Source organism: Nonomuraea longispora, from assembly GCF_004348345.1.
Taxonomy (GTDB): domain Bacteria; phylum Actinomycetota; class Actinomycetes; order Streptosporangiales; family Streptosporangiaceae; genus Nonomuraea; species Nonomuraea longispora.
Genome location: NZ_SMJZ01000001.1, coordinates 1 through 54,459 on the forward strand (window position 1 = coordinate 1; position 54,459 = coordinate 54,459).

General features: G+C 68.8%; 62 protein-coding genes, 2 tRNA genes and 2 pseudogenes (1 of these 66 only partly in view). 32 read left to right on the forward strand and 34 right to left on the reverse strand.

Annotation, left to right across the window (positions count from 1 at the left end; all coding sequences use genetic code 11):
* Nucleotides 1–299: 299 nt before the first annotated feature.
* Together E1267_RS00010 and E1267_RS00015 are read left to right on the forward strand one after the other, a co-directional pair.
* Nucleotides 300–845: a hypothetical protein gene (locus tag E1267_RS00010; RefSeq protein ID WP_132328318.1), complete on the forward strand. Its 546-nt coding sequence runs from the start codon at nucleotides 300–302 to the stop codon at nucleotides 843–845.
* Between the two features lie 56 nt (nucleotides 846–901).
* A tRNA-Arg gene (locus tag E1267_RS00015) sits at nucleotides 902–974 on the forward strand.
* A 47-nt stretch (nucleotides 975–1,021) separates the two neighbouring features.
* Here the strand turns inward: E1267_RS00015 and E1267_RS45450 are convergent.
* Entirely contained in the window at nucleotides 1,022–1,282 is a 261-nt protein-coding gene (locus E1267_RS45450; protein ID WP_132328320.1) for a site-specific integrase, read from the reverse strand.
* A gap of 394 nt (nucleotides 1,283–1,676) precedes the next feature.
* On the opposite strand from E1267_RS45450, the gene E1267_RS43950 reads away from it, so the two are divergent.
* Nucleotides 1,677–1,850 carry a hypothetical protein gene (locus tag E1267_RS43950; protein ID WP_165959393.1) on the forward strand — a complete coding sequence of 58 codons (174 nt, stop codon included), beginning with the start codon at nucleotides 1,677–1,679 and terminating at the stop codon, nucleotides 1,848–1,850.
* A gap of 68 nt (nucleotides 1,851–1,918) precedes the next feature.
* Nucleotides 1,919–2,146 (forward strand): annotated as a pseudogene (locus tag E1267_RS00030) (IS30 family transposase); the annotation flags it as partial.
* Nucleotides 2,147–2,191: 45 nt separating this feature from the next.
* Here E1267_RS00030 and E1267_RS00035 read toward each other — a convergent pair.
* The 5 genes from E1267_RS00035 to E1267_RS00055 form a co-directional block, all read right to left on the reverse strand.
* A complete protein-coding gene (locus E1267_RS00035) occupies nucleotides 2,192–2,671 on the reverse strand; it encodes an AAA family ATPase (RefSeq protein WP_132328322.1) in 480 nt (159 codons plus the stop codon).
* A 219-nt stretch (nucleotides 2,672–2,890) separates the two neighbouring features.
* Entirely contained in the window at nucleotides 2,891–4,027 is a 1,137-nt protein-coding gene (gene tgmC, locus E1267_RS00040; RefSeq protein ID WP_165959394.1) for an ATP-grasp peptide maturase system methyltransferase, read from the reverse strand.
* Nucleotides 4,024–5,001: an ATP-grasp ribosomal peptide maturase gene (gene tgmB / locus E1267_RS00045; RefSeq protein WP_132328326.1), complete on the reverse strand. Its 978-nt coding sequence runs from the start codon at nucleotides 4,999–5,001 to the stop codon at nucleotides 4,024–4,026. Before tgmB ends, tgmC begins: the two co-directional genes overlap by 4 nt.
* 4 nt (nucleotides 5,002–5,005) lie before the next feature.
* Entirely contained in the window at nucleotides 5,006–5,317 is a 312-nt protein-coding gene (gene tgmA / locus E1267_RS00050) for a putative ATP-grasp-modified RiPP (protein ID WP_132328328.1), read from the reverse strand.
* Nucleotides 5,314–5,889, reverse strand: a complete 576-nt coding sequence (locus tag E1267_RS00055; protein ID WP_132328330.1) for a hypothetical protein — start codon at nucleotides 5,887–5,889, stop codon at nucleotides 5,314–5,316. Before E1267_RS00055 ends, tgmA begins: the two co-directional genes overlap by 4 nt.
* Nucleotides 5,890–6,120: 231 nt before the next feature.
* Between E1267_RS00055 and E1267_RS00060 the strand changes: the two genes are divergently transcribed.
* Nucleotides 6,121–7,356, forward strand: a complete 1,236-nt coding sequence (locus E1267_RS00060; RefSeq protein ID WP_132328332.1) for a helix-turn-helix domain-containing protein — start codon at nucleotides 6,121–6,123, stop codon at nucleotides 7,354–7,356.
* 251 nt (nucleotides 7,357–7,607) lie between these two features.
* Here E1267_RS00060 and E1267_RS00065 read toward each other — a convergent pair whose 3' ends face one another.
* Together E1267_RS00065 and E1267_RS00070 are read right to left on the reverse strand one after the other, a co-directional pair.
* Complete coding sequence (locus E1267_RS00065; RefSeq protein ID WP_132328334.1) at nucleotides 7,608–8,045, reverse strand: SMI1/KNR4 family protein; 438 nt, start codon at nucleotides 8,043–8,045, stop codon at nucleotides 7,608–7,610.
* Between the two features lie 224 nt (nucleotides 8,046–8,269).
* Nucleotides 8,270–8,896: a TetR/AcrR family transcriptional regulator C-terminal domain-containing protein gene (locus E1267_RS00070; RefSeq protein WP_132328336.1), complete on the reverse strand. Its 627-nt coding sequence runs from the start codon at nucleotides 8,894–8,896 to the stop codon at nucleotides 8,270–8,272.
* 91 nt (nucleotides 8,897–8,987) lie between these two features.
* Between E1267_RS00070 and E1267_RS00075 the strand changes: the two genes are divergently transcribed.
* A complete protein-coding gene (locus tag E1267_RS00075; protein ID WP_132328338.1) occupies nucleotides 8,988–9,656 on the forward strand; it encodes a DUF998 domain-containing protein in 669 nt (222 codons plus the stop codon).
* 317 nt (nucleotides 9,657–9,973) lie between these two features.
* Here the strand turns inward: E1267_RS00075 and E1267_RS00080 are convergent, their stop codons facing one another.
* Nucleotides 9,974–10,516, reverse strand: a complete 543-nt coding sequence (locus E1267_RS00080; RefSeq protein ID WP_132328339.1) for a hypothetical protein — start codon at nucleotides 10,514–10,516, stop codon at nucleotides 9,974–9,976.
* A 186-nt stretch (nucleotides 10,517–10,702) separates the two neighbouring features.
* Between E1267_RS00080 and E1267_RS00085 the strand changes: the two genes are divergently transcribed.
* On the forward strand, nucleotides 10,703–11,023 hold the full coding sequence (locus tag E1267_RS00085) for a hypothetical protein (protein WP_246063294.1): 321 nt from the start codon (nucleotides 10,703–10,705) through the stop codon (nucleotides 11,021–11,023).
* A 60-nt stretch (nucleotides 11,024–11,083) separates the two neighbouring features.
* Here E1267_RS00085 and E1267_RS00090 read toward each other — a convergent pair whose 3' ends face one another.
* Nucleotides 11,084–11,635: a GAF domain-containing protein gene (locus E1267_RS00090; RefSeq protein ID WP_246063295.1), complete on the reverse strand. Its 552-nt coding sequence runs from the start codon at nucleotides 11,633–11,635 to the stop codon at nucleotides 11,084–11,086.
* Nucleotides 11,636–11,947: 312 nt separating this feature from the next.
* On the opposite strand from E1267_RS00090, the gene E1267_RS00095 reads away from it, so the two are divergent.
* The 4 genes from E1267_RS00095 to E1267_RS00110 are packed head-to-tail and all read left to right on the forward strand — an operon-like array spanning nucleotide 11,948 to nucleotide 15,051.
* The gene (locus E1267_RS00095; RefSeq protein ID WP_165959395.1) at nucleotides 11,948–13,660 is read left to right on the forward strand and encodes a sensor histidine kinase; all 1,713 of its coding nucleotides are present in this window, start codon (nucleotides 11,948–11,950) and stop codon (nucleotides 13,658–13,660) included.
* Nucleotides 13,661–13,689: 29 nt separating this feature from the next.
* A complete protein-coding gene (locus tag E1267_RS00100) occupies nucleotides 13,690–14,121 on the forward strand; it encodes a roadblock/LC7 domain-containing protein (protein WP_246063296.1) in 432 nt (143 codons plus the stop codon).
* Nucleotides 14,122–14,123: 2 nt separating this feature from the next.
* Nucleotides 14,124–14,489 (forward strand): DUF742 domain-containing protein, encoded by a 366-nt coding sequence (locus E1267_RS00105; RefSeq protein ID WP_201760386.1) that lies wholly within the window; start codon nucleotides 14,124–14,126, stop codon nucleotides 14,487–14,489.
* Nucleotides 14,470–15,051: a GTP-binding protein gene (locus E1267_RS00110; protein ID WP_132328349.1), complete on the forward strand. Its 582-nt coding sequence runs from the start codon at nucleotides 14,470–14,472 to the stop codon at nucleotides 15,049–15,051. Before E1267_RS00105 ends, E1267_RS00110 begins: the two co-directional genes overlap by 20 nt.
* Nucleotides 15,052–15,149: 98 nt before the next feature.
* Here E1267_RS00110 and E1267_RS00115 read toward each other — a convergent pair whose 3' ends face one another.
* The 11 genes from E1267_RS00115 to E1267_RS00170 form a co-directional block, all read right to left on the reverse strand.
* The gene (locus tag E1267_RS00115) at nucleotides 15,150–16,166 is read right to left on the reverse strand and encodes a DUF4331 family protein (protein WP_132328350.1); all 1,017 of its coding nucleotides are present in this window, start codon (nucleotides 16,164–16,166) and stop codon (nucleotides 15,150–15,152) included.
* 26 nt (nucleotides 16,167–16,192) lie between these two features.
* Nucleotides 16,193–16,618, reverse strand: coding sequence for an ATP-binding protein (locus E1267_RS00120; protein ID WP_132328352.1), 426 nt, complete (start codon nucleotides 16,616–16,618; stop codon nucleotides 16,193–16,195).
* 147 nt (nucleotides 16,619–16,765) lie between these two features.
* A complete protein-coding gene (locus E1267_RS00125; protein ID WP_132328354.1) occupies nucleotides 16,766–18,592 on the reverse strand; it encodes a helix-turn-helix domain-containing protein in 1,827 nt (608 codons plus the stop codon).
* Between the two features lie 82 nt (nucleotides 18,593–18,674).
* Nucleotides 18,675–19,115, reverse strand: coding sequence for a class I SAM-dependent methyltransferase (locus tag E1267_RS45460; protein WP_220449281.1), 441 nt, complete (start codon nucleotides 19,113–19,115; stop codon nucleotides 18,675–18,677).
* 232 nt (nucleotides 19,116–19,347) lie between these two features.
* Nucleotides 19,348–20,331: an arginase family protein gene (locus E1267_RS00140; protein ID WP_132328356.1), complete on the reverse strand. Its 984-nt coding sequence runs from the start codon at nucleotides 20,329–20,331 to the stop codon at nucleotides 19,348–19,350.
* 32 nt (nucleotides 20,332–20,363) lie between these two features.
* Entirely contained in the window at nucleotides 20,364–21,005 is a 642-nt protein-coding gene (locus E1267_RS00145) for an amino acid ABC transporter permease (protein WP_132328358.1), read from the reverse strand.
* Nucleotides 21,006–21,007: 2 nt separating this feature from the next.
* Nucleotides 21,008–21,763 (reverse strand): amino acid ABC transporter permease, encoded by a 756-nt coding sequence (locus E1267_RS00150; protein WP_132328360.1) that lies wholly within the window; start codon nucleotides 21,761–21,763, stop codon nucleotides 21,008–21,010.
* Nucleotides 21,764–21,766: 3 nt separating this feature from the next.
* Nucleotides 21,767–22,624 (reverse strand): transporter substrate-binding domain-containing protein, encoded by an 858-nt coding sequence (locus E1267_RS00155; RefSeq protein WP_165959396.1) that lies wholly within the window; start codon nucleotides 22,622–22,624, stop codon nucleotides 21,767–21,769.
* 19 nt (nucleotides 22,625–22,643) lie between these two features.
* On the reverse strand, nucleotides 22,644–23,378 hold the full coding sequence (locus E1267_RS00160; RefSeq protein WP_181957719.1) for an amino acid ABC transporter ATP-binding protein: 735 nt from the start codon (nucleotides 23,376–23,378) through the stop codon (nucleotides 22,644–22,646).
* On the reverse strand, nucleotides 23,365–24,189 hold the full coding sequence (locus tag E1267_RS00165; RefSeq protein WP_132328364.1) for an FCD domain-containing protein: 825 nt from the start codon (nucleotides 24,187–24,189) through the stop codon (nucleotides 23,365–23,367). Before E1267_RS00165 ends, E1267_RS00160 begins: the two co-directional genes overlap by 14 nt.
* 101 nt (nucleotides 24,190–24,290) lie before the next feature.
* Nucleotides 24,291–24,680 (reverse strand): hypothetical protein, encoded by a 390-nt coding sequence (locus E1267_RS00170; RefSeq protein WP_220449282.1) that lies wholly within the window; start codon nucleotides 24,678–24,680, stop codon nucleotides 24,291–24,293.
* Between the two features lie 360 nt (nucleotides 24,681–25,040).
* Between E1267_RS00170 and E1267_RS00175 the strand changes: the two genes are divergently transcribed.
* From E1267_RS00175 to E1267_RS47585, 3 genes and pseudogenes are all read left to right on the forward strand, one after another.
* On the forward strand, nucleotides 25,041–26,228 hold the full coding sequence (locus E1267_RS00175) for a PucR family transcriptional regulator (RefSeq protein WP_132328366.1): 1,188 nt from the start codon (nucleotides 25,041–25,043) through the stop codon (nucleotides 26,226–26,228).
* 151 nt (nucleotides 26,229–26,379) lie between these two features.
* Complete coding sequence (locus E1267_RS00180) at nucleotides 26,380–26,766, forward strand: hypothetical protein (RefSeq protein ID WP_132328368.1); 387 nt, start codon at nucleotides 26,380–26,382, stop codon at nucleotides 26,764–26,766.
* A gap of 151 nt (nucleotides 26,767–26,917) precedes the next feature.
* Nucleotides 26,918–27,079 (forward strand): annotated as a pseudogene (locus E1267_RS47585) (hypothetical protein); the annotation flags it as partial.
* A gap of 101 nt (nucleotides 27,080–27,180) precedes the next feature.
* Here E1267_RS47585 and E1267_RS00190 read toward each other — a convergent pair.
* Nucleotides 27,181–28,152 carry a helix-turn-helix transcriptional regulator gene (locus E1267_RS00190; protein ID WP_132328370.1) on the reverse strand — a complete coding sequence of 324 codons (972 nt, stop codon included), beginning with the start codon at nucleotides 28,150–28,152 and terminating at the stop codon, nucleotides 27,181–27,183.
* A gap of 61 nt (nucleotides 28,153–28,213) precedes the next feature.
* On the opposite strand from E1267_RS00190, the gene E1267_RS00195 reads away from it, so the two are divergent.
* Both E1267_RS00195 and E1267_RS00200 read left to right on the forward strand, forming a co-directional pair.
* Nucleotides 28,214–28,798 (forward strand): DinB family protein, encoded by a 585-nt coding sequence (locus tag E1267_RS00195; RefSeq protein ID WP_132328372.1) that lies wholly within the window; start codon nucleotides 28,214–28,216, stop codon nucleotides 28,796–28,798.
* Nucleotides 28,795–29,256 (forward strand): VOC family protein, encoded by a 462-nt coding sequence (locus E1267_RS00200; RefSeq protein WP_132328374.1) that lies wholly within the window; start codon nucleotides 28,795–28,797, stop codon nucleotides 29,254–29,256. Before E1267_RS00195 ends, E1267_RS00200 begins: the two co-directional genes overlap by 4 nt.
* Nucleotides 29,257–29,277: 21 nt before the next feature.
* Here E1267_RS00200 and E1267_RS00205 read toward each other — a convergent pair whose 3' ends face one another.
* The gene (locus tag E1267_RS00205; protein WP_165959397.1) at nucleotides 29,278–29,610 is read right to left on the reverse strand and encodes an STAS domain-containing protein; all 333 of its coding nucleotides are present in this window, start codon (nucleotides 29,608–29,610) and stop codon (nucleotides 29,278–29,280) included.
* A gap of 340 nt (nucleotides 29,611–29,950) precedes the next feature.
* Between E1267_RS00205 and E1267_RS00210 the strand changes: the two genes are divergently transcribed.
* The 3 genes from E1267_RS00210 (at nucleotide 29,951) to E1267_RS00220 (ending at nucleotide 31,869) form a co-directional block, all read left to right on the forward strand.
* Nucleotides 29,951–30,274: a helix-turn-helix transcriptional regulator gene (locus tag E1267_RS00210; protein ID WP_246063297.1), complete on the forward strand. Its 324-nt coding sequence runs from the start codon at nucleotides 29,951–29,953 to the stop codon at nucleotides 30,272–30,274.
* A 76-nt stretch (nucleotides 30,275–30,350) separates the two neighbouring features.
* Nucleotides 30,351–31,421: a DUF6745 domain-containing protein gene (locus E1267_RS00215; RefSeq protein WP_132328380.1), complete on the forward strand. Its 1,071-nt coding sequence runs from the start codon at nucleotides 30,351–30,353 to the stop codon at nucleotides 31,419–31,421.
* A gap of 10 nt (nucleotides 31,422–31,431) precedes the next feature.
* Nucleotides 31,432–31,869 (forward strand): hypothetical protein, encoded by a 438-nt coding sequence (locus E1267_RS00220; protein WP_132328382.1) that lies wholly within the window; start codon nucleotides 31,432–31,434, stop codon nucleotides 31,867–31,869.
* Nucleotides 31,870–31,872: 3 nt separating this feature from the next.
* Here E1267_RS00220 and E1267_RS00225 read toward each other — a convergent pair whose 3' ends face one another.
* The 3 genes from E1267_RS00225 to E1267_RS00235 all read right to left on the reverse strand — a co-directional run bounded on the left by E1267_RS00225 (nucleotide 31,873) and on the right by E1267_RS00235 (nucleotide 34,972).
* Nucleotides 31,873–32,859 carry an LLM class flavin-dependent oxidoreductase gene (locus E1267_RS00225; RefSeq protein WP_132328384.1) on the reverse strand — a complete coding sequence of 329 codons (987 nt, stop codon included), beginning with the start codon at nucleotides 32,857–32,859 and terminating at the stop codon, nucleotides 31,873–31,875.
* A gap of 90 nt (nucleotides 32,860–32,949) precedes the next feature.
* A complete protein-coding gene (locus E1267_RS00230) occupies nucleotides 32,950–34,266 on the reverse strand; it encodes a glycoside hydrolase family 6 protein (protein ID WP_132328386.1) in 1,317 nt (438 codons plus the stop codon).
* A 139-nt stretch (nucleotides 34,267–34,405) separates the two neighbouring features.
* Complete coding sequence (locus tag E1267_RS00235) at nucleotides 34,406–34,972, reverse strand: TetR/AcrR family transcriptional regulator (protein WP_132328388.1); 567 nt, start codon at nucleotides 34,970–34,972, stop codon at nucleotides 34,406–34,408.
* A gap of 126 nt (nucleotides 34,973–35,098) precedes the next feature.
* Here E1267_RS00235 and E1267_RS00240 point away from each other — a divergent pair, with 126 nt between their 5' ends.
* From E1267_RS00240 to E1267_RS00265, 6 genes are read left to right on the forward strand one after another with little or no spacing between them, the layout of a single operon-like run.
* A complete protein-coding gene (locus tag E1267_RS00240) occupies nucleotides 35,099–36,907 on the forward strand; it encodes an MDR family MFS transporter (protein ID WP_132328390.1) in 1,809 nt (602 codons plus the stop codon).
* On the forward strand, nucleotides 36,904–37,314 hold the full coding sequence (locus E1267_RS00245) for a hypothetical protein (RefSeq protein WP_132328391.1): 411 nt from the start codon (nucleotides 36,904–36,906) through the stop codon (nucleotides 37,312–37,314). The genes E1267_RS00240 and E1267_RS00245 overlap by 4 nt, the downstream gene beginning before the upstream one ends.
* Nucleotides 37,311–37,547: an SPW repeat protein gene (locus E1267_RS00250; RefSeq protein WP_132328393.1), complete on the forward strand. Its 237-nt coding sequence runs from the start codon at nucleotides 37,311–37,313 to the stop codon at nucleotides 37,545–37,547. Before E1267_RS00245 ends, E1267_RS00250 begins: the two co-directional genes overlap by 4 nt.
* Nucleotides 37,548–37,560: 13 nt before the next feature.
* Complete coding sequence (locus tag E1267_RS00255; RefSeq protein WP_165959398.1) at nucleotides 37,561–38,037, forward strand: universal stress protein; 477 nt, start codon at nucleotides 37,561–37,563, stop codon at nucleotides 38,035–38,037.
* A 29-nt stretch (nucleotides 38,038–38,066) separates the two neighbouring features.
* Nucleotides 38,067–38,804, forward strand: coding sequence for a M15 family metallopeptidase (locus E1267_RS00260; RefSeq protein ID WP_246063298.1), 738 nt, complete (start codon nucleotides 38,067–38,069; stop codon nucleotides 38,802–38,804).
* 10 nt (nucleotides 38,805–38,814) lie between these two features.
* The gene (locus E1267_RS00265; protein ID WP_132328397.1) at nucleotides 38,815–39,111 is read left to right on the forward strand and encodes a hypothetical protein; all 297 of its coding nucleotides are present in this window, start codon (nucleotides 38,815–38,817) and stop codon (nucleotides 39,109–39,111) included.
* A 44-nt stretch (nucleotides 39,112–39,155) separates the two neighbouring features.
* On the opposite strand, the gene E1267_RS00270 is transcribed toward E1267_RS00265, so the two are convergent.
* Together E1267_RS00270 and E1267_RS43955 are read right to left on the reverse strand one after the other, a co-directional pair.
* Nucleotides 39,156–39,473, reverse strand: a complete 318-nt coding sequence (locus E1267_RS00270) for a hypothetical protein (protein WP_132328399.1) — start codon at nucleotides 39,471–39,473, stop codon at nucleotides 39,156–39,158.
* Entirely contained in the window at nucleotides 39,470–39,613 is a 144-nt protein-coding gene (locus E1267_RS43955; protein WP_165959399.1) for a hypothetical protein, read from the reverse strand. The genes E1267_RS00270 and E1267_RS43955 overlap by 4 nt, the downstream gene beginning before the upstream one ends.
* A gap of 513 nt (nucleotides 39,614–40,126) precedes the next feature.
* Between E1267_RS43955 and E1267_RS00275 the strand changes: the two genes are divergently transcribed.
* A complete protein-coding gene (locus E1267_RS00275; protein ID WP_132328401.1) occupies nucleotides 40,127–40,972 on the forward strand; it encodes an NUDIX hydrolase in 846 nt (281 codons plus the stop codon).
* Between the two features lie 24 nt (nucleotides 40,973–40,996).
* Here E1267_RS00275 and E1267_RS00280 read toward each other — a convergent pair whose 3' ends face one another.
* Nucleotides 40,997–41,350 (reverse strand): STAS domain-containing protein, encoded by a 354-nt coding sequence (locus tag E1267_RS00280; RefSeq protein ID WP_161714337.1) that lies wholly within the window; start codon nucleotides 41,348–41,350, stop codon nucleotides 40,997–40,999.
* Nucleotides 41,351–41,374: 24 nt separating this feature from the next.
* Between E1267_RS00280 and E1267_RS00285 the strand changes: the two genes are divergently transcribed.
* Nucleotides 41,375–41,464 (forward strand) — tRNA-Ser (locus E1267_RS00285).
* Nucleotides 41,465–41,524: 60 nt separating this feature from the next.
* Here E1267_RS00285 and E1267_RS00290 read toward each other — a convergent pair.
* From E1267_RS00290 to E1267_RS46085, 3 genes are all read right to left on the reverse strand, one after another.
* Nucleotides 41,525–41,866 (reverse strand): DUF6300 family protein, encoded by a 342-nt coding sequence (locus E1267_RS00290; RefSeq protein ID WP_342774754.1) that lies wholly within the window; start codon nucleotides 41,864–41,866, stop codon nucleotides 41,525–41,527.
* The gene (gene dnaE / locus E1267_RS00295) at nucleotides 41,863–45,414 is read right to left on the reverse strand and encodes a DNA polymerase III subunit alpha (protein WP_132328407.1); all 3,552 of its coding nucleotides are present in this window, start codon (nucleotides 45,412–45,414) and stop codon (nucleotides 41,863–41,865) included. The genes E1267_RS00290 and dnaE overlap by 4 nt, the downstream gene beginning before the upstream one ends.
* A gap of 149 nt (nucleotides 45,415–45,563) precedes the next feature.
* Complete coding sequence (locus E1267_RS46085) at nucleotides 45,564–47,813, reverse strand: nucleotide-binding protein (protein ID WP_246063299.1); 2,250 nt, start codon at nucleotides 47,811–47,813, stop codon at nucleotides 45,564–45,566.
* Between the two features lie 114 nt (nucleotides 47,814–47,927).
* Here E1267_RS46085 and E1267_RS00305 point away from each other — a divergent pair, with 114 nt between their 5' ends.
* Nucleotides 47,928–48,884: an NAD(P)H-quinone oxidoreductase gene (locus E1267_RS00305; protein WP_132328409.1), complete on the forward strand. Its 957-nt coding sequence runs from the start codon at nucleotides 47,928–47,930 to the stop codon at nucleotides 48,882–48,884.
* 5 nt (nucleotides 48,885–48,889) lie between these two features.
* Entirely contained in the window at nucleotides 48,890–49,411 is a 522-nt protein-coding gene (locus E1267_RS00310; protein ID WP_132328411.1) for a bacterial proteasome activator family protein, read from the forward strand.
* Here E1267_RS00310 and E1267_RS00315 read toward each other — a convergent pair.
* Nucleotides 49,402–50,172: a Cof-type HAD-IIB family hydrolase gene (locus E1267_RS00315; RefSeq protein WP_342774755.1), complete on the reverse strand. Its 771-nt coding sequence runs from the start codon at nucleotides 50,170–50,172 to the stop codon at nucleotides 49,402–49,404. The two genes, E1267_RS00310 and E1267_RS00315, sit on opposite strands and share 10 nt — an antisense overlap.
* Nucleotides 50,173–50,422: 250 nt before the next feature.
* On the opposite strand from E1267_RS00315, the gene E1267_RS00320 reads away from it, so the two are divergent.
* The 3 genes from E1267_RS00320 to E1267_RS00330 all read left to right on the forward strand — a co-directional run bounded on the left by E1267_RS00320 (nucleotide 50,423) and on the right by E1267_RS00330 (nucleotide 53,366).
* A complete protein-coding gene (locus E1267_RS00320) occupies nucleotides 50,423–50,626 on the forward strand; it encodes a cold-shock protein (protein ID WP_043619750.1) in 204 nt (67 codons plus the stop codon).
* Nucleotides 50,627–50,786: 160 nt separating this feature from the next.
* Nucleotides 50,787–52,115: a hypothetical protein gene (locus E1267_RS45260; RefSeq protein ID WP_181957720.1), complete on the forward strand. Its 1,329-nt coding sequence runs from the start codon at nucleotides 50,787–50,789 to the stop codon at nucleotides 52,113–52,115.
* A gap of 87 nt (nucleotides 52,116–52,202) precedes the next feature.
* Nucleotides 52,203–53,366, forward strand: coding sequence for an FAD-dependent monooxygenase (locus E1267_RS00330; protein WP_181957721.1), 1,164 nt, complete (start codon nucleotides 52,203–52,205; stop codon nucleotides 53,364–53,366).
* A 9-nt stretch (nucleotides 53,367–53,375) separates the two neighbouring features.
* Here E1267_RS00330 and serS read toward each other — a convergent pair whose 3' ends face one another.
* Nucleotides 53,376–54,459: the 3' portion of a serine--tRNA ligase gene (gene serS / locus E1267_RS00335; protein ID WP_132328417.1), read on the reverse strand. 179 nt of this gene lie beyond the right edge of the window; only the last 1,084 of its 1,263 coding nucleotides appear in the window; its start codon lies off the right edge, out of view — the gene reads right to left on this strand; its stop codon occupies nucleotides 53,376–53,378.

Sequence of the window (54,459 nt, forward strand, 5' to 3'; positions counted from 1 at the left end):
GAGCCAGCAGCGGCGTCCGCCTGCGCACCAGCACGCCCGCGCAGGTCAAGGCCAGCGGCCCGACCATCCACCACTCGGGCAGGCCACGCTGGAAGTGCGCCCCGCCCGCGATCAGCACCAGCCCGATCGCGAACGCGAGCCCGGCACCCAACGCCACCCGTTTCATGTCCTCATCCCACCACCCTTCCGGCCCGGCCACCTCCTGCTGCGCGACGCTTGTGGATACACCCTTCGATGTATCCACAAGCTCGTTTCCGCTGACGATGCGCCATCCGGCCCCCTGCCCAACACTGGAACACGTGATTGTCGCCCTCATCGTCGGCTGCGAGATCGGCTTCTGGCTCCTGCTGGGACTCGGACTGGCCTGCCGCTACCTCTGGCACCGCCGTACCGTCGGCGCCGCCCTCCTGCTCGCCGTCCCCCTGCTGGACGTGATCCTCCTGGCGGCGGCCGTCATCGACATGCGCGGGGGCGCCACGGGCGACGTCCGGCACGGGCTGGCGGCGGCGTACCTGGCCTACTCGATCGTCTTCGGCCACCGCACCATCCGCTGGGCCGACGCCCGCTTCCACCACCGCTTCGCCGGCGGCCCAACACCCCCCAGACCACCGGCGGGCGGCATGGCCAGAGCCCGCTACGAGTGGACGCTGTGGCTGCGCATCGTTTTGGCGTACGGGATCGCCTGCGTGGTGCTGCTCGGACTCGTGTGGCTCGTCGACGACCCGGCGCGTACGGAGCCGCTGGTCGCTTTCATGGACGACCTGTTGAAAATACCGCTGATCGCCATACTCTGGCCGGTCAGCTACACGCTGTGGCCACGTAAGGTGGAGTCGGCAAGCTCATGATTGCGGCATGTGGTTCGAGGCACCCCCGACAACCCGCTATGCTGGTCTAGCAACGAGCGGCCGTAGCTCAATGGATAGAGCATCTGACTACGGATCAGAAGGTTACGGGTTCGACTCCTGTCGGCCGCGCACAGTTTGACCAGGGCGTCCTTTGATCGCAAGGGGCGCCGTGGCGTTCATGTAGCAACGGAGTCCACGTTGTCAGCCGTGCCACGGCGGATCTCGTCGAGGAAGTGCGTGTAGACGTCCGCAGTCGTGCTCTGCCGCGAATGCCTGAAAACACCTTGAATCGCCTTCAGGTCGGCGCCCTGGGCGAACATCAGCGACGCAGTCGCGTGCCAGCGCGCGGTGTGGATCGCGGCCGGCGCGGCGGCGACCGGCGGCGGCATCGTCGGGTCGATCGTTCGGCAGGTGGTGGGCGGATAGCCAGCTGCCATTTCGGTTGCGTCTTGATCGATGCGTCCATTTGGTCAAGCCACTTCGGCACCGGCAAGACCGGGAGCCTCTACCAGTGGGCCGATAGCTCCTCAAAAGCGTGGGCGCAGGGCGTCGGCAATCCGAGCTGGATCAGCATCGAGAACGAGCGCAAGAGCGGCGAGAAGCTGACCGATGCCCAGTTTGACCGCTGCGGCGGAGGTGCTCGCTCGGGCGCACTGTGGAGCACGGCGTGCCGCTCCAGGCGACCAGCGGCCCGGACAGGTTCGGCTGGGCCATCACGGCATGGGCGGCGCGGCGTGGGGCGGGCACACGGCATGTCCTGGCTCGCCCATCGTGGCGTAGAAGGCGGAGATCGTACGGCGGGCTCAGGCGCTCGCCGGAGAAGAGGATGACGTGGCACCCGAGGACGTCTGGCACAAGGCCCGGATCAAGCGGAAGAAGGGCACCAAGGGGGAGCGCGAGGTGTCGCCCGCGACCTTCCTCCAGGAGCTGGACACCGCGCTGGACGAGATTCACGGCAAGCTCGACGAACTGCTCGGCGAGGTGCGGACACTGCGTAAGTCGTGATCGACCTGTTGGCCCGGCTCTACCTGAAGCGTGCACGCGGCCAGACGGGCACGTGCGTCCCTGAGGAGGGGCAGCCCGTCTACTTCTGCGACCCGGCCAGCCCATGGCAGCGCGGTTCCAACGAGAACACGAACGGCCTGCTGCGTCAGTACTTCCCCAAGAGCACAGATTTGTCGGTCCACACCCGCGACGACCTCGACGCCGTCGCCGCCGAGCTGAACGCCCGACCTCGCAAGACGCTCGCGTGGGACACCCCGGCGGAACGCCTCGCAAGGCTCCTGGCGACCTGCGCCTAAACCCAGAAGCGGTGAGGCCGGAGCGCCTGGCCCTGCAACCCTTGATCACGGCGTCGTTTGCGCGAGTTCCTCAAGCTGCTGGACCACCTTGTCGATCGGCGCAGAAGCGTCAATCTCGAGAGTGGAGGTGGCCCTGAGCAACGGCTCCACGTTGGCCAGGTCGCGCAGGATGGCTTCACGTTCCTCAGGGCGCTTGCCGAAGGGGTTGTTGGTGCGTGTCGCGATGCGGGCAAGCATGATGTCAACGGGAGCGCTGAGCAGGACGACGTGGTCGAACTGCGGGTAGAACCGACCCTGATTGGATTTGCAGCCAGCCACGAAGAGGGCGCCCTCACGGTGGTTGGCGAGCAGGTCGCTGATGGCCGGCTCCCGCCACACCCAATCAGTGGATCCGTCCGGCAGAGTCACCCAGTGGCTCCACTGGTCGATGTCAGTATCGACGGCGCGATGACCCCGGGCCGCCAGCATCTCTAACGCCGTGGACTTGCCGGTGCCCGACATCCCCGTGACCAAGATCTTCGCCATCAGCCGAGACTACCCAGCCACCCCGATCTCGGTCAGCTTCATGCCACCCACGTTGGTGATCTGCTGACCTCCGCCCCCGAGAGCTTCCGCAATCCCCAGTTGTGGCGACTGCGGAAACCCACTCGGCTCGCTAGGCTGGCCGCCGCCAGTAAGTGATCATCGTGTTGCGACGACCCCTCGAATGCGCCGTGTGGGCGGGGGCCATTCGTCATGCCCGGGTCAGGTCGGCAGGTCCCACTGAAGGTTGTCGCGGCCGCTCGCGTCCAGTGACACCCACTGCCGCTCGGGTGTCACGGTCAGCATGAAGGCCGATTGGTGGGGTTTCCCTGTGTCGAGCCACGCCGTGAGGGCCTGCTCCGCGTCATCCCACAGGCGGACCGGCCCGTGCTGGTGGACAAGCCAGCGGCCGGTGTCGGCGGGCCTGACGTCGGCGTGGGAGCCGCTGCCGGGGTCGTCCAGTGTCAGCACGTTCCCGGCCCAAGCATGTTGCGCTTGCGGGACGGCGAGCTGGGCCACGAAAAGAGCCTCGTCGTCATTCAGCAGGGACGGATCCACACGCGTGTAGCTGACGTCCCCGACGCCGAGCTCGACGGTGTCCAGGGGTGGAGCGGCGTGCGGCCTGGCCGGCATGAAGTACACGTTGTGGGTCAGGAACCGCCCGGCCGCGGTGCCGTCCTCCGCCACCTGGAGGTGCGCGAACGCAGCCCCGCCGGTCCAGCCGAGCATCGGCGTGGTGATCGTCCCTCCCGGGCGGACCTGCTCAACCCATGCGCGCGGGATCGTCCGGACGGCGCAGGTGGCGATCAGTCGGTCGTAGGGGGCGTTGCGGGGGTGACCGTTCAGCCCGTCGCCCTCGATGAGCGTGGGCAGGTAGCCGGCGATCGTGAGCGCCGTCTTCGCCCGGTCGGCGACCACTGCGTCGCACTCGAGGGAGGTGATGGCGCTGGCGCCGAGCCGGTGGCACATGAGCGCCGTGGAGTAGCCGGTGCCGGTGCCGACCTCCAGCACCTTGTCACCCTCGGAGATCTCGGAAGCCTCCAGCATCCGCACGACGAGGCTGGGCAGGGTAGACGACGACGTCGGCCGTTTTATGGGCACGGGCCCGGGCGCGGCGTCCTCAGCCATGACGCCGGCGACCTGGGTCACCCACGTTGTGTCGGCGTAGACGAGGGTCAGCCACTCCGTCCGGGTCATCTCCGACCGGCAGATGGGCGTCCACCCCTCGGCGTCGTCACGGTAGAGGGCGTCGCCGACGAACAGTTCGCGCGGCACCGCCTCGACCGTTCTCCTCCAGCCAGCGGATCCGCCGATGGTGGCAGCGAGGTCAGCGCGCAGTTTCGCGGCCAGGTCGTTCATCCGGCCCATCCTTCCAGGAGAGCGTCTGCGAAAGCGGAAGCGATCGTGTCGGAGTCGGGCAGCCATCCCCACTGCCCGTTCGGGTTGCACTCGACGAACGTCCATCGGCGACCGGTCGGGGATTCCTGGAGGGCGAAGTCGAAACAGCCGAAGACCAGCCCGAACGTGTCGAGGTAGCGGCGGGCCGCAATTTGGATGTCCAGTGGTACCTGGACGGTAGTGTGGTTGAGTTTCGCCCAGTCGGAGGAGCGCCAGTCGAGCGCGCCGTCCGGTGTGGTGATCTCGTGTGCGAATACCCGGTTGGCGACCACGGTCACGCGGGCGTCGCTCGTCTTGGGGATCTCAGCCTGGAACAGGTGGGCGGTGATGGCCAGCGATTCGTCCACGTCGGCCGGGTCGATGCGCTGCGTCCAGATCGCCGCCACCTCGCCGCCCGGCACCGAGGGGACACCGCGCAGCGACTTGTAGACGATGGGGCCATGCTCGGCAGCGAACGCGCGGACCGCGTCGGGTTCGTTGGTGATCAGCGTGGCGGACACGTCGAACCCGGCGTCGACGGCGGCCTGGAGCTGGGCCGGCTTCACCTCTGCCCGCTCGTTCGCGGTGGGGTGGTTGACGTACCGGCGGGCGGGCAGGGACGCTAGCAGCCCTTTCAGGCCGTGCCTGGCCTCGGCCATGGCGAACTCCCGCGCCTGCGGCTCCAAGCCGTTGAAGCGCCACAGCGACGGGCGGCGGTGGTAGATCGAGCGCACATCGTCGAGGGCGATGTGCCGGCTCAGCGTGCGCAGCTGGCCCGCCCAGCGGCCCGGCTGGCCGGCCCCGATCTGGGCGGTGAGCACCAGATCGGGGCCGATGTCAGCGGGATCCACCCGGGCAACCCTCGCGCCCCGCTCGTTCAGCTGGGTGATGACCAGGTTGGCAGTGACGTCTTCCTCGCATGTGATCACCAGGACGGTGCCCGGGGAGGCTCTCACAGCTCTAGTCCTTCTCGATGTCGTTGGGTGAGTCGTCGGCCACTTGCGGCGCGTTCTTCCCGCCGTCGTGCGGGCGGGACATCGACACGGTCGCAAAGGACCTGCTGGTCCCGCCGGCCGTGATGTCGACCGGGTGCCCGTGCTCGTCGAGGAACACGGTCACCTGAGTGACGGGGTCAAGCCAAGTCTCAACCCACGGCAGAGGCTCCTCCGGCAGGTGCGGTGTCGCGCGGGTCAAGCCCCATGGCTTTGAGGGTGACAGGGTCGTCATCTTGATACCTCCGTTGTGGGTGGATGGGTGGGTGGTGCTGGTCATGTGGCCAGCGAGGACCCCGACGTCCGTCGACTACAGACGTGTGCCTCCGCTAGGGCGCGCCACGCCTGGGCAGCCCGGCCATAGATCCCTCGGCTGGTCTCCTCATAGGCGCTGTTCTTGGTCCAGCGCAGGACGAAGTATTCGCCGCCCTCTGAGGCCAGCTCGTATTCGCCGCAGCAGGATGTTTCGTGGATGCGGAGGCGTGAGCCTCGCGGGGTGTGCGATTCCCAGGTGTGCATGGTGGTCACTTCCGGTGGCGCGGCGGCGGGACCGGTCGAATGGATACACCACCGCCGCGCCGGCTCTCTGGTGGAACCCCCGGCCCGCCGCGCCGCACCTGACAGCGGCGGGCCGGGGGCTAATAGGACCGGGCGTACAGTGTGCAGCAGTGCGGTCTGCCAGCCCAGGGTGGCGGCGAGCGCGATCGCGTCCTCCCGCCGGATCGTCCGCGAGACTCCGGCCGCCACCAACTCCGGCGTGACCGGCTGGCGCAGTTCGGCGATCCACCAGAGCACCCCCGATGGGTCGCCCTGGTGGCCGATGTCCCACGTCGGGTAGGTGTTGCGCAGCACGGACAGTTGGTGTCCCCGCTAGTCGAGGCAGGAGCGCCGCCTGCGCCACGACACGGCGGGCGTTCTGGTCGGCGGCTTCAACGAGGGCGTGTGGCTCGGCGTACGTCATCGGGTGTCTCCGAGTGCTGTCGCTGGTCGAGGTGACGCGGTTACGGTGAAGCATGTTCCGGGTGACGCTCGTCACACGAGGGGTTGCCTGGACGGGGCAACAGGCAACCGTGAGAGGCAACCATGGCCTTTGGGGAGCAGCTGCGACACTGGCGCGAGCGGCGCAAGGTGTCGCTGTCGGTACTCGCGCAGGCCACCCACTACTCCAAGGGCTACCTGAGCCGAGTTGAGCGGCGGCAACGCAGTCCGGAACGGCTGCTCGCCGAGCTCGCCGATGACGTCCTCGGAGCCGACGGAAGGCTCATCGAATCGTGGGTGAGCGAATTCGGGCCGCAGCCTATGCTGGGGGCAAGCGCAGGGGGTGAGGCAACGAAACGGCGCACGTTCCTCAAGAGCGCGAGCACGGCGCTGGTCACGGGCGGCCTGGCCGAGCTGGACCGAAACACCGATGCGGTCGCGCGATTGCGTGATGCGCTCATCCCGAACGCTCCCGCCGAGTCGGCCGGGATGGCGTTGCCGAAGTTCTCTCGTGCCGTGACCCGGGCGCGCCGAGACTTCACCGCGGCCCGGTACGCGGGCCTGGCCGACGATCTCGCCGAGCTGATCCCCATTGCCCGCGCCGCCACCGAACCGGCCGGGCAGACGCTGGCCGCCCAGGTGTACCACCTTGCCGCCCGGACCCTCATCAAGCTGTCCGCCCCGCCATACGCTTGGGTGGCCGCCCATCAGGGCGAGCAGGCAGCCACCGCCAGCGCCGACCTGAGGGCGATCGCCGAGGCCCGCCGGAATATGGTCAGCCTGTTCCACCGCGCCGCCGACTACGGCAAGGCCCGCGACCTCACCGCCCGCGCCGCCGACATGTTGCGGACGCAGCTGGCAGGCGCGGCGCCTCAGGCGTGGGGCGCGTACGGGGCGCTCATGTCCACCGGCGCCATCGCGGCCGCGCGGATGGAGGACCGGCACAGCGCGCTCGCCATGCTGGAGGAGGCGACGGACGCGGCGGCCAAGGCCCCCGCGCTGGTGCTTTCGGCCGGCCACGTGGTCACGTATCGGATCGGAGTGTCCATCGTGCTCGGGGACGCCGGGATGGCGATCGAACACGCCCGTAGCATCTCGCCCGACGACATCCCGACGGTGGAGCGGCGGGCCTCGTACTACACGGGCGTGGCTGAGGCGTACACGCTGTGGGGAAAGACCGATCGGGCGGTTCGCGCGCTGCTCGTCGCGGAGAAGATCGCGCCCGCCGAGGTGCGGCGGTCGGGCCCGCGCCGGGTCATCGAGGACCTGTTGCATCAGGACCTGCACAGCAACCTGTCAGGGCTGAGGGCGCTCGCGCGGCGTGCCTCCGTCGCTCTGTAGCCCTCGCGTGTACGGCTGCGCGTGGGCTGCGCACGCCGCGCGTTTTGATCTTGGCCTGAGGGGGCCACGGCCGCCATGAGGCGGGGGCCACGGGATCAAGGAAGCTCGGGCCGGTCCCTCACCTCGTACCGCTGCCGCTCGTCGTCGTACGGGCCGATCACGCCCGCCTCGGACAGCCGCTTCATCTGCTTCTGGAACCACGACCGCGAGACGCCGGGCGGACGCCAGCCCGAGGCTCCTGGACTACACCGTCACCTGTACCACTCGTCACCGTCCGAGCCGGCCCGACGCTCCAGATAATCCTTCAGCGACCCAGCAACCCTCTTACGATCATCAGTCTCATGATCCCACACGAACACATCGTCACGCGCTACCGGGACCCGGACATACGCGAACTGGTCTCCGCCGCCGTTGTCCCCCACGAACATGAGCTGGTCGAAAGACATGTATAGCCGCGCGAAGTCGGCACTGCGCCGAAACGCCTCGTTCTCCTCGATGATCTGCTGCACGGACCACACCAGCCCAGATCCATACTCATCCTGGACCCCGTTGGTTCCTCGCAGAAAATCTCGCAATTCGACTGGCACTTCTTGACCCAAGCGCCGCTGAATCTGATCGATTTCTTCATCGGAAGCAGGCGTAGCGAACTGCGCACCGTCGTACAGCCGACCGATCAGATCATTCCACACGACAGAACCTCACCGTCTGCGGCAAATAGAGATCATGATAGACGGACCGCACGGTGGCCATTGCCGGCCCGAGCTCATGACGGTTCCCGCACGGATACGACCACCACCCAGGGTTTGCCCGTGGCATGACAATCCAGGAACGCGACTCCACCGAACCCGGGCGATTCATGCCGACCACGGCCATGGATGATCACGGACGCTTGTGGATGGAGCGTTCACCGGCGTCACCTGGCCGAGGAAGTGTCTCCGTGGTTTCGGAGGCCGGCCTCGATGCCGTCGAGAAGGAGGGTGAGCCCGTCCTCGAAGGCGGCGGATCCATCCGGCGGGCCGCCGTCGCGGATGGCGGCCAGCAGCGTGGGGGTCTCCCGGGCTTGGTCAAGGCCACCTGGTGGGGGCTCGTCCCGCTGGTGACGCGCCTGTTCCTCCAGGACGAAGCCGGTGATGTAGGAGCCGAGTGTGGTGATGGCGCGCATCGCCTGTACGGGGCTGAAGCCCTGGAGCACCAGCGCGTGGAGCTCTCGATCGAACGTGGCGGCGATGTCGTGACCCGGGCTGGTTCCGGCTATGAGGCGGGCGCCGTCGCGATGGGACAGCAGGATGTCGCGGCGCTCCCGGGCCCGGCGAGCGAGCCAGTCGCGCCACTTCTCCCCCTCGCGCGGCGGCCCGAGATCCTGGCGCGCCTGAATGTGGCGGGCCAACTCGTCGAGGAGTTCCTGCTTGTTGCGGAAGTGCCAGTAGAGGGCAGGGGACTTGACCTGTAGACGGGCGGCCAGCCGGCGCGTCGTGAGCTCGTCGAGCCCGACCTCCTCCAGCAGCTCCAGCGCTGCCCTGATGATCGTCGTTCGATTCACGTCGTGTCTCGGTCTCCTGCCACATTTGACTCCTTATCAACGATAAGGCATCGTGGCGTCGCCAAGGATTTATCACTGATAAGGAGAAGGTGTGCCGCACACGCGTTCCACCCGGTTTCTGCTGGCCTGCGGCCTGGTCGTCTCGGTACTGTTCGTGGGGGTGATCCTCGTTGACGGTGCGATCCGACCTGGGTATGAGCCCTTGCACCGCTTCGGCAGCGAGCTCTCCCTGGGCGAGCGAGGATGGGTGCAGATCGCCAATTTCGTCGTCAACGGGCTACTCGTCCTCGGGTTCGCCCTCGGTCTACGGCGCGTGATGCGCGACGGGCGCGGATCGACGGCCGCCCCCGTACTCGCGGCCGTCTTCGGGATGTGCCTGATCGTGGGCGGCGTCTTCGTCACCGACCCCAAGCCCGGCTATCCCGTGGGCAGCGCCGGAACGGCCGAGCCGACGGTGCACGGCCTGATCCATGACGGCAATCCCATTCCGTTCTACCTGTCACTGATCGCGCTCATGTGTGTGATGGCCTGGCGCTTCGCGGCCGAGCCTGGGGGGCGGCCCTGGATGTGGTTCTGCGTCGCCAGCGTGATCGCGGTGCCGGTGACCTTCGTGATTGCCGCGGGTCTGTACGACGCCGAGAGCCAGACCGGGACGTACCACGGGCTCTGGCAGCGCATCAACCTGGCCATCAGCCTGGGCTGGTTCGGGGTGATCGCGGCGGTGTCCCTGCACGGGCGTGTCAATAGTGGTGTGGGTTGATTGCCGAGCGCTCCGGCTCGTCTCCGCCCGTTATGCGGCCTCCGTGTCATGCGCTGACTCGGCCGGAATGGCGGCGACCTCGACGGTCACGCCCTACTGCCGCATGAGCGTATCCGCGAGGTTCACGATGCGATAGACGGTGGCCCTCAACACGGTGGGCGACATGGCTTTTCTCCAGGGAGCCGAGACGGTTGACCGCCTCCGAGATTCGCTTGCACCACCTACGGCTGAAAGGGCCGTCATTTGGTTCGCCGGTATTTAAGGGATCTCCAGGCTCAAATTAATCAATATGTACGATATCGACCAGCGTAGCGGGCTCACCGAAGTGCGAAGAGTCGCAGTAATGCCGCTTGCTCCGGGCTGATGGGAAGCAGCGAGCTTCTTGCCCCCGGATAAATCTCAGCCGCCTCCCACTGCGCGGCCCGGACGCTGGAGGCGACTCCGATCTCTACTCCGCGCGCACGGAGCTCCCCCAGCAACTGCTCAGCGTCGAACACGTACACCGACTCGATACACCGGGGACGAGTGCCGCCTCGGGACGAAGCCGCCGGTGAGGCGGGCCCCGCCAGGACGAGGTAGTAGTCCGGATTCGTCCGGACGCCGAGGTCCAGCAGGCCCTCGCGCCTGAGGTACCACTTCACGTTGACGCTCCGGCCACGCAGCGGGCCACACGTGAACCGACCGTCGACCGCGGTGGCCGTGGCGGATGACTCCAACTCGATGCGGAAAATGCGCGCCGCGATCCATTCGCCCAGGTGCCCCGCGGTCATGGGACGATCAATGATCGCTGCGATCTGCTGGTCGATGCCGTTCCGCTCCCTCAACAACGCGGCGATCTGTTCCACGTCGACGTCGCTCATGCCGCCCCAGCCTTCCACCGCCGGGTGTCCGCCCACCAGAAAACCGGAGAGCCGGCGTCCCGCTCACGTCAGGGCCGGAGGATGGCTTCCATGTCTTGGAGGGCGGCCAGGACGTCGGCGAGTTGGTCGCGCTCGGCTCGGGAGAGGTGATCGCGCCCGTCCGTGTCGCACGGCAGGATGGGCGTCATGTTGGAGATCAACTTACTGACCGAGTCCGACCGCGACCGCTGGGAGTGGCTGGCTCGGGACAAGGACACGTACTTCGAGCTCGAACGCAGCGACGACGACTACGAACGGACCTGGAGACGGCTGCTCGACGACGAGCAGGTACGCGGGATCGGCGCCCGGCAGGACGGCAGAATGGTCGGCATCGCGCACTACCTCTACTGGAACACGTTGGAAGACGCCCCGGCTCGCGGGCTGTACGACAAGGTGGGCCGGCTCCACCAGGGGCTCATCCTGTACACCTACCGGCGTGACGCAAACCTGGCCTCCACCCAGCGCTGAGGAGGGGGCGGGCCCGACGACGGCCGGCCGGTGGGGGTGCGGTCGGCGGGCGCACTGGTTCTAGGACGCGGCCTCGTCCCGGTGGTATCCGGGGCTCTGCGGCAGACGAGCACGCTGGTGGATTCTCTCCACCAGTTCGGCGGCCCGGGCCTTGATGAACGCGACCCCCTCCGTGCCCCAGTCGTGGGGCTTGGTGTCCACGACGCAGATGGTGCCCAGGGTCTCCGTCCCGTCGATCAGTGGGGCGCCCAGGTAGGCGCGGATCCCGATCTCGTCCACGACCGGATTGTTGGCGAACAAGTGGTAGTCCATCACTTCGTCCAACGCCATCGCGTGTTTCCTCGTCACCACGTACATGCAGTAACCGTGGTCGCAGGCCATGGTCCGGAACGGATCCGTTTCGGGGTCGACGTTCCGGTCGCGCGAGGAAGGATACAGACCGGCGAAATACTGCCGTTCGGGGCCGATGATGTTGACCATGGAGAAGGGTGCGTCAAGCTCCTGGGCCAGGGCTCGCGCGAACTCGTCGAACTCAGGGTCAGGCTCCTCCCGGATGCCCAGTTCCTCCAGCCGGGCAGCGCGGCGGTGCGCGTCCTCGTCTACGGGAGTCACTAGGCGAAAGGTGGAGGGAAGACTCATCACAGGCTCCTGTCTGCTTATCTGGCCGTTCCTGTCTGGGATGGCGGCCATCCGCTCGGAGGATAGCAAGGTGGTCAGAAGCGGGCGGCAGCCAGCAAATCGGTCGCGTCAAGCTCCGCGACCTCGGTGACGGCCCGAAGGGCAGTGCGAGCGAGGCCGTGCCCGGGTAGTTGGAGCGCCGTATTACACCGGAGCCCCGGTGGACAAGACAGTGACGGCGGTACGTCACGTCACCTCAAATCCCGAATGAACCGATAGTGTGCTCCTGACTCGTTATGGTGACCGTTGTCCCCCGATCACCCCGTGTACCAAGGACGCTTGATGTCTGCGCCTTCCTTGCCTTCCACCGCCCCCGAACGCCAAGATGCCGGAGGCCGTGGCAGGCCACGCGGCCGCGGTAAACGTCGTCCGCTCAACGTTCGTGCCTTCCACCTGTGGGCGTCCGTTCTGCCAGCGGCTTTGATGGCCGGACTTGGGCTGGCCGCGGTGACGGTGTTGATCCTGACCAGTCCTTCGTCACCGCAGGCTTGGCCGACACTGGCGGTCATGGCGGGGGGAATGGTGGCCATCATGTGTGTCGCCGTGGTCGTAGCGGATAAGGGGGCGCAGCGGGAGCACCAGATTTCTGACCGTTCGGCCGCCCGTTTCCGAGAAGTGGAGACACGACTCGCGAGCCTGGGGTTCCTGGTTTCTCGCGGACGGCAGGAGCTGCAACGCCTGGCAGAGCGGATCGCCGCCGGCGAGGTTCCCGCACGACGCGGCGTCGACTTCCAGCCCTTGGCGGCCGGCGGCTCCATCAAGCAGCTTGAGGCCGAAATCCAGGAGGCCCAGAACGAGGCCTGGAACGCGGTCATCAACGCGGCCGGCCGGAAGTCGAACAACCGTCCCGCGCACCAGCCCGTCGAGGTCTTCGTCAACCTCGCCCTGCGCATGCAGTCACTGTCTCATCGGGCGATGCGGGGACTCGACGAGCTGGAGAACCAGGTCGAGGATCCGGAGCTGCTCAAGGGCCTGTTCAAGGTCGACCACCTCAGTACTCGCCTGCGCCGGCAGGCCGAGAGCCTCGCCGTGATCGGCGGGGCCGTGCCGAGGCGCCAGTGGAGCAGGCCGGTGGCCACGTACGAGATCCTGCGCTCGGCCATCGCCGAGGTCGAGTACTTCAGCCGCGTCAAAGTGGTGCCGCCGGTCGAGGGAGCCCTGGACGGCGCCGCGGCCGCGGACGTCATCCATCTGCTCGCCGAACTCGTCGAGAACGCCACCAAGTTCTCTCCGCCGCACACGCAGGTGCTTCTTCACGCGGAGACCGTGACCGCCGGTTTGGCCGTCGAGATCGAGGACCGCGGCCTCGGCATGTCGCGGGACACCCAGCGCCGGCTGAACGACATTCTCGCCGCTCCGGAACGAACGGACGTCGACGAACTGGTGCGGGACGGCCGTATCGGACTGCTCGTGGTGTCCGCCCTCTCACGCCGGCACAAGATCGTGGTCAGGCTGCAGACCAACATCTACGGCGGCACCCAGACCATCGTGGTGATCCCCAACGAGTTGATCAATACAGAGTCCCAGGAGCCCGTGTCACGGCAGCCGGCCTCGCCCGAGCCGTCCGACCGTTCGACCGCCGTGCCGGCCAGTACGCCAGGCTCGCTCTTCTCCCCGAAGTCGTCCTCCGCTCCCCAGCAGGACGCCGCGTTGCCTGCCCCCGGCGCCCGCCCTGACGTCCCGCCGGAGCCCCGGCGGAAGCAGAGCGCCGGCCCGCCCGCCCGGCAAATGGAGAAGCGGCCCGACGCCGGCCCTCCGCGAGGCGCCGGCCAACGCCCGGAACTGCCGAAACGTCGCCCTCAGACGAACATGGCGCCCGGGCTCCGCAACGCTCCCGCGCTCCTGGACGACGATACGGATCTCAACCTCGATCACGGGCTGATGGCGTCATTCATGAAGGGGATGCGCAGTGGGCAGGACGAAGACACGAGAGACGAGACTGGAAACTCCAGTCTGTAGATCACCCCACGGTTAGAAGGAGAATCCTGTTGAGCCCCGTCTCTTCGAACACGAACCAAGATCTTGCCTGGCTGCTCAAGGGCTTAGCTCAAGAGGTCCCTGCCATTCGTGGCAGTGTGCTGTTGTCCTCCGACGGGCTGGTGAAAGCCACCCACGGTCTCGACCGCGACAGTTCGGAATACCTCGCGGCCCTCGCGTCCGGCCTTTTCTCCATGGCACGGAGCGCCAGCGACAAATTCGACGGCGCGAGTGAAGTCCGGCAGGTGGTGACCGAACTCAAGTCGAGCCGGCTGTTCATCGCGTGGGCCGGCCACAATTCGGTCATCGCGGTGCTGGCCGGAGAAGACGCGGATCCGGGCGTCGTGGGTTTCGAGATGGCCCGGCTGATCAAGGCCGTCCGTCCCTTCCTGCACACCGCGCCCCGCCCACCGGCGACAGGTTCCGGCGACAGGACCCGATGAACATGGCCGGTGACGACGAAGTATGGCTTGACGACGAAGCAGGCCCCCTGATCCGCCCTTACACGGTCAACTCGGGGCGCACCCGCCCGACCGTGGAGATGGATCTGCTCTCGTTGGTGGTCACCACGGGCAAGCCCAGCCCGGACGTCGATCCGGAACACGTCAAGGTCATCGGCCTGTGCCAGACGCCGCTCTCGGTCGTCGAGGTGGCGGCGCACCTCCGGCTTCCCGTGATGGTCACCAAGGTTCTCCTCTCGGACCTGGTGGACTGCGGAGCCATTGTCATCTGGGCATCGTCCACTTCGTCCAGCCACGTCACCGACCGCGTTCTCCTGGAGAAGTTGCTCGATGGTCTACAACGAATCTGAGATGCTGGCCATCCAGGTGAAAATTCTGATCGCCGGTGGATTCGGCGTCGGAAAGACGACCTTCGTGGGCTCGACGAGCGAGATCGAGCCGCTGAACACCGAAGAGTTGATCACTGCGGCCAGCATGGGCATCGACAACCTCAGCAGGACGGTGGACAAGTCCACGACCACAGTCGCCTTCGACTTCGGCCGGCTCACCATCCCGCAGCACAACATCGTGCTCTATCTGTTCGGAACCCCCGGGCAGGAGCGTTTCTGGTTCATGTGGGATGAGCTGTCCGCGGGTGCGCTCGGGGCCATTGTCCTGGCGGACACCCGGCGGCTTCAGGAGAGTTTCGCCGCCATCGATTTCTTCGAGAATCGCGGCATCCGGTTCCTGGTCGCGGTCAACGTGTTCGACGACGCGTTCCCCTACGAACCGGACGAGGTGCGAGCCGCACTCGAACTCGACTCGCAGGTGCCGATCGTCTTGTGCGACGCCCGCGACCGCCGGTCCGCGATGTCGGTGCTCCGGACGTTGATCCAGTATCTCCTCGCCGCCGCGTCCGCTTATTCCGCCTGATACGCGACGGCCGGCGATCGGTTCCGGCACGCGCGGTGGCGTCCTTCGCCGAAACCGACCACCTGTTCGTCACGGCCGTTCGACGACCGGGATGTGGATCATGATTGTGGCAAGGGCAGGGAGAGGTACGGGAAGTCCGCGCGAAGCGTCCCAGTGGCCGATCCGGGGTCGAGGCCCATGTCGATCGGCGTGTTGAGCACCAACCTGAACATGACTTCCGGCGTGCAGTCCGTCAGGTTGCGGCCGTTACGCCTGTCGACGGTGAACTCCGCCGCGGTGCCGATCTCGTACCGCAAAATATCGGGAAAAAGCAGGTCGCGAACATGGCGACCATGGCCGGCGGGGTCCGGGTGCGTGCCCATGGCGCCGACCACGTCCGCGGTCAGCTTCTCCACCAGGGCCCCGTAGATGGCGTGGTCCTGCACCGGCTGGGTGGTGTTGTATTCGCTGGAGCGTTCGGTGTCGTCCGGGTTGAAGATGGTGTTGACCAGCGGCTGCGCGCAACGGTTGATCTGACGCCAGCCGCCGGCGTCGGTCGGCAGCACGCTCGTCCCCCAGAAGCCGATGGAGCTCGTCCCGAGCGCGCCGTCGGGGACCTCGATCACAATGGCGCTGACGTTGGTGCCGCTGAAGACGTTCGCCGCGTTGTGGCGGTCCCAGCCGCCCAGGTCGGGTGGCGTGCCCGTGGCGACGGCCTTCACGACGGCCGTGACGACCGAGCCTTCGATGAAGAAGGGGTCCCCGGCCAGCCCGGCCCAGACGCGTACGCCGTCCTTGCCGGTGATCTCCTCCTCGGTCCGCCCCGAGGCCACGCTCACCCCGGCCGCGTAACGGTCGCGCGCGTCCAGGCCGTCGAGCCGGCGCAGGTCGATCGTCTGCCTGCCGTCGGCTTCGCGGGCGCCGAAGGTGGCCCGGAAGGTGATGTCGTGGACCGCGTCGCCGTCCACATCGATGTTGAACTCGTACAGTGCCTCAGGGTGAAAGCCGTCCGTCCCGGACAGCGGGTTCACATTGATGACGAAGACGGTGCCCGAGGTTCCTCGGAAAAGGTAGACATCGCTGATGTCAAGACGCTTGTCCTGACGGGCGAGTGGCGAGTCGAGATGGTGCGACATGAAGCTCCTTGAAAAGGGCCGATCATTTACCATGGGTGCGAGATCCGCTGGGTCCACCAGACGACCTTGCCGAATCCCGATACGGCCGCCCTGGAGCCCCAGTCCATTGCCAGGGCGTCCACAATGGCCAGCCCGCGATGGTGCTCGTCGTCGTGCGCGGCCGGGATCAACCGGGGCGGCCGGGGGTCGGGATCGGAGATCTCGAAGCGCAGCGTGTCCCGCGACAAGCTGACGCGAAGGCGGACGAGACACCCTCTGCGCAGCTCAGGGCGCACATGCGTGGCGGCGTTGGTGACCACTTCCGAGGTGATGAGCTTCGCTTCGTCAATCGTCTCGGCGAACACTCCCCAGAGCGAGAGAGTGTTTTCCACCATGCGACGTACGGCGCTCGGCTTGAAGTCGTCCAGATGCCACTCGCAGGACGCCGTCCGCGCCTTTGTCCGCTGCATCATCCGCCACCACTGAATTCGGGACACGCGATTGCTTGTTATGGCGTGTCCGATGTTAGGGCGAGCGGCGGGGGTGCTCCGGTTTCTTTCTGCACAGTGATGCGGTCAGCCGGTTTCATGCTGCTGAGTCAACGTCGGCCAATGGCTCTGTCAGGACGGCCCGACCGAATCGAGGATGCGGAGGGCGAGCACGGCGTCGTGCCGCGCGGAAGGCCCATTGAGCAAGGACCGGGAGAGAATTCCTTCCACGCGGACCAGCCGCTTGCGCACGGCCGGCACGGTCAGTCCCAGCATCGACGCGGTCGCGTCCAGCCGGGCATTGCTCCTCAGCCAGGTCCGCAACGTCTCGAAAAGGCACGGGTCACTTTCCTTCAGAGGGGTGAGGTACGACTCCGCCCAGTGGAACACCGCGGGAGTGCCGAGGAGCGCGTCCAGCGTCACATCGCCGGATTCGTCGTTGCCGGGCCGCGACGGCTGAGCGAGGAGGCGTAGCGCGAGCTGCGTTTCCGCCTGGACGGCGAGATCGTTCAGGTCACAGCCCAGAAGCCGCTCGATATGGCGCAACCGGGCGGACAGCGTGTTGCGGTGGATCTTCAGCTGGCGCGTCGCCGCGTTGAAGAAGGCGAGCCACGACGTGAGAGTCTCCTTGAGCTCCTCGGCGTCGGGATCTTGCGGGCGTTCGGGCCGGTGACCCAGCAGGCGGCTCAGCGACCTGGCCGCCCACCGGTGGCCACGCGCTCCCAGCAGCGACGCTATGTCCTCGCGCGAACTGTACGTCGCGCACCGTGCGTCGATCCCCCTGGCCACCGCGAGCGCGTGAAAGGCCTGCTGGTATCCGGCCGCGATGTCGCGCAGCCGCACGAGCCTCCCGGCTCCGGCGTAGCACCCGGGGTTGCTCGCGACCAGGGAGCGCAACGCCTGGTCCAGCGGGTTGTCCTGCGAGTCGCCCGGGGCCAGGATGATGAGGTGGCCGACATAGACGGGACAGGCCACGATCCACGCCCGTCCCCCGGTGGCCTCGGCGCACGTCCTCGCGTAGTCGGCTCTGCGGTTCGCCGGGGACTCCACGATGTAGACGCGGGTGGGATCGGGAAGCCGCCCTGGCAGAGCTCCGGCGACCCGTTTCGCCGACTGGACCTGGCCGAGCATGAGCAGGTGCAGGACCGCCTCGCGGCTGTGCGACTCGGCCTGCTCGACCTGGCGCGAGTGCCGGCCGAGCTCTTCCATCCGCCACCGCAGCCACAGCAGGCCCGCAGCGTCGGACACCAGGCTCCGGACGTCCGAGGAGAAGGGTTCGTCCCTGGCGACGATGAGAACCGGGTTCGGCTCCTGGCTGCCGATGGACATGATGTGGGCGACCTGCGTACCCAGGCTGATCGCGGCGGACCGGGTCTGCTTGGTGATGACGCGGCGGATGTCCTTCTCCGCCCGGGAGAAGATCTCCTCCGAGGACCTCGGGTGGGCGTACAACGGAGAACCGGAAGGGTCGACCAGCATCGCGTGCCCGGAGATCTGCCGGGCGAGCCATCGCAGGAGACGGCTCAGTCCGTCCGGCCGCAGCGCGATGCGCTGCATCGCCTTCAACTGGTCGGTACGCTCGTGCAGCTCGCGCCGCTGTTCCCGACGGATGACCGGGTGGATTCCGGCGCAGAAGTGGGGAGCGTCGTCCAACGCGATGAGCAGCGGGACGCCGTGCTCCCTGGCGGCCGGAAGCGACGCGGACAGCACGTCGTCCTCGACGGCTCCCGCGAGGACCACTCCGGCGGCGCTTTCCACGGCCGGCCAGTCGATGCCCGCCCCGGCCGGCAGGACGAGCAGCACGTCGTTCAGCGCGTGAACCCGCGCCCCCGCGCCGGCCGCCCACATCCCCTCGGCGACCGCCGCCACCGGCCTGCCGCCATGCCGGACCGCGTCCTCAGGGTCAACGAACCGCAGGCCCAGGCCGGGCCGGCTCACCAGACCACTGAGAGTCGGCATGCATGCTCCTCTCCGGCGCCGGCGGAGGACCGGCTCGTGCGATCGCCTCCCGCGCCGGGGCAAACCACACCCTTGTGCTTGATCACACAAAAGTAGCGCGATCAGGGTGAAGGGATACAGCGATGTGCCAGGAGCGCAACCTCGCGCGCCGGGCCTTTCTCGGGCCGGACACGCTGTACGGAGTCTCCGACGCCACGGAGTTCCGGCACAACGCGGTCATGGAGCTGCGGGCCACGCTCGGGGAGCGGCACGACGTGCAGGGTCGCGCCGGCGAGCCGGAGGAGGGGATCGCGGTGTGCCGCTCGCGTGCCGGGTAGAGGCGCTCGCGCAGGTCGATGACCTCGGGGAAGTCGACGTCGTACCAGTGCACGCCGGGGCCGGGGCCGACGCGGTGGGCGCGGGTGTCCATGCCGCATCCCAGGTGCAGCACGATCGCCGCGGGGTGTTCGGCGAGGAAGTCGCGGGTCCAGTCGTCCAGGTGCCTGGCACGCATGGCGACGGTCACGGCGTCGCCGCGTTTCATGCCGACCTTGGTGAAGCGGTGTCGATGGCGCGTACCGCTTCGAGTGCCACCGTGTCTCCCAGGATGGGGGTGGGCGACTCGGCGTCGACGGCCCGGCCGTACAGAGTGGCGAGCATGGTGGCCTTCTCACCACTCAGCTGCACTTTTGCATGTACGTCACGCTACGCCCGTCAGTCGTCACCGGGGACCATACGGGGACATATCGGCTCATGTCCCCGTATGGCCCGATGTGTCAGGACAGGCGGCCCTTACGTCGCAGGTAGCCGGGGTTCTCGACCGCGCGGGCCATGGTCTCGATGGCCAGCTGGGCGCCCAGTTGCGAGGTGACGTTGGAGGCCACGTCCAGCATCGGATTGATCTCCACGACGTCGAAGCCGACGAGCTCGTGCTCGCGGACGATCGCGAAGATCGTCTGGCGGAGCTCCTCGTACGACATGCCGTCGGCCTCGGCGGAGGCGCACCCCGGCACGAGCGGCATGTCGAGCACGTCGATGTCCACGCTGACGTACACCTTCCTGCCCTTGGGCAGGGTCGTGAGCACGTGCTCGACGCCGGCCTTCCTGAAGCCCTTCATGGTGAACACGTCGTTGCCGTTGGCGCGGCTCTCGGCGAGGTCGTCCTGGGCTGCGCGCATGCCGCGGCTGCCGATCTGCACGATCTTCTCGACGTTCGGCAGCTTCCCGATCTTCAGCATGGGACTGCCGTTGCCGTACTGGGCTCCGTGGATGAAGGGGCGGTAGTCGAGATGCGCGTCGAAGTGCACGACGCAGATCGGCTCCTCGTAGGCGCGTACGACGCCGTAGGTGACCGAGTGCTCGCCGCCGAGGACGATGGGGACGGCCCCGGCCTCCAGGATCTGCGCGGTGCTGTGGGTGATGTTCTTGAAGGTCTGTTCGGGGTTGGAGTAAATGATGTCGACGTCGCCGCAGTCCACGATGCGCTCGTTGGCGGTTTCGTACTCCAGGTAGCGCCTGTCCTCCTCGATGTCGAAATATCCGGACCTGGCCTGCATGCGGCCGTAGCCCGCGTACCGTACCGACTGCTCCCGGATCGCCCGCGGCGCCATCCGCGCGCCCGGGTACCAGGGCGCGCCCTCGTCGTTGGGCACCCCCAGGATGGCCAGGTCGGCATCGAGCCGCGAGAGGTCGCTCACGATGGGCGACCGCTGGAAGGTCGGGATGCCAACGAACGGAAGGTTGAGCCGTAGATCCGACATGATGCGTGATATTCCTTCTTGTTGGTGGTGCGTCAGGCGTCCAGTCGCAGCTCAAGACGGCGAGCGAAGCGGCTGAGGCCGTAGTTGAGGACGAAGTAGCAGACGGCGGCGAAGCCGAGCACCGCGAACGGCTCGGTGAGCAGCCGGGAGTTGGTGACCTCGACCCGGTGGAAGAACTCGAAGACGCCGATGATCGACACCAGCGATGTGTCCTTGATCAGCTTGATGAACTCCGACACCAGCGCCGGAGCCATGCGGCGCAGCGCCTGGGGCAGCACCACGTCGCGCATCGTGATCGCCTGGGACAGGCCGCAGGCGCGGGCGGCCTCCCATTGCCCGCGCGGCACGGACGCGATGCCCGCGTGCACGATCTCCGCCAGATAGGCGCTGGTGAACACGCCCAGCGCGACCACGCCCGCCCAGAACGGGGTGAGGTCGAAGCCGAGATCGGACAGGACGAAATAGCAGTAGAGGATGAAGACGATCAGCGGCGCGCTGCGGATGAGCTGGATGTAGCCGATCGCCGGCCACCGGACGAGCCGTGAGCGGGCCGAGCGCATCGCGCCCACCAGCACGCCGAGCACGGCGCTCAGCACGATGGCCAGCACCGCGAGCTTCGCCGTCTCCCAGAGGCCGGCCAGCATGAACGGAAGGTTGTCGGTGATCGCGCCCATGGTCACGACTCCAACGCCGGTGTCGGGGCCGCGGTCCTGACGCCCGGCCGGACTCTGGTCAGCATGCCGCGGACGACGAGAGCCAGCAGCGCGGACTCGGCCAGGCAGATCACGACGAAGATGACGAGTGCGGCGGTGTACGCCTCGAACGCGGCGAAGGTGGCCGATTCGATCTGCTGGGCCTGGAAGACGACGTCGGTGACGCCGATGGCCATGACCACGGAGGTGTTCTTGGTGGCGCTGATGTACTGGTTGCCGATCGCGGGGAACGCCAGCGCGAACGCCTGCGGCAGCACCACCGCGCGCATCGCCGCCCAGTAGCCGAGGCCGCCGGCCCTGGCCGCCTCCAGTTGCCCTCTGGGCACCGACTGGATCCCGCTGCGCAGCGCCTCCGCGACGTACGCCGAGGTGTAGATGGTCAGGCCGAGCAGCCCGGCGAGGAACTGGTTGGAGTACACCGGATTCAGCGGCGCGGCGGCGGCCCTGACGAGGTCCAGGCTGAACATGCCGAAGCTCCAGAAGACCAGTTGCACGAGCAGCGGCACGTTACGGAAGAACTCGACGTAGGCGGACAGCAACCAGCGCAGCGGCGCGAGCGCGGGCGCGGTGGACACCCGGCCGAGCGCCACCAGCGTGCCCACCACCGTGGAGCCGATGATGGCGAGCACGGCGAGTTGCAGGCTCACCCAGGCGCCGTGCAGCAGGAAGCTCCTGCCGGGATCGTCGAGCACCACGCTCCAGCTGAGGTCGTTGAACATGGCTCACGACCCCGAGGGAAGGACGCGGATCTTGTACGGCTCGGGCAGCACCTTGCCCCACCACTTGGTGTAGATGCGGTCGTAGGCGCCGTCCTCGGCCATGCCCATCAGCGCGGCGTTGACCTCGTCGCGCAGAGCGGCGTCACCCTGGCGGAACCCCATGGCGAGCGGTCCCTGAGCGATCCCCGGGCTGACGATCTTGACCTTCTCGCCCGCCTTGTCGGCGGCCGACTTCAGGCCGGTGAGAATGCCGACCGTGGTGCTGACGGCGTCGGCGTCGCCGCGCAGCAGCGACTGCAGGGCCGTGGGCCAGGACTGGAAGCTGAGGATCTTCGCGCCCGGCGCCTTGTCCCGCAGCACACTCTCCTCCGTGGAGCCCTGGACCAGCGCCACGGTTCTGCCGTCGAGCTGGCCTACACCGGTGATCTCGGAGTCGCCGCGCACCATCAGGCGCTGGTCGTCCTCGAAGTACGGCTCGGAGAAGTCGATCGCCTTGTCGCGCGCCCGAGTCGCGATCATGGTCGCGGTGATCACGTCGATCTTTCCGCTGTCCAGGTTGGCCACCCGGTTCTTCGGGTTGACCTCGACGAACCTCGGCCTTACCTTCAGCCGCTCGGCGACCTCCGTGGCGAGATCGATCTCGAAGCCCTCCGGCTCGGTCGCGCCCTGCCCGATCGATCCGAACGGCGGGGTGTCGAACTTGACCCCGAACACGATCTCCCCGCGTTTCCTGATCTTTTCGAGCGAGTTCACCCCGGTGCCGCCCTTGGTCCCCGCCACCGGGGACAGTCCCGCCCTGGGGCGGTCGCCGCAGGCGGTGAGCAGCAGCAGCGCGAGCGCCAGGCACACGACCCGTTTCATCCGTACAGACACCTCTTCGTCAGATATGTGTGACCCGGCGCAGGAACTCCTGGGCCCTCTCGGTCGACGGGCTGGCGAAGAAGTCATCGGGCGCGGCGCTCTCCACGACGCGCCCGGCGTCCATGAACACGACCCGGTCGGCCACCTTGCGCGCGAAACCCATCTCGTGCGTGACCACGACCATGGTCATCCCGCTGCCGGCCAGGTCGACCATGACCTCCAGGACCTCCTGGATCATTTCCGGGTCCAGGGCGCTGGTCGGCTCGTCGAACAGCATGATCGCGGGGTCCATGGCCAGGGCGCGGGCGATCGCCACCCGCTGCTGCTGCCCGCCGGAGAGCTGCGTGGGCAGGCTGTCGGCCTTCTCCGGTATGCCGACCCGTTCCAGCAGTGCCATCGCCCGGCGGCGGGCCGCGTCCTTGGGAAGCTTCTTCACCCTGACGGGGGCGAGCATGATGTTCTGTGCCACCGTCATGTGCGGGTACAGGTTGAAGTGCTGGAAGACGAACCCCACTCCGCTGCGCAGCTCGTTCAGGTTCGTGGCCCTGTCGTGTGGATCGCGGCCGTTGACCACGATCGTGCCGCCGGAGACGTCCTCCAGGGCGTTGATGCAGCGCAGCAGCGTGCTCTTGCCCGAACCCGACGGGCCGAGCAGGACCACCACCTCTCCTTCGGTGACCGACAGGTCGATGCCGTTCAGCACCGCGAGGTCGCCGTACGACTTCCGTACGCCGGTGAACTCAATGATCGGCATCCGGCTCCAGCCCTCCGTGCGTGTCGTGTCCGGTAGGTCCGGGCATGCCCCAGGTCAGCAGCCGCTCGACGATGGGGGCGGTCTCTTCGGTGAGGAAGCGGCCGGCCTCGTCCAGCAGCCGATCCATGTGGGCGCGCATCGCCTCCTCCGCCGCGTCCGGCCGACCCACGCCGATCGCGTCGGCGATCCGCTGGTGCTCGACGACCGTGACCTCGCCGGAGCGGTGCGAGTCGAGCACGACGTCCAGGGCCGCCTCCAGACGGTCCAGCGCCGGATCGAGAACGACGTCGAGCATGGCCTTGACGATGGGATTGCGGGTGCACCTGGCCACCCGGCGATGGAAGGTCAGCGCGATGTCGCGCGGCACCTCGTGCACGTCGGCGTAGTGCCTGCCGTGCCGCTCGACCAGCAGGGTGAGCGCCTGCGCCGAGGACCTGTGGTCCTGACAGAGCGCCGCCTCCCTGGCCGCCTCCGGCTCCACCGTCCGCCGTGCGCGCAGCAGGTCGATCAGTCCTTCCGACGTACGCACCTGCGTGCCTTCCAGGAACCGGGTGGCGGTGGTCCGCCCGCGCAACACGACGGCGACGTGCTGGCGGCCGGCCGAGGTGAGCATCCTGCCCTTGGTTCCCGCGGCCACGGTGAGCCCGCGCCGGTCCAGCAGCCGCAGCCGCCGGGCGACGGTGGCCTCGCTGATGTCCAGGCCGGTGCCCTGCTTGAGCACCTGCAGCACCTGCCGCGCGCCCAACGGCTCCGGCGCTCCTGCGAGCACCTCGAGGATGGCGTCAGCCGAGCGTTCCTCCACCTTCACCACACCACTCCCACCGGCGCACTGCTAACCTGTCCGTTAAGACCGTTTTGCGACTATTTGCCGTGTTGGGACATCAGTCAAATCTGACGGACGTCCGTCATGGGTTACAGGAATGGCACTTTTCGGTAAAGGTTGGGTTGCGTCCTGGGCCCCGAACGACCGCCGCGAACGGCCCGTCGCCTACAGCGGTCGCACCAGATCGAGATCCTCGCGTCCAGCACCTCGCCGTGCCCGGCCCGCCGCGCCGCCGCCTCGACCTGCGCGAAGAGGCGCCGCAGGGAGTTGGCATAGGCGTCGAGCCATTCGCCGCAGTCGCGGAACGCCTCGCCGGCGCCGAGCCGCGCCTTGGCCGCCAGGATGCGGGCGATGTCCGCCGTCGAGCCGGTCGAGCACGACCGTGGCGCGGGCGAGGGCGTAGCACTCGTGAGTACGAGCCCGACAACGGCGGGATCGGCGGCGGCGAGTTCGACGAACGCCTGGTAGCTCATGGACATCCTGGCCTCGACGATACGGGTGCGGGAGTGCGAGGACCGCTACCGGAACCGTACGCGAGTAATCCGGATCCTCACCCTGAGTGAAGGCTCCGGAAATCATTTATCGCAGCCCGCGTAACCGTTTGGGCGGAAAGCATTCGCATGGTGATCGTGCGTGATGGTTTCGGCCGTCACGAATCGCCGGCCGAGTGAAAGTTTCACCGGTTCACAAACCATCCTGACCTGGTGACATGCCATTGTCCGCGAACCGCGTGACGACATCGGAAAAATCCCACTGATACGAAAGCGTCCGGCCGACGAATACCGGGCGCGCGGTTCAGGGAGACATGACCAACGGCGACGTCACGGGGAGAATTCATCATGGGCGGCAACCTCTTCGGCATGCTCAAAAGCCGGGTCGACGACAACGCGAGGAGAGTGGTGGACGCCTGTGTCGGCGAGATCGCCGGTTTCCAGGCGATCGAGTCCCGGGCGCGGGCGTCGATGATGGAGTTCGCGGTCGTCGTACGGCAGCGCACGGCCGAGCTGGCCGCCTCCGGCGAGCCGCTGCTGGAGACTGACCTGGCCTTCATCGAGTCGGTCGGCGAGCAGCGCGGCACGCAGGGCGTGGCGCCGGGCTGCCAGCGCGGCGCGCTGGCGTTGCACGCGGCGTTCACCATGCGGGAGATCTCCGAGGCGGCCGGGCCCGGCGACCTGACCGAGACGATGCGCATGCTCGACTGGCTGGCCCGGCAGGGCGCCCAGGCGCAGGCGGCGTACACCCGGGGCTACTTCAGAGGGTACGAGCGGTTCCTGCCGACGGCCTCGCGCGTCCACCTGCTGGCCACCATGGTGCTGCACGACGACCCCATGGCCGGCGAGCTGGCCGTCAGCCTGGGGGTTCCGGTGACCGAGCACTACCTGGTCACGGTGGTCCGGGTGGCGACGGAGCCGCCGAAGACCTGCAGGGAGGAGGTCGTGTGCACCCTGCTGCAGCGGCACCGCATGCCGTTCGGGTGGCAGGAACCGGACGAGTTCGTGGCGCTCGTGCCGAATCACGGGACACGGCCGGAGCAGCGGGCGGCGGCGGAGAGGTCGGGGCTGGAGCTGGCGCAGGCGGTCGCGGAGATCGTGGGGCGGCCGTGCTCGGTGGGCGCCGCCCATGGACGCCGCCGTGCGCTCGTCCAGGCGGCCGCGCTGGCGCGGAAGGTCAGCAGGGTGGCGCCGATCGAGCGCGTGCCGCGCAGGTCGTACGGGGTGTCCGACGTGTTCGCGGAGCTGGGCGCGGTGGAGACGCCGCAGGTGGACCAGTGGTTACGGGAGACGGCGAAGCGGCTCGGCGACGGCCCGGAGCTGGTGTCCACGCTGGACGCCTACTACCGCAACGACATGAACCGCCTGCGTACGGCCGAATCCCTGCACATCCATCCGCGCACCCTCGACTACCGGCTGCGGCGGGTGCGGGAGCTGGTGGGCATCGAGCCGGGCTCGACGCACGGCGTACGGGTGCTGAGCACGACCGTCACCCGGATGCTGGCGGGCGCGTGGACCGAGCACGGCCTGGTCTGATCCCCGGCCCTTGACATCAGTGACAAGCGTCCGCCGGTCGCCACGGCGGAGATTCGCGTGATGTGACGATGCCGGGCGCCGCCCGGATCGGCGAAGGTGTCACTGACAAGGCACGGCCGGCCGCCAGGAAACCCAGCGAGAGGTCCGACACATGGTCGTACATGCGAGAAGAACGCTCATCGGCGTGCTGGCCGCGATCGCGGCGCTGCTGTTCTCCGTCGCACTGCACACGGGTTCGGCCACCGCGGCGCCCGAACGCGGGTTCACCGACGAGTCGACCGCGGTGCTCCCGGAGGACAAGGACGGCAGGGCTTCGCTGGACGCCACGTACTCGTGCTCCCGCAGTGTGCCGATCCCGGCGTACTACGTCGACATCGACTGCTCGGTGTACAGCGGCGCGATCAGGGTCGTGGTGACCTGCAGCGACGGCTACTGGTTCGCCAGCCCGATCATCTTCGCGGGCTACCGGTTCACCGGGCGGGGCACATGCGGGCCGCCGTGGACCGTACGTACCACGGACGTCGAGACGGTGTTCTGACCGGAACCTCCGTCCCCCGGCCGCCCGGGACCACCGGGTGGCCGGGGATCACCCCTCCGGATAGAAGCCGCAGTCGACGTTCGAGCTCGGCTGCGCGGCCCAGGTGTTCGGGATCGACCGGCCGGGGCTTCCTCTCCGCTACACCTTCAACGTGTGCACGGAACGGCCGGGCCGTGCATGCACCTGGTACGCGGCGACCAGGGCGCCGCGTACGCGGCTGCTGGCCCAGCGGATCGCCACGGCCAGGGACCTGCTGGAGTCGTCGGACCTGCCGTTGGACGCGGTCGCCCGCCGCGTCGGTCTCTCTTCGGCCACCAATCTCCGCAGGCGTTTCCTCAAGGCCCTCGGCACAACGCCGGGCACCCACCGGCGGGCGTTCCGCGCCGGGCCACGGTGTGGACCAGACGCTGCGCGTCAGCCGGAAGCGCCCGCGGCGAGCAGCCTCCCGGCCAGCTCGCGGCAGCGTACGCCGAGCTCGGGAGGGTCGAGCACCTCGAAGTCGTGCCCCAGCAGGAGCACGTGCACGAGCACGAGGTCGAGGTTCGCGCCGCCGCTGAGCACCTCACACCGCTCGGCGCCGTGCGGCCGCACCACGGCCGCCGACGCCGACACCTGCGCGCGCACCGTGCCGGCCGGGGCGTGCACGAGGAAGCGCGCCTGGCGCGGGTAGACGCGGCTGGCCACGCTCTCCTGCACGTACGCCGCCGCGTCGGGCGCCGCGCGCGGGCGGAAGCGCCAGGTCCGTGCCGTCACGCCGGTCATCCGGTCGACGCGGAAGCTGCGCCAGCCGTCGCGGTCGAGGTCGTAGGCGAGGAGATACCAGCGCAGGTCGGAGGCGACCAGACGGTACGGCTCGACCCGCCGCCGTCGCAGCTCGTCGCCCGACGGGTAGTCGAAGCCGGCCTCGACCTCGTCGCGGCAGGCCCTGGCCAGCGTCATGAGCACCTCGGGGTCGACCGGCGTGCGTCCCCTGCCGAACGACTCGACCGAGCCGGAGAGCGCGCGTATCTCGTGCCGCAGCCGGGTGGGCAGCACCTGGTCGAGCTTGGTCATCGCCCGGAGCGCGGCGTCGCCGGCTCCGGCGAGCGCTCCGCCCGCGCCGGCGAGCAGCGAAACCGCGGTGGCGATGGCCTCATCGTCGTCGAACAGGAGCGGCGGCAGGTCCTGCCCGCGACCGAGCGTGTAGCCGCCGCCGACGCCCTGGGTGGCGTGCACCGGGTAACCGAGCGTACGCAGCCGCTCGACGTCGCGGCGTACGGTGCGGGGCGTGACCCCGAGGCGGTCGGCGAGCTCGGGGCCGGTCCACACCTGGCGCTGCTGCAGCAGCCCGAGCAAGGTGAGCACCCGCTCGGTCGTGCCCCGCTCGTCGGGGCTCACCACGTCCATGGTGTCCCACCCTGCCAGATAGCGGACCGATTCTGTCCGCTAGAGGGGCGACAGTGACTCCATGGACACACCAACACACGACTGGAACCGCTCACTGCGCGAGCAGGCGGAGTGGCACTGGAACCACCACCTCCGGCCGAGGCTCGACGGCCTCACCGACGAGGAATATCTCTGGTCACCGGTGCCGGACGCCTGGAGCGTGCGGCCGCGCGGCACCTCGACGGCGCCCGTACAGGCCGGCGCCGGGGACCACGCGATCGACTACGCCTTCCCCGAGCCGTCCCCCGCGCCCTTCACCACGATCGCCTGGCGGCTCGGCCACGTCATCGTCGGCGTGCTCGCCATGCGCAACGCGGCGCACTTCGACGCGCCACCGGCGTCGTACGAGACCTGGGAGTACGCGGGCGACGCGGCCACCGCGCTCGACCAGTTGGAGAACCAGTTCGACGTCTGGCTGGCCGGGGTGCGCGCCCTCGGCGAGGCCGGGCTCCTGGTCCCGGTCGGCGAGAAGGAGCCCTACCCCGACGCGCCCATGGCGGATCTGGTCCTGCACATCCACCGTGAGCTGATCCATCACATGTCCGAGGTCTGCCTGCTGCGCGACCTCTACCTGCACACGAAAGCCGCGAACGGAGCAGCCCGATGAGCCGTGAGATCCAGGTCACCTTCGACGCCCACGACCCGAAAGCCCTGTCGACCTTCTGGCGGGACGCGCTTGGTTGGGTCCACCCCGGACCGCCCGGGGTTGACCTGCCCGAGGGCGCCGATCCGCAGGCCGCGTGGGAGGACTTCCTGGAGCGCGCCGGCGTGCCCGAGGACCAGCGCAACACGGCGTCGGCCCTCGAGGACCCGGACGGGCGGGGCCCACGCGTGTTCTTCCAGCAGGTGCCGGAGGACAAGGTGGCCAAGAACCGGGTGCACCTGGACATCCGCGCGGCTCCGGGGTTGGAGGGAGCCGCGCGGATGGCCGCGCTGGAAGCCGAGTGCGACCAGCTCGTCGCGCTCGGAGCCAAGCGGGTACGCCGCCACGAACCTGACGATCTGATGAGCGCCGGGTTCATCGTGATGACCGACCCGGAAGGCAACGAGTTCTGCCTGGACTGACGCGCCCGGACGGGAACGGCGTCAGTCGAAGAGGGCCACCCCGAGCAGATCCACCAGGCGGTTCAGCTGCGGCCGCGCGTTGCGGACGACGGCCGAACCGCCTGCGGTGAAGGACTGCAGGGCTCGGACCGCCGACACGTCGGCGAAGGTGACGCCGCTGACGTCGATGATCAGATGATCGTCGATGTAGCGGGCCTCGGTCAGTGTGCGCAGGAGCTCTCCGCTGTTGCTGGAGTCGATCTCACCTATGAGGTTGATCACGGAAGGCCCGGCATTGATCGTGCAGGTGACCTGCAAAATGTGGTCCACGTACAACAGGTGCTCCGGCGTGGGCGGAGGCGCTGACAACACCATGTCACCCTCATCGGCGCACGAGGTGTCGATTGCGGTGGTGTGTCCGTCTCGGCGCACGTGCCGAGCTGGGTTAATCGGGCGGCGCGATCCGTAAGCTGGGCGCGGCTTGACGGTGTGTCTCGCGTGCGACATCGCTTCCCCCCTGATCATGACGGGCTTGCGGGCCTGGGCGGCTCGACACCTCTACGGTAAACTAGTAAGAACAATACCGGAATACCTTTTCCTCAATCAAACTTCGCACAACGACGTGCGGGTCGGCGTATGCTGCTGGTCATCTCAGATCGGGAGGAGTCTCGCAGGCATGGACAACGATGGTGCACGTCGTGCAGGGTGGACATTCTTGACCAACCACGCCCGGGTGCTCCTGGCCATCGCCGTGGACCCTCGGATGCGCGTACGTGACATCGCCGCGTCGATCGGCATCACCGAGCGCGCCGCCCAGAGCATCGTGTCCGACCTGGAAGAGGCCGGCTACATCAAGCGCAACCGGGTGGGACGCCGCAACCACTACCGCATCGAGCCCGGCGTGCCCTTCCGTCACCACACCGAGGCCGACATGCCCGTGCAGATTCTGATCGACATCTTCACCCACCGCGAGACACCCGAAGGCGGTGCGGGCTCCCCCCTCCCCTCGATGACCGAGGACCGCGGCCGGTCAGGTTAGCCGCTGGACACGACCGACGCCGATCTGTCACTATCTAACCCATGATCGTGAGAAAGGACGACGCCACCCGCATCCGGTGAGCGTCCACGTGCAGCGGGAAGCTGCCGCAATCCGCGAAACATGGCTGGGCAAGGCGCTGTCGACGCGCCCCGCCGGCCGTCCGGCCGCCGAGGCCGCCATCTCGGGCCTCTACCGCCTGATCGGCCTGCCCCCACCCCGTTTCCACTGGGTCTCCTCGCCCGCGAAGGGCCTGGCCACCGTGCCACCGGGGACCCGCGCCTGGGAGAGCATCGACCGCCTCACCGAGTGGCCCGTGCCCAGGCGGCTGTCCACGCTGGCGGCCACGCTGCGCCATGAGCTCGACGCACGGCTCAGGCCACGCGGGCGGCCGTTCGACCAGATCGTCCGCCGTACGACGTACTTCCCGCTCCAGCGCTCCGTCACCAGCACCCTCGTCCCGCCGCTGAACGCGGCGCACGAGTCGCCGGTGCACCGGCGCACCTGGTACGACACGCTCTCCGTCGCCTGGATCGCCGAGTACGATGCCCTGCGCCGGGCCGCCGGCGCGGTCTTCACCGGCGAGCAGCGCCGGCTCCTCGCCCTGTGGACGGCCGCGACCACGTCGTGCGGCTGGTGGTGGCCGAGGGAGGACACGTGCGTGGTCTCCGAGCGGCCCGTCGCCCTGCACACCGAGGTGTGGGGCGAGAACGGGGAGGTCCGTCCGCACCGGGAGGACGGCCCCGCCGTGCGGTACGCCGACGGCTGGGACCTGCACGCCTGGCACGGCATGCCGGTGCCCGCCTGGGTGATCACGGATCCGAGCGTGCGGCGCATCGCCGACGAGCCGAACGTGGAGGTCAGGCGGTGCGCGATCGAGCACATGGGCTGGCCCGCGTACGTCGACCAGGCCGGGCTGCGGCTCGTCGCGACCGCACCGGACCCCGGCAATCCCGGCTGCGAGCTGCGGCTGTACGACATGCGAGCGGGAACGAGGGTGCTCCTCGCCGTCAACGGATCACAGGAGCGCGACGGCCACCGGCGCCGCTACGGGCTGACCGTGCCGGCCTTCGACGACCCGATCGCCGCCGCCGGCTGGACCTACGGGCTGTCCGCCGAGCACTACTCCCTTCTCCAGCGCAGAACCTGAGGTGATCACCATGACTGTGACTCTGGCCACTCTGACCCGGCGTACCGGCCTCACCGTGCTCGACCACCTCGAGCAGTCGGTCCGCATCCCCGTCGTCGACGGCCTCCAGGCCCAGGGCGACCTCATCGTCATCCCGCTCACGATGCTCGCCGGCTCCGTCCGGGCCGCGCTCCACACCGCGTGGCGGCCCGTGCCGCCGGCGGGCGTCGAACTGCTGCGCGGCGAGGCCGGCGGCAACCCGCACACACTCGTCGCCGACCCCGGCACGTGCCTGTGGACGACGCAGGTGGCCGATCCGGATCATCTGGCGATCGGCATGTTCGAGGCGCGGGCCGCCGTCTACCTGCTGCATCCCGAACACGGAGGTACGGGCTGCGCGCCGGGCACGTACGTGGTGCGGCGCCAGCGCGAGCGCGAAGGCCCCAGGATGCGCCTGGTCGCCGACTGACCGTCAGGCGCGCAGGCCGTGGGCCTGGGCCAGCAGCTCGGCCGAGCGCATCCAGGCCTTCCTGTCGGGAGCGGAGAACGCGACGATCAGCTCGTCGGCCCGGGCGTGCTCGGCGAAGCGGGCGACGTAGGCCTCGACCTCGTCCGGGTCGCCGACGGCGGAGTATTTCGCCATCTGCACGAGCTGCTGCCCGGCCGGCGACTCCAGGATCATGTCGGCCTCCTCCTGCGTGAACGTGCGCCCCCGCCCGAGGAACCTGGTCACCCTGAGCCGCTTGGACTCCAGGAACTGCTCCTCGGCCTCCTCCTTCGTCTTGGCGGCGATCACGTTGAGCGCCGCGATGACGTACGGCCGGTCGAGCTGCGCGGACGGCTTGAAGTCGCGCCGGTAGACGGCCACGGCCTCCTCCAGCGCGGTGGGTGCGAAGTGCGAGGCGAACGCGTACGGCAGCCCGAGCGCCGCCGCGAGCTGCGCCCCGAACAGGGAGGAGCCGAGGATGTAGAGCGGCACGTCGGTGCCCTTGCCCGGGGTGGCGTCGACGCCGGGAATGCGCGACTCGCCCGTCAGATAGCCCTGCAGTTCGAGCACGTCCTGCGGGAACGAGTCTGCGGAGGCGGGGCTGCGGCGCAGGGCCCGCATGGTCTGCTGGTCGCTGCCCGGAGCCCGGCCGAGGCCGAGGTCGATGCGGCCGGGGTGGAGGGTCTCCAAGGTGCCGAACTGCTCGGCGATGGTCAGCGGCGCGTGGTTGGGGAGCATGACGCCGCCCGCGCCGAGGCGGATGGTGCTGGTGTGCGCGGCGACGTGAGCGATCAGCACGCTGGTCGCCGAGGAGGCGATGCTCGGCATGTTGTGGTGCTCGGCGTACCAGACGCGTGTGTAACCGAGCTCCTCCGCACGCTGGGCGAGGGCGACGCTGGCGGTGAAGCTGTCGCGCGCCGTCTCGCCCTCACCGATGTGGGCCAGATCAAGGATGGACAGCGGCAGAGCCATGAGTACGCGCCTTTCGAGGAGTGCGGATGGCTCTGTGCAACATCGTATGAAGCGCGGATATTTCGCCGGGCCCCACGGGCCCGGCGATGATCACGAGGCGGTGCAGGTGAGGGTGGACGGGGTGCCGTTCCGACCGCTGTGAGCGGCGAGGAAGCCGAATGTGGTGCTGCCGCCCGCCGCCACGGCACCGTTCCAGCCGAGGTTGGTCACGGAGACGGAGCCGCCGCCGGACAGGGTGCCGTTCCAGAGCTGCGAGATCGTCTGCCCGTCGGGGAACGTCCAGCCGACCTGCCAGCCGCCGATCGGGGACGAGCCCGTGTTCGTGACGGTGACCTCGCCCTGGAAGCCGCCCTGCCACGCGCTCGTCACCTTGTACGCCGCCGTGCAGCCGCCGTTGCCGGGCGTCGGCGTGACGGTCGGCGTGACCGTGGGCGTGACGGTCGGCGAGGGCGCGGCCATGGCCAGGTCGTACGCACGCTGCGGCACGAACTGCCCGGCGGCGGCGATGCACCCGTCGGCCTCGCCGGGCGGCTTGACCCACAGATAGGCGGCGATCGCGGCGTCGCCCGTGTCCGTGGTGCTCCAGATGCCCGTGGCGCGGCCGGGCGGGTCGCACCACTCGCTGCCGGAAGGGCCGTTGCCGTTGCGGCTGGTGTCGATGACCGCCTTGAGCCCGGACACGCCGGTCGCCGCGATCACGCTCTTCGCGTACGACACCAGGCCGGGCGTCGAGCGGTAGTTCGAGGTGTTGACCGCGATGCCGTCGGCGCTGCCGGCCACGTCGGCGCCGTTCAGCCTGGAGGCCGCCTCCGAGGCGGACAGCCAGGCGTCGTGTCCGACGTCGAAGTAGACCTCGGCCTGCGACGACGTGGCCCTGAACGTCCTGCCCGCGTACGCCATGGAGGCCTGGACCTCGGCCTGTTCCGAGCCGTTCATGCAGTTGGACATGATGGCCAGCGCGTCGGGCTCCAGCACGATGGTCGCGGGCCGGCCGCCGAGCCCGGCGGCGATCTCGTCGATCCAGCCGCGGTAGGCGGCGTGGTCGGGGGCGCCGCCGGCGCTGGGGCCGCCGCAGTCGCGGTTCGGCATGGCGTACACGACCATGATGGGGATCTTGCCCGCGGCGGCTGCCGCGCCGACGTACGCGTCGACCTGACCGCGCACGGTCGAGGGGTTGTACGTCGCGAACCACCTGCCCTGCGGCACGGCGGCGATGCGGTCCCTGATCACGGTGGTACGGCTGTCGTCGGGGTTGGCGGCCACCCATTTGGCGGCGTTCGTCTGGGGATCGACGTAGAAAGCGGAGTCGGCGGCCCTGGCCGTGGAGGAGGACAGGACGACCGCTCCTGCCGCGACCGTGGCGGCCGCGGCGAGGAGCACCGCCAGCAGGGGTTTCCTGCGAGACATGGGTTTTACTCCGTCCGTCATGTGGGAGCGCTCCCACCGGCACCCCGGATCGTAGGTAGCCGTCACCTCCCGCACCAAGACATCGGATCGATCACCACGGCATAATCCCAGGCCAGAGGAGCTGCGGAAGCTGAAACTTTCAGCCGGCCAGGCACGCCTCGAAGACCGCGGTGAGGCGGTCGACATCGGCCGGCGTGGGGTCCTGTGGGCCGAGGCGACGGCGGGTGGCTCCGATGCCGAGGAAGACCGCCGTGGCCATGCGGGCCCTGACCTGCGCGTCGGGGCCGTGGAGCTGCTCGGCGATGGGGTTGAGCACGGCGGTGATGAGCCGCTCACGAGCCAGGGACCGCACCTCGGGGTGGGCCGCGGAACGTTCGAGCGCCCGCAGGATCGGGTTGTCGGGCGGCCGTCGCATCCGCTCGGCGGCATATTCGGCCAGCCGGCGCGGCAGGGCGTCGGCACCATCCTCGAACAGCTTGCTGAGCGTCGGCTCGCCCTGCAGAACGGCGGCGAACAGCCCGGCCTTGGAACCGAAGTAGCGGCCCACCAGGGCGACGTTGGCGTCGGCCGCCGCGGCGATCATGCGTACGGTCACCGTCTCGTAGCCCTGCTCGCCGAACAGCGTGCGCGCCGCCTGCAGAATGCGCTCGCGCGTCGCCTCACGGTCGCGCGGCCTGGCTCCCGCCTCCGTTGCCTGGGCGTCCATACCAGAACTCTAGTCACCGCAGCCTCCACCTGCGGCTGCGCGCCGCCACCCCCTCCTTGCCGCACGGCTAGTAAACAGGCGTATACTCCGTTGGGTCAGGACTGTATTCAGGGGGGATGTGGTGTCTTGGTAGCCCAGGCACATACGGCGGCCCCCACGAAACGGCAGTACACTCACCGCGAAATCCTCGAGGTCATGTCGGGGCTGATGCTCGCGATGCTCACGTCGATGATCTCGACTTCCGTGGTGGGCACCGCGCTGCCGACGATCGTGGGGGAACTCGGCGGTCAGGACCAGTATTCGTGGGTCGCGAGCGCGACCATGCTGACGATGACGGTCTCCACGCCGTTGTGGGGCAAGCTGTCCGACCTGTTCGGCCGCAAGCTGCTCTTCCAGACCGCTCTGGGGTTGTTCGTCGCCGCGTCGGTCGTCGCCGGGATGTCCCAGGACATGGGGCAGCTCATCGCGGCGCGGGCCGCGCAGGGGCTCGGTGTCGGCGGCCTGTCGGCGCTGTCGCAGGTGATCCTCGGGGACATCGTCTCGCCCCGCGAACGCGGCCGCTACTCCGGCTACATGGGGGCGGTCTTCGGGATCTCCACGGTCGCGGGCCCGCTGCTCGGCGGGTTCATCGTGGACGCCGACTGGCTGGGCTGGCGCTGGTGCTTCTACGTGGTCGTGCCGTTCGCCGTGGTGTCCTTCCTGGTGATCCAGAAGGTGCTCAAGCTGCCGGTCGCCAAGCGGGACACCTCGATCGACATCTGGGGCGCGACGACCATCACGGCCAGCGCGAGCGCGCTCATGCTGCTCCTGACGCTCGGGGGCAACGAGTTCGAGTGGAACTCGGTGTGGACCTACTTCCTCGCCGCGATCGCCCTGCTCATGCTGGCGCTCGCCGTGTTGTCCGAGCGGACCGCGCGCGACCCGATCCTGCCGCCGCGGTTGTTCCGCAACCGTACGTTCGTGCTCACCAGCCTCGCCTCGCTGTTCGTCGGCATGGCGATGTTCGGCGCGATGATCTACCTGCCGCAGTATCTGCAGATCGTGAAGGGCCTCAGCCCGACCGACTCGGGTCTGATGACGCTGCCCATGGTGGCGGCTCTGTTCGTGTCCGGCGTGGTCTCCGGGAAGATCGTCACCACGACCGGCAGATGGAAATTCTTCCCCGTCGCGGGCCTGCTGGTCGTGGCCGCCGGTCTGCTCCTGCTGTCCAGGCTCCACGTCGACTCCAGCCAGTGGCTCATCGGGTTCGACGTGGCGGTCCTGGGCACCGGGCTCGGCATGTCCATGCAGATGCTGATCCTGGCCGCCCAGAACGGCTCCGAGCCGCGGGACATGGCCTCCACCACGGCGGGCGTCTCGTTCTTCCGCTCGCTGGGCGGCGCCGTCGGCGTGGCCGCGTTCGGCGCGATCCTGACCAACCGGCTCAGGGACGAGATGGCCGAGATGTTGCGGGCCGCGAACATCGCGCTGCCCGGCGGCTCCGACGTCAAGCTCGGCAGCCCCGACGCCATCCAGCAGTTGCCCGGACCGATCAAGCACATCGTGCTGGAGTCGTTCACGCGCGGTCTGGAAACCGTGTTCATGGTGGGCGTGCCCATCGCCCTGCTCGGGTTCGTGGCCACGATCTTCCTCAAGGAGCTGCCCCTGCGCGGGTCGGCCATGGTGGCGCCGCCCGAGCCCAAGCCGCTCGGCAAGGACGACCTGGTGCTGGCCGGGCTGCTGCTTGAGCTCGTGGCCCAGCGCGTCGAGCGGGCGAACGGCGAGCGCTCCGCGCTGCTCACCGCCGTCGCCAGGATGGCGCCGCCGGACGGCCGCAGCGAACACGAACGGGCCAGGTCGGTCGCCCAGGACGTGCTGCGGCCCACCTCGCGCGCGCTGATCGCGCAGGCCGCGCCACCGCAGAAAGACCTTGTAACGGGAGGACCCTCGCAATGATTCGCAAGTTTGTCGGCGCCGTCACGGCCTCACTGGCCGCTCTGGCCGGGTTGTGGCTGATGGTCGCGCCTTTCGCCCTCGGCACGCAGGCGGAGACCGGCGACTGGACGGACACCACCCGATCCGAGTTCTTCACCGGGCTCGGCGTGGCCGTCGTGGGGGCCGCGGGGACGATCGCGTTCGCACTGGCCATCCACGCGGACCTGGTGGCGCGCGGCCTGGTCGAGGTGAAGCGGCGCGAACCCGAGCCGTCGCCGGAACCGGTGCCGGCCGCCGCGCCGCAGACGTCGTCCGCGGAGCTGGCCACCCTGCTCGCCCCGCTCGTCGAGGCGCTGCGCGAGGACCTCAACAACAACCCGCGCCCGAACGGCAAGGGTTCCCCGGTGGGAGTGGAGGAGAACCGTTGAAGGCCAAGCTGGGCGTATCCGCCCTCGTCCTGTTGTTCCTCGGCGGCCTGTGGCTCGTCGCGGCCCCGTTCGTGGTCGGCTACCAGCCCCGCGGCGCGGCCTACGTGGACGCGACCGTCAACGACCTGTGGATCGGCGGCTCGATCGCCATGCTCTCGTTCGCGTCCCTCGTGATCTACGCTGCGGACGCGCTGCGCGAGCTGTCCCGCCGCGGCAAGCACGCCGACACCTGACGAGGAACACGCCGTGTTCGGCAGTGGCACGGACCCGCACTGGGAACCGTCGGAGGGCCGGCTCCCCGCAGGGCGGTTCGAGATCGGCAAGGACGGCGCCGGCCTGCTCGTCGTCGGATACGACGGGTCGGACCCGAGCCGCAACGCGCTCGCGTACGCGGCCGGGCTCGCCCGCAGGGACGACGCCGCGCTGGTCGTCGTCTTCGTGGAGTCGCTCTACACCCCGCCGCTGTGGTTCTTCGCCGGCTCGCCCGTCATCCCCGACGCGGCGGCCGACCTCACCGAGGACCTCAGGGATGAGCTGAAGGGCGCGGGCATCCGCTGGCGGTTCGTCAGCGTACGCGGTGACGCGGCGCGGGAGCTGGAGACGCTGGCCGGCGCCTACAAGGCCGACGCCATCGTGGTGGGCCGCTCGCGCTCCAGCCTGGGCGGCTCGGTGGCGGCCAAGCTGGCCAAACGTGCTCGCCGTACGGTGCTGGTCGTCCCCTGACCTGCTCCGACGTCGCATATGGTGGCCAGATGAAACGTACTGCCGCCATGGCGTTCGTGGTGCTCGCGTCCGTTTCGTGTGGGGCTCAGGAGCAGAGCGCGTCGGCCACGACCTCCGTTCCCGTCCCTCCCGCGTCCGACCCGGCACACGAGACGCCGAGGCCTGTGGCCGTCACGCCCAAACCCGAGCCGACGGGCCCGCCGCCCTTCAACTCCAAGGTCTCCCGGGTCACCCGCGACCGCCTGCCGCACTCGTGGCAGCCCGGCTGCCCGGTCTCCTACCGGGACCTGCGGCTGGTCACGCTGTCGTACTGGGGGTTCGACGGCAAGCCGCACACCGGGGAAGTGGTGGTGCGCAAGACGGTCACCGACGACATCGTGACGGTCTTCGAGAAGTTGTACGACTGGCGCTGGCCGATCCGGCAGATGAAGCTGGTCGACGCGTACAAAGCGGACGACTACGACTCGATCGACGCCGACAACACCTCGGCCTTCAACTGCCGCCGGGCCACCGGATCGAGCAATTGGTCGAACCACGCCTACGGGGAAGCAATAGACATCAATCCCCGCGAGAACCCGTACGTCACCGCAAGCGGCGACACAGCACACCAGAATGCGAAGAAGTTCACTAAGCGCCCAACTAAGGGTAAAGGTGTGATAAATCCGGGCGACAAGGTCGTCAAGGCGTTCTCCCGGGTCGGCTGGGAGTGGGGCGGCTACTGGTCGGGCACCAAGGACTACCAGCATTTCTCCAAGGGCGGCGGGTAGGCAGTCCTTGGTGATGGACGTAGCCCGCAAGATGGCGGCCCAGGCCGCGGCGGCGGCACGCAAGCAGGCCGGCGGCCTGATTCCTGGCCATGGCCCAGCCTCGCCGTACGACCCGTACGCGCCTGGCACGACCGGCGCCGGCATACCGAACGGGGCCGCGCCGCTCGGTTGGGCGTCTGCGGACGCCCCATCCAGCAGTGGCGTGACCGTCAATGTCGACATGTCCGGGTCGACGGTCCGGGAGGAGGCCGACATCTCGAAGATCGGCGCCGACATCGGGTTCAGGCTGATGTCCCACCACGTGTGAGGAATGGCGAGCGGCCGGCCCCCGGGTTTCGGGAGGCCGGCCGCTCACGTGCTGCCGGGCGTGGCACAGCTGCACGGCACCATCACCAGCGTGCCCGCCTGCTCGTCGACGTGGGACACCTTCCGCGCCCCCAGGCAGAGGCGGCACGGGAACGCGCTGGAGATGTACGGGTCTGTCCACACCTTGTGGTTCGCCGCGGTCGGGGGTGGGGGCGGCGGCTGGTCGTCGTTGCCGCGTTCGGCGGGCTCGTTGTGTTCCCCCACCCAGCCCAGGCCGCCACAGAACTGACACGCCACGAACAGCGTGCCGTACCGCTGCCCGCCGCGGCCCTCGCATTCCGGGCATGTGATGCGGTCGCTCACCTGCGTCCTGTCCCGTTGCAGGCCGTGCACTTCACCCACACGGACTGCTTCTTGGAGTCGCCGTTGCGGTCCACCCATTCCCCGCCGGCGCCGTTGCATGTGCCGCAGATCGGCGGCGGGTCGTCCTTCTTCTTCGCCATGCCCGGACGGTAACCGGGTGAACGCGATTCGTCCCCCGTTCTCTGGGGATGGGCAGAAGGTTGTGGCCCCTGTGGCACCCCGCCCGCGTGGGGGCTGGGGGTGCCAGCGCGGCCTGCTACTGGTCGACGCCACGTGACACCTGTCGGGCTGGGGCTGGGGGACGCGGTAGGAGTTTCCGCCGCCGCCGCGGCGGACGCGTCCGCAGGCGATGACGGCACGAGCGGCGCCCAGTTCGGGCCGTACAGGACCTCCACGAAGGGGGCGGCGCCGTACTGCTCGAGCAGGCCGTAGCGGAGCTCCACGGTCGCGCGGTCGCCTTCGTCGGTGACGTCGGCGATGGTCCGCGAGGGCCGGCCCCTGGACCGTCGCGCCTCGACGCGCCTCACACGACCAACGCCAACAAACAGCGCTTACGCAGGTAGCCTCGGGAATGACGGCGACCGGCGCAGGTCAGTTAAGTCGCACCAAGGACTACCGGCATTTCTCCAAGGGCGGAGGCTGAGCATCACGCCATGACGGTCAGAGACGGCGACGGCTGGACCGAATGCGGCCTGGGGCACCGCCACTGGGGCATCCACGGCGCGTCAGGGCTTCTCGTCGTACACCATGACGACCTCGGCGTCCCGCACGTGCTCATGCAGAAACGCGCCGTGTGGAGCCACCACGGCGGCACGTGGGGCCTGCCGGGCGGAGCCCGCGACAGCCACGAGGACGCCGTCGCCAGCGCGCTGCGCGAGGCCCACGAGGAGGCCGCGCTCGCCGGCGACGCGCTGCGCGTACAGGGCGTCTACCTCGACGACCACGGCGGGTGGGCGTTCGAGACGGTGATCGCCGAGTCGGCCGAACTCCTGGCCGCCGCACCCGCCAACGCCGAGAGCGACGAACTGCGCTGGCTGCCGCTGCCCGAGGTCACCGGCAGGAACCTGCACCCCGGCTTCGCCGCGACGTGGGGCGAGGTGCAGGCGGCGATCACACCCGAGACCATCGTCCTCGACGTGGCCAACATCGTCGGCGCGCGGGCCGAGCACGGCTGGTGGCGCGACCGGCTCGGCGCGGCCACCCGCCTGCTCCAGGACGTCTCCCGGCGCCAGCTCGAACACCCGGTGCTCGCCCAGTGGTTCCCCAGGGTGGTGGCGGTCGTCGAGGGAGCGGCGAGGAACGCGCCGGACGTGCCCGGCATCCAGGTGGTGGCGGCGACCGGCAGCGGCGACGACGCGATCGTCGACGTCGTACGCAGGGCCAGGCCGTGGGAGCGTGTGGTCGTCGTCACCGCGGACCGGGGGCTGAAGGAGCGCGTCGGCGCGCTGGGAGCCGAGACCATGGGCCCGAAGTGGCTCCTGGCACAACTCGGCGCCTGATTTCCGCCGAGGGACTGGCGCGTGTCAGTGGTCGGCGGGCACGACGCTGTCGAAGGCGAACTTCAGTCGCGTCACTTCGAGCACCCGCTGCAGCACCCCGTGCACCCCGACGAGCCCTAACGACCCGGCGTGCTCGGCCACCCTGCGCCGGTGCTCCACCAGCACCCACAGCCCGCTGGAGTCGCAGAACTCGAGTCTGGACGCGTCGATGACGACCTGAACGAAGCCCTCGGCGTAGAGCTTGACCAGCCACTCCTTGAGCAGCGGCGCCGTGAGCTTGTCGAGGTCGCCGTCGAGCCGCACCAGCACGCGCCCGTGCGCGCGCTGCACCTCGACGTCGAGATCCGCCACCTCCTGAACGTACACCGCTGCCACCACAGCCGCTATCGTGGTTTCCGCACGGGAGGGTTCGCATAGTGGACGAGTGCAGCCGCCTTGAAAGCGGCCAGGTCAGCGATGGCCTCGTGGGTTCGAATCCCACACCCTCCGCCACGCTTCAGGGCGCTTGAAGCGCCGTGAGGGTCGACCGGCCGGCGGGGGCGGGCCGTGTTCTTACAGGTCCCCGCGCTGCCACCGCTCGTTCTCGGCCTCCGGCGCGTGCTCATCGAGCGGCGGCACCGAAACGCCGGTGGCCCACCGCACCAGCAGGCGCACGAACTCCTCGTCCTCATCGTCGGCCCGGCCATGGACGTGGAACCAGGTGATCAGCGCGGCCGCGCCCGGCGCCCGCGCGTCGCACGCCGGGCACAGCACCACCCCTGAGCGGCCCTCCACCCGCCCGCCTTCCCTGTTGGTCCACCCGTACGGGACCCGCGCCCACAGCAGCGCCTCACCGCGGCAGCGGGGGCACACAGGCGGCTCCGCAGACGTCACCACGTCCACCCGCCGGTTCACAGCGTGATTGCTTCCGGCCCCAGCAGCGCCTTCACATCGGCGGCGAAGCTGGGCTCCGCGTTGACGGGGAAGTCCGGCACCGCCAGCACCGTGGTCCTCCCGGCCGGGCGCTTCAGGTTGATGTGCAGCGGGACCTTGCCCTCGTGCAGCTTCAGCACGTGCCGGAGTTCTTCCAGCAACTGGGGGGTGACGCGGTCCTCCCTGAGCAGAATGGTGATCGGGGCGCCCTCACTGTTGACGCCGGACACGTCGATCGGGCTGAGATCCGTCGCGAAGATGCTGATGGCGCCGTCCCGGTTGTTGATCTGGCCACGTACGGCCACCACGATGTCCTCACGCAGCGAGTCGGCGTACAGCACGTAGCTCTTGGGGAAGAACAGGCACTCGACGGCGGCGTCCATGTCCTCGACCGTGGCGATCGCCCAGAGGTTGCCGGCCTTGTTGACTCTCTTGTCCATCTTGGTGACGAGGCCGCACACGGCGACGTCGCCGCGGTCGTCGCGGCCGGACTCGAGCAGGTCCGCGATCGTGGTGTCGCGGTTTCTGGCCAGGATCCGTTCGGTGCCGGCCAGGGGATGGTCGGAGACGTACAGGCCGAGCATCTCCCGCTCGAAGTCGAGCTTCGTCTTCTTGTCCCACTCCGTGTCGGGGACCGTGACGGTGAACGCCTCGTCGGCGCCCGCGTCGGCCAGGCCGCCGAACAGTGAGTCCTGGCCGTGCGCCTCCTGTTTCTTGATGCCGCTGACCTGGTCGACGGCCTGCTCGTGGACCATGAGGAGGCCCTTGCGCGGGTGGTCGAGCGAGTCGAACGCCCCCGCCTTGATCAACGACTCGATGACCCGCTTGTTGCAGGCGGTCAGCGGGATCTTGCCGAGGAAGTCGTTGAAGTCCTGGTAGAGGCCCTTCTCCTTACGGGCCTTCACGATCGCGTCGACGACGTTCTCACCGACGTTGCGGACCGCGCCCATGCCGAACCGCACCTGGGTGTCGCCGACCGCGACGAAGTCGAGCTGGCTGTCGTTGACGTCCGGGGGCAGGACCTGGATGCCCATTTTGCGGCACTCGGCGAGGTAGACGGCCGCCTTGTCCTTGTCGTCCCCCACGGAGGTCAGCAGGGCGGCCATGTACTCGGCGGGGTAGTTGGCCTTCAGGTACGCGGTCCAGTAGGCGACCAGGCCGTATCCGGCGGTGTGGGACTTGTTGAAGGCGTAGCCGGAGAACGGCAGCATGACGTCCCACAGGGCCTGGATGGCGTCGTCGCCGTAGCCGTTGCCGCGCATGCCCTTCTGGAAGTTGGCGAACTCGGCGTCCAGGATCTCTTTCTTCTTCTTGCCCATGGCTCGGCGCAGCAGGTCGGCGCCGCCCAGGGTGTAGCCGGCCAGCTCGCGCGCGACGGCCATGATCTGCTCCTGGTAGACGAGCAGGTGGAACGTCGGGCCGAGGATCGGGTCCAGGGCCTGCTTCAGCTCCGGGTGGATGGGCTCGATGTCCTGCCGGGCGTTCTTCCTGTGCGCGTAGTTGGTGTGCGCGTTGGCCGCCATCGGGCCAGGGCGGTAGAGCGCGAGCACGGCGGCGATGTCCTCGAACCGGGTCGGCTCCATCAGTTTCAGGAGCTGGCGCATCGGGCCGCCGTCGAGCTGGAACACGCCCAGGGTGTCACCGCGCGCCATGAGCTGGTAGGTCTTCGCGTCGTCGAGCGGGATGGTCAAGGTGTCGAGCGTGATGCCACGGTTCTGCTCGATGATCTTGATCGCGTGGTCGATGATGCCCAGGTTGCGCAGACCCAGGAAGTCCATCTTGACCAGACCCATGTCCTCGCACGAGGGATAGTCGAACCCGGTGATGATCACGCCGTCCTTGTCCCGCCGGTGCAAGGGGATCAGGTCCATCAGCGGCGCCGAGGACAGGATGACCGCGGCCGCGTGCACACCGGTGCCGCGGATCAGGCCCTCGATGCCGCGGCCGGTGTCGATCACCTTCTTCACGTCCGGGTCGCTCTCGTACAGCGCCCGGATCTCCCCGCCCTCGTTGTAGCGCGGGTGATCCTCGTTGAACATGTCCGACAGAGGGACGCCCTTGCCCATGACGTCCGGCGGCATCGCCTTGGTGATCTTGTCGCCGACGGCGAACGGATAGCCGAGAATGCGGGACGCGTCCTTGACGGCGGCCTTGGCCTTGATCGTGCCGAACGTGTTGACCTGCGCGGTCATCGCGCTGCCGTACTTGTCGGTGACGTAGTTGACCATCCGGTCCCGGTGACGGTCGTCGAAGTCGAGGTCGACGTCCGGCGGGTTGATCCGCTCCGGATTCAGGAACCGCTCGAACAACAGGCCGTGCTCCAGCGGATCGAGCTCCGTGATCCGGGTGGCGTAGGCGACTATCGATCCGGTGGCGCTGCCACGACCGGGACCCACCGGGATGCCGTTGTCCCGGGCGAAGCGGCAGATGTCAGCCACCACGAGGAAGTAGGACGAGAAGCCCATCGGCCCGATGACCTTCATCTCGGTTTCGTACCGCTCCGTCACCTCGGCGGGCACCGGGGTGCCGTACCGCATCTCCAGGCCGCGCTCCACCTCCTGACGTAGCCACGACTCCTGTGTCTCGCCCTCGGGCACGTCAGGATAGTCAGGCATGCGATCCACATGGGCGAACACGTCGCTGTAGTCGTCGACCATCTCGGCGACGAGCAGCGTGTTGTCGCACGCCTCCGGAAGTTCGGGGAACAGCGCGTACATGTCGTCGGCCGGCTTGAGGTAGTAGCCGGAGCCGTTGAACCGGAACCGGTTGGGGTCGTCCTTGTTCTTGCCGACCCCGACGCACAGGAGGCTGTCGTGGGCGTCGGCCTGGTCCTCGGTGACGTAGTGGGAGTCGTTGGTGGCCAGCAGCGGGATGTCGAGCTGCCTGGCCAGCCGCAGCAGGTCGGCCCGCACCTCCCGCTCGATGTCGATGCCGTGGTCCATCAACTCCAGGAAGTAGTTCTCCTTACCGAAGATCTCCTGATATTCGCCGGCGACCCTGACGGCCTCGTCGTACTGGCCGAGCCGCAAACGCGTCTGTACGGCGCCGGACGGGCAGCCGGTGGTGGCGATGATCCCGGACGCGTGCTGCGAGACCAGATCCTGGTCCATGCGGGGCTTGCCGTAGTAACCCTCGACCGACGCGAGCGACGACAGCCGGAACAGATTGCGCAGCCCGTCCGCGTCCTTCGCCCACATGGTCATGTGGGTGAACCGGCCGCCGCCGGAGACGTCCTTGCCGCCCTCGCTGTCCGCGACACCGGTCTCGGCACGAGAACCCCAGAAGACCGGTTTCTTGAAGAACCGGGACTCGGGCGCCACGTAGGCTTCGATCCCGATGATCGGCTTGACGGGGCTGTCCTTCGCCACCTTCTGGAACTCGTACGCACCGAACATGTTGCCGTGATCCGACATGGCGATGGCCGGCATATCAAGCCGTGCCGCCTCCTTGAACAGCGGTTTGATCTTGGCCGCTCCGTCCAGCATGCTGTACTCAGTGTGTACGTGCAGATGCACGAACGACTTGCCCACCCGTCCACCGACCTCACTTCAGCCCGACCTGTCGCCTGAGCCTATTCCGTCCCGCGGGACCGATGGGCGTCGCGCTTCCAAGGGGTGGACATTCGCGGAGGGCGTTCCCAGCGCCGTCTCACGGCCCCGCTATGCGGGCCCCCGCGGCCTCACTCGGGGAGACCCGCGAAGCCGTCGCCCACGCAGGCGGCGAGTTGCAGGTAGGAGTCCCTGGTGGTCTCCTGGAGCCGGTCCAGGTCCATCTCCGCGCCCTCCTCCAGGTGCGGGTCGTACGGCACCCGGATCACCGCGCGGCACCTGGCGGCGAAATGGGCCTCCAGCTTCTTGATGTCGACCGCCGACTTCGAGCGTGGCCTGACGCTGCACAGCACCACGGTCGCGTTCTTCACCAGGTCGCCGTACTGATGCGCCTCCAGCCAGTCGAGCGTCGCCGACGCCGCCCTGGCGCCGTCCACGGACGGCGAGCTGACCAGCACGATCTGGTCGGCCAGCCCGAGCACGCCGCCCATGGCGGAGTGGAGCAGGCCGGTGCCGCAGTCGGTGATGCAGATGGAGTAGAAGTTCTCCAGCACCTGGGAGACGGCCTGGTAGTCGCCGCCACTGAACGCCTCGGAGACCGACGGATCGCGGTCGGAGGCGAGCACCTCAAGCCGGGAGCCCGCCTGCGAGGTGAACGCCCTGATGTCGACGTAGCGCCTGACCTGGTCGCGCTCGTTGAGCAGGTCTCGCACGGTCGCCGACGTCTCCAGGACGAGCTTGTCGGAGAGCGTGCCCCTGTCGGGGTTGGCGTCCACGGCGATGACCCGGTCGCCGCGGATCTGGGCGAGGGTGGCGCCGAGGCCGACCGTGGTCGTCGTCTTGCCCACGCCGCCCTTGAGGCTCAGCACGGCCACACGGTGGTGCCCGGCGGTCACCGGGGTGCGGGCCCTGGTGACGAGCTCGCGGCGGCGGCGCACCTCAGGAGGTTCGCCTGGCTTGATCCAGCCTCCCGACGCCTTGTACACCACCCGGCGCCACCCCTTGGAAGGAGCGTTACGCCGTCCGCGTAGCAGGGACTCCGGGTCGAGGCTATCGGCGGTCGGCTTGCCGGTCACCGGGGGCCTCGGCGGGGCGCTGAAGACGTGCGCCGGAGCGGGACGGCGGCGCGGCGGCGGCGGGATGTCCCGCTCTGCGGGCCGCCACTCGGGCTGGTCGCCCCACGGCGACCCCTCCTGCTCGGCGGCCCGCCGTCCGGCGTCGTGCCGCGGCCCTTCCTGCGCCGCCCGGCCGTGCTGGCCTCTGCCACCCAGCGGATCGCCGTGCGGAGGTGTGTCGCGCTGGGACCCGTCGTGCGGAAGCCCGCCGCCCAGCGGATCGTCGTGGGCCGAGCGGTTCTGGCGCTGAGAGCGCTCCAGCCGCATGGGGCGGTCCTGGCGCTGGGAACGGTCCTCCTGGACCGGCTCGGTCCACTGGAAGCGCTCCTCGGGCTGCGGACGCTCCTCCGGCTCTGCGCGCTGCTCGGAGGCGGCCCAGTGCGGCCCGGAGTCGGTCCAGCGCGGGCTCTCGTTCCTCGGCAGGGTCTCGTCGGAACCGGCCCAGCCCAGGGACTCGTTCCGTGGCTGGCTCTCGTCGGATCCGGCCCACTTCGGCGGCTCGTTCCTGGGGAGCGTACTGCTCTCCCAGCCGGGCTTGTCCTCCCAGGAGGGCTTCTCCTCCGTACGCGGGCCCTGCTCGGCGGGCTCCTCCTCCGCGCGCGACCCCTCCTCGGCCGCGGCCGGCGAACGGACCGCCGGCGGGTCCTCACCGGACGGGTCTTCGGCCGGCCCTTCCTTCAGCCCGGCAGAGGACCCGGCGGACGGCGACGGCGTTGCGGACTGCTCCGGAGGCTGGGAGGCGGACAACTCCGCTGGTGACTCCGCTGGTGACTCCGCTGGTGGCGGCCACTCGGGTGGCGTGGGCCACGGATCGTCCGCGGGCTCCGCCGCCCTGTCCTCCGCGGCCGGCTCCGGAGGAGTGAACGACAGGGTGAAGGTCTCGGTGTCGTCGGGGCGCGGCAGCGGCTTCAGCGGGGTGGTGAAGGGGTCGTCGGCGGGCCGCGCCGCCGGCTCGTCCGTCGTGCCCGGCGAGCCCGTTCCGGTCTCGCCGAGCCACTCCGCCGCCTCGCTCTCCCCTTCAGGCACATCCTCGGCCGCGGCGGTGCCGTACACGGAGTCGGCGGCCGCGCGGAACAACGGCGGCGTCGGCGTCTCGTGCTGCTGGGGCACCAGCTTCCACGGGTCCTGGGGGTACGGCGAGGCGACCGGCTCGTCGGCGGAGGCAGTCGAGGCGCTGACAGGGACGGGGGACTCCTCCGTCTCCTTGATCGCGTCGAGCCATGCCAGCTGTTCCTCGAGAGATTCTTCTCGATCGTGTCTTGCCACCGTGTTCCCCCTCGGGTGGGTCTAAAGGGGCAGCAAATACCTTGCAGATTAACGCCACCCGCCAGTACGCAGCCCGCCAACCCACAACTTCTTTGCCCGGCTACCGTGGTTCGCATGCGAGCCATTGAGATCACCGAGCCGGGCGGCCCCGAGGTGCTGGAGTGGCACGAGGTGCCCGATCCCGAAGTCGGGCGCGGAGACGTGCTCATCGACGTGACCGCCTCCGCGGTCAATCGGGCCGATGTCCTGCAGCGTCAGGGCTTCTACGACCCGCCTCCCGGCACGTCGCCCTACCCGGGGCTGGAGGCCTCGGGCGTGGTGGCCGAAGTGGGCGCCGACGTCGAGCAGTTCAAGCCCGGCGACGCCGTGTGCGCGCTGCTCGGCGGCGGTGGTTACGCCGAACGCGTAGCCGTGCCGTGGCAGCAGGTCATGCCGGTGCCCGACCGGGTGTCGCCGCGCGAGGCGGCCGGCCTTCCCGAGGTGGCCTGCACGGTCTGGTCCAACGTGTTCATGATCGGGCGGCTGCGCAAGGGCGAGACGCTCCTGGTGCACGGCGGCGCGAGCGGGATCGGCACGTTCGCGGTGCAGCTTGCCAAGGCGCTCGGCTCCCACGTGGTCGCGACCGTCGGCTCGGCGGAGAAGGCCGAGCGGGTCAAGGAGCTCGGCGCCGACGAGGTGATCAACTACCGCGAGGAGAGCTTCGCCGACAAGGTACGCGCCGACGTCATCCTCGACATCATGGGCGCGAAATACCTGGCGGGCAACGTCAAGGCGCTGCGCACCGGCGGGCGGCTGGTGATCATCGGGCTGCAGGGCGGTCGCAAGGCGGAGCTCGACCTGGGCGCCATGCTCGCCAAGCGCGCCTCGGTGCACGCGACGGGGCTGCGCTCGCGTCCCGTCGAGGAGAAGGGCGTGATCGTACGCAGCGTCGTCGACAACGTCTGGCCGCTGGTCGGCGCCGGTGCGGTGCGTCCCGTGGTCCACGCGGAGGTGCCCATGGCCGACGCCGCGCAGGCGCATCGATTGTTGGATTCGGGGGAACACGTCGGCAAGATCCTGCTAGTACGGTGAGAGTTATGAACGCTGAGGACAACAACACCCCTCACATCGTGGTGGTGGGCCCCGACTTCCAAGGTCAGGGCGATAGCGGCGGTGAGGAAGACCGGTCGGTCACCAACCTGGTCGAGCAGCCCGCGAAGGTGATGCGGATCGGCAGCATGATCAGGCAGCTGCTCGAAGAGGTCCGTGCGGCTCCTCTCGACGAGGCCAGCCGCAAGCGGCTGAAGGAGATCCACGAGTCCTCCATCAAGGAGCTCGAGGACGGCTTGGCGCCGGAGCTGGTCGACGAGCTGGAGCGCCTGTCGCTCCCGTTCACCGACGAGACGGGCACGCCGCCGAGCGAGGCCGAGTTGCGCATCGCGCACGCCCAGCTGGTCGGCTGGCTCGAAGGGTTGTTCCACGGCATCCAGACCACGCTGTTCGCGCAGCAGATGGCCGCCCGTGCCCAGCTTGAGCAGATGCGCAGGGCGCTGCCCGGGGTGCCGCACGGGGACGAGCCGCAGCAGCGGCCGCCCGGTGGTTCCGGCCCTTATCTGTAGAGCTTCTCGATCACCTGCGCGACGCCGTCGTCGTCGTTGGTTCCGGTCACATGGTCGACCGCTGCCAGCACGTCCGGATGCGCGTTCGCGACGGCGTACGACGTGCCTGCCCAGCTCAGCATGGGCAGGTCGTTTGGCATGTCACCGAACGCCACGGCCTGTGCGGGTTTGATCTCGTGACGTCCGGCGAGGGCCGCAAGGGCGCTGGCCTTCGTGACGCCCTGGGCGCTCATCTCGATCAGCCCTCTCCGGCTGGAGTGGGTGGCGGTCACGAGATGCCCCACCAGTTCGTGCACGGTCGCCTGGAGCTCGTCCGCGCCCATGCCGGGGTGCAGGGCCAGCAGTTTGGCGCACGGACGTGCGGTGAGAGAGTCGGCGTGTACGGCCCCCTTGGCCTTGTCAAGGGCGCCGAGGAGGAAATCCGACTCGTGCGCAAAACCGGCTTCGTACTCGACCGAAAATGCGAGATCGGACACGTTCGCTCTTAGCTGAGCCACGACTTCCTCGAGTACGTCGACGGTGATCAGGTGAGATTCCACTATCCGTTCGGTATGGAGATCGTAGATCAGAGCTCCGTTCGCACAGATGGCGATCCCGTGGTGACGCACAGCACCCGCCACCCCGCCCATCCACCGCGGCGGCCGCCCCGTCACGAACACCAGCGTCGCCCCGGATTCCTCGACTTTGGCGAAGGCCGCGGCCGTGCGGGGAGACACGGTTCCGTCGGTGCGCAACGCGGTTCCGTCGAGGTCGGTGGCCACTAGACGCGGTGCGGGAAGACTCTGCATAACACGTTCCAGTTTGCCTGGTGATGCCGCCTGACAGAAATCTTCCTAGGGACGGGAACACCAACGCGCCAGAATGGTGTTAGATGTGATGGCGTTGTATTAGCTGATCCCGTAGTGAAAACCAGCATGACTTTGTCTGAGCCACCCCGGGTGCTTGCTGTACGACACACCGGGATCCACGAGGTGTGGGTCCCATAGATTCACATCCTGAGGGAGAGCTTTTATGGCTCAGGGAACCGTCAAGTGGTTCAACGCCGAGAAGGGCTTCGGCTTCATCGCCCCGGACGGCGGTGCGCCGGACGTGTTCGTGCACTTCTCCGAGATCGTCGGCAACGGCTACCGCAGCCTTGAAGACGGCCAGCGGGTCGAGTTCGAGATCACGCAGGGCCAGAAGGGGCCGCAGGCCTCGCAGGTCCGAGCCATCTGACCTGTAGCAGCGAGACAGACCGGGGTCCGCATTCCAGCGGGCTCCGGTCTTCGCATGTGTCGGCTTGGTCACGGCTGTGACTCGACTCACCCCTCCGTTGAACCGCCGCACTCCCTGATACATCGACCTCTATATGAGGTATGCGTGGTCATGTCACCCCGTGACCGTGGCCGGGGTCTTCGTGCTGCTCGTCAACGACCATCTGCTCAAGCAGGCCTGGCCAGGGTTCGTCACGGGCAAACTCAGCGACGTCGCCGGACTCGTGGTGGCGCCCGCCCTGCTGGCGCTGCTCTTCTGGCGCCGGGCCGACCTGGCGGCCACCGTGCTCACCGGAGTGCTGTTCGCGCTCGTGAAAGCGACGGAGACGGGCGCTGAGGCCGCCTCCCAGGTCTGGACCCTCGTGGCGGGCCCGTCGCGCGTCCTCGCCGATCCCACGGACCTGCTGGCCCTCCCGGCGCTCGCGCTGGCCTGGTGGGTACGCGTCCGCAGCCTCCACGCCCCCTCCCCGAAGTGGCGTGTCATCGCTGCGATGCCGCTGACCGTGCTGGCGGTGGCCGCGACGTCGGCCGTCCAGCTGCCCGCGGCCGAGTCCGTCGAGGTGGACGGCGACCGGATCGTCGTCCACGTCGCGGACGGCCTGGACCAGATCTCCCGCGACGGCGGGGCCACCTGGTCGGCGACCGGCGGCCACGAGCCGGCGGCCGAGCCGAGGAGCCTGCAGAGCGCCGCGTGCGTGCCCATGCAGGCCACCCGGTGCTACCGGGTGGTTCCCGGGAGGATCGCCGTCGAGCAGTCCGACGACGGCGGCCGGACGTGGCAGCCGTCGTGGGAGATGTCCGACGACGACCGCGAACGGCTGCGCAGGACCTACTCCGGCAGCCACGAACGCCTCTCGATGGCCCTGGCCGCGCAGGCCCGGCCAGGCGGGCACGTCGTGGTCGTCGCCAACGGCCTGGACGGCATCGTCGTCCGCGACGTCCAGGGGACGTGGCGGCGGGTGGGCTGGCCCGGCCCGGCCGCGGAGCAGGCCGCCACCGTGGACGTGAGCCTGGAGCGCAATGTGGCGCTCTTCCTGGCCGCCTGCCTGTTGTTCGGCGGCGTCGGGGCGGGGCTGCGCGAGTTCCACCGGGTGTACACCGGCTTCGCCGTCCTCGCCTGCCTGGGCCCCTTCACCATGGTGGCCGAGACCTCCCTTGTGGAACAGGACGGGTCCGGCCTGGTCGTGCTCGGCTGGGTCATGGGCACGCTCGGCACCCTGGTCTGCGGCGTGCTGGCCTTCGCCGGCCGGGCGCGTCCCGTGACGGCGGTGGTGGGCGTCGTCGGCGCGCCCCTCGTCCACGCGGCCGTCTACCTGCCCTTCCGCGGCTGGGCCCGCGGCGCGCCCGGCACGTACGAGGTCGCCGTCGCGATCGCCGCCGTGCTCACCGCTGTCGTCCTGGTGGCGGTAGCCGCCCTCATCAGGCGGGACGCGAGCCGGCCAGGCCCGTGACCCGGCGGGCCTGCTCCCGTAGGCGACTCCACCCATCTGCTACTCTGTGGCACAGATTGATTACTTTGCGTCACAATGGGGGATAGGGTGAAAGTCGCCTGCGTCGGCGGTGGACCCGCCAACCTGTACTTCTCGATCCTGATGAAACGTGTGGATCCGTCCCACGACATCACCATCTACGAACGGAACCCGGCCGGCTCGACGTACGGCTGGGGCGTGACCTACTGGGACGAACTGTTCAACGATCTTCACCGGGCCGACGCCGACTCGGCGCGGGCCATCAGCGAGAGTTCGGTCCGCTGGGACTCCTGGGTCACCGACATCCGCGACCGCGCCACGGTGACGGTCGAGCAGGGGGAGGCCGGCTACGGCATCAGCCGCCGCCGGCTGCTCGGCATCCTCGCGGAACGGGCCGAATCGCTCGGCGTACGCATCGAGTGGGAGCACGAGATCGACGGCGAGCACGACTTCGGCGACGCCGACCTCGTCGTGGCGGGCGACGGCGTCAACAGCGTGCTGCGCGAACACCACGCCGAGCACTTCGGCCCCGAGTTCGTGACCGGCCAGAACATCTACATCTGGCTCGGCACCACCAAGATCTTCGACGCGTTCGTCTTCGCTTTCGTGGAGACCGAGCACGGCTGGATCTGGTGTTACGGCTACAAGTACAGCCAGGAGCACAGCACCTGCGTCATCGAGTGCACCCCGGAGACCTGGCGGGGGCTCGGGCTCGACCAGGGCAAGGAGGCCGACAGCCTGGCCATCCTGGAGAAGCTCTTCGCCGACATCCTCGACGGGCACCCGCTGATCGGGCGGGCGCAGGCCGACGGCACCGCGCACTGGCTGCACTTCCGTACGCTGACCAACCGCACGTGGCACCACGGCAACATCGTCCTGGTGGGCGACGCCGCGCACACCACGCACTATTCGATCGGCGCGGGCACCGCGCTGGCCCTGGCGGACGCCTCCGTGCTGGCCAAGGCGCTGTTCGAGGAGAAAGACCTCGACAAGGCCCTGACCGCCTATGAGCACGAGTCGAAGTCGAAGCTCCGCTCGCCGCAACGCGCCGCCCGCAACAGCGCCCGATGGTTCGAGAACCTGCCGCGCTACATCGACCGCTCACCCATGCAGGTGATCACGCTGCTCGGGCAGCGGCACTCGGTGATGCAGCCGTACGTCCCGCCGGGGCTCTACTACCAGTTCGACCGGATCGCCGGGCGGGTCGGGGGGCTCTTCGGGTTCGGGCGCTGAGGCGGCGGGCTATTTGGCCGGCTCCAGCACGTCGAGGCCGACGTAGGGGCGCAGCGCCTGCGGGACCACCACGGAGCCGTCGGCCTGCTGGTGGTTCTCCAGGATCGCGACGATCCAGCGGGTCGTGGCCAGCGTGCCGTTGAGCGTGGCCAGGTGTTCGGGCTTGCCGTCCTTGTCGCGATAGCGCACGGCGAGCCTGCGCGCCTGGAACTCGGTGCAGTTGGAGGTCGAGGTCAGCTCGCGGTAGCGGCCCTGGGTCGGGATCCACGCCTCGCAGTCGAACTTGCGGGCCGCCGACATGCCGAGGTCGCCCGCCGCCGTGTCGATGACGCGGTAGGGGACCTCGATCTTGGCGAGCATCTCCTTCTCCCAGCCGAGCAGGCGCCGGTGCTCCTCGGAGGCATCCTCCGGGCGCACATAGGAGAACATCTCCACCTTGTCGAACTGGTGGACCCGGATGATGCCCCTGGTGTCCTTGCCGTAGGAACCCGCCTCGCGGCGGAAGCACGACGACCAGCCCGCATAGCGCAGCGGCAGGTCGTCGGCCGCGAGAATCTCGTGCGCGTGATAGCCGGCCAGCGACACCTCGGAGGTGCCCACCAGATAGAGGTCGTCCTCGGGCAGGCGGTAGATCTCCTTGTCGTGGGCCACGTGGAAACCGGTGCCCTGCATGGTCTCCGGCTTGACCAGCACAGGAGTGATCATCGGCGTGAACCCGGCCTCGATCGCCTGCTGCATGGCCATGTTGAGCAGGCCGAGCTGCAGCCGCGCGCCGACGCCCCTCAGGAAGAAGAACCGCGAGCCGGACACCTTGGCGCCCCGCTCCATGTCGATGGCCCCGAGCGCCTCGCCCAGCTCCAGATGGTCCTTCGGCGTGAAGTCGAACGTGCGCGGCTCGCCGTGGGTCTCCAGCACGACGTAGTCGTCCTCGCCGCCCTCCGGAGCGCCCTGCTCGACGAGGTTGGGCACCGTCTGGAGCACCTCGTCGAGCTCGGCCGCCAGCTTCTCCGCCTCGGCGTCGGCGGCCCTGACCTGGCTCGCGAGGTTCTTGGCCCGCTGGAGCAGCGCGGCCTTCTCCTCGCCCTGCGCCTTG

Coding starts and splice junctions, on each gene's coding strand:
- E1267_RS00230 (WP_132328386.1), bottom strand. CDS start 34,266: ATGTCTCGCAGGAAACCCCTGCTGGCGGTGCTCCTCGCCGCGGCCGCC.
- E1267_RS00115 (WP_132328350.1), bottom strand. CDS start 16,166: ATGTCGCACCATCTCGACTCGCCACTCGCCCGTCAGGACAAGCGTCTT.
- E1267_RS00225 (WP_132328384.1), bottom strand. CDS start 32,859: ATGGCTCTGCCGCTGTCCATCCTTGATCTGGCCCACATCGGTGAGGGC.
- tgmA (WP_132328328.1), bottom strand. CDS start 5,317: ATGACCAGCACCACCCACCCATCCACCCACAACGGAGGTATCAAGATG.
- E1267_RS00275 (WP_132328401.1), top strand. CDS start 40,127: ATGACGGTCAGAGACGGCGACGGCTGGACCGAATGCGGCCTGGGGCAC.
- E1267_RS00260 (WP_246063298.1), top strand. CDS start 38,067: ATGAAACGTACTGCCGCCATGGCGTTCGTGGTGCTCGCGTCCGTTTCG.
- E1267_RS00035 (WP_132328322.1), bottom strand. CDS start 2,671: ATGGCGAAGATCTTGGTCACGGGGATGTCGGGCACCGGCAAGTCCACG.
- E1267_RS00145 (WP_132328358.1), bottom strand. CDS start 21,005: ATGGGCGCGATCACCGACAACCTTCCGTTCATGCTGGCCGGCCTCTGG.
- E1267_RS00170 (WP_220449282.1), bottom strand. CDS start 24,680: ATGTCCATGAGCTACCAGGCGTTCGTCGAACTCGCCGCCGCCGATCCC.
- E1267_RS00235 (WP_132328388.1), bottom strand. CDS start 34,972: ATGGACGCCCAGGCAACGGAGGCGGGAGCCAGGCCGCGCGACCGTGAG.
- E1267_RS00150 (WP_132328360.1), bottom strand. CDS start 21,763: ATGTTCAACGACCTCAGCTGGAGCGTGGTGCTCGACGATCCCGGCAGG.
- E1267_RS45460 (WP_220449281.1), bottom strand. CDS start 19,115: ATGAAACGCGGCGACGCCGTGACCGTCGCCATGCGTGCCAGGCACCTG.
- E1267_RS00320 (WP_043619750.1), top strand. CDS start 50,423: ATGGCTCAGGGAACCGTCAAGTGGTTCAACGCCGAGAAGGGCTTCGGC.
- E1267_RS00310 (WP_132328411.1), top strand. CDS start 48,890: ATGAACGCTGAGGACAACAACACCCCTCACATCGTGGTGGTGGGCCCC.
- E1267_RS00205 (WP_165959397.1), bottom strand. CDS start 29,610: ATGGTGTTGTCAGCGCCTCCGCCCACGCCGGAGCACCTGTTGTACGTG.
- E1267_RS00190 (WP_132328370.1), bottom strand. CDS start 28,152: ATGGACGTGGTGAGCCCCGACGAGCGGGGCACGACCGAGCGGGTGCTC.
- E1267_RS00085 (WP_246063294.1), top strand. CDS start 10,703: ATGTTGGAGATCAACTTACTGACCGAGTCCGACCGCGACCGCTGGGAG.
- E1267_RS00175 (WP_132328366.1), top strand. CDS start 25,041: ATGGGCGGCAACCTCTTCGGCATGCTCAAAAGCCGGGTCGACGACAAC.
- E1267_RS00110 (WP_132328349.1), top strand. CDS start 14,470: ATGGTCTACAACGAATCTGAGATGCTGGCCATCCAGGTGAAAATTCTG.
- E1267_RS00160 (WP_181957719.1), bottom strand. CDS start 23,378: ATGCCGATCATTGAGTTCACCGGCGTACGGAAGTCGTACGGCGACCTC.
- E1267_RS45450 (WP_132328320.1), bottom strand. CDS start 1,282: ATGGCAGCTGGCTATCCGCCCACCACCTGCCGAACGATCGACCCGACG.
- E1267_RS43955 (WP_165959399.1), bottom strand. CDS start 39,613: ATGGCGAAGAAGAAGGACGACCCGCCGCCGATCTGCGGCACATGCAAC.
- E1267_RS00155 (WP_165959396.1), bottom strand. CDS start 22,624: ATGAAACGGGTCGTGTGCCTGGCGCTCGCGCTGCTGCTGCTCACCGCC.
- E1267_RS00200 (WP_132328374.1), top strand. CDS start 28,795: ATGAGCCGTGAGATCCAGGTCACCTTCGACGCCCACGACCCGAAAGCC.
- E1267_RS00195 (WP_132328372.1), top strand. CDS start 28,214: ATGGACACACCAACACACGACTGGAACCGCTCACTGCGCGAGCAGGCG.
- E1267_RS00245 (WP_132328391.1), top strand. CDS start 36,904: ATGATTCGCAAGTTTGTCGGCGCCGTCACGGCCTCACTGGCCGCTCTG.
- E1267_RS00120 (WP_132328352.1), bottom strand. CDS start 16,618: ATGATGCAGCGGACAAAGGCGCGGACGGCGTCCTGCGAGTGGCATCTG.
- E1267_RS00305 (WP_132328409.1), top strand. CDS start 47,928: ATGCGAGCCATTGAGATCACCGAGCCGGGCGGCCCCGAGGTGCTGGAG.
- E1267_RS00080 (WP_132328339.1), bottom strand. CDS start 10,516: ATGAGCGACGTCGACGTGGAACAGATCGCCGCGTTGTTGAGGGAGCGG.
- E1267_RS00105 (WP_201760386.1), top strand. CDS start 14,124: ATGGCCGGTGACGACGAAGTATGGCTTGACGACGAAGCAGGCCCCCTG.
- tgmC (WP_165959394.1), bottom strand. CDS start 4,027: ATGAACGACCTGGCCGCGAAACTGCGCGCTGACCTCGCTGCCACCATC.
- E1267_RS00180 (WP_132328368.1), top strand. CDS start 26,380: ATGGTCGTACATGCGAGAAGAACGCTCATCGGCGTGCTGGCCGCGATC.
- E1267_RS00140 (WP_132328356.1), bottom strand. CDS start 20,331: ATGTCGGATCTACGGCTCAACCTTCCGTTCGTTGGCATCCCGACCTTC.
- E1267_RS00060 (WP_132328332.1), top strand. CDS start 6,121: ATGGCCTTTGGGGAGCAGCTGCGACACTGGCGCGAGCGGCGCAAGGTG.
- E1267_RS00220 (WP_132328382.1), top strand. CDS start 31,432: ATGACTGTGACTCTGGCCACTCTGACCCGGCGTACCGGCCTCACCGTG.
- E1267_RS00125 (WP_132328354.1), bottom strand. CDS start 18,592: ATGCCGACTCTCAGTGGTCTGGTGAGCCGGCCCGGCCTGGGCCTGCGG.